The following is a 55510-nucleotide window of genomic DNA, read 5'->3' as shown; positions in this document are numbered from 1 at the left end:
AATCTGTCGCTCACCGGCGACGGCGTCACCGTGGCGGTGATCGACACCGGTGTCGACTACGACCACAAGGACTTCGGCGGGCTCGGAGCGGCAGCATACGCGGACAACGACCCGGCGGTCATCGAGCTCGGAAGCTTCCCGACCGCCAAGGTAATCGGCGGATATGACTTCGCCGGGACGTCCTACGACGCCAGTGGATACCTGGGTCCGGCGACTCCGACTCCCGACCCCGACCCCCTCGACGTTCACGGCCACGGCACCCATGTCGCCGGTTCGGCGGCCGGCGAAGGCGTGCTGTCCAACGGGACCACCTTCACAGGTCCCTACGGTCCGGATGCCTACGCAGCCAACACGTTCGAGATCGGTCCGGGCGTGGCGCCGGAGGCGCTCATCTATGCCTACAAGGTGTTCGGCGATCAGGCGGGAAGCACCAACCTGACGTCGCTCGCCATCGACCGGGCGCTCGACCCGAACCAGGACGGCTCGATCGACGACCACGTGGACGTCATCAACATGAGCCTCGGCGCGCCGTTCGGCTCGCCCAACGACCCATCGGCCATCGCCTCCAAGAACGCATCTCGTCTCGGCGTCGTGGTCGTGGCATCGGCCGGTAACGAGGGTGACATTCCCTACGTGACCGGCGCTCCGGCCGTAGCCCCCGGCGCCATCTCGGTGGCGGCATCGTTCGACGACGGGTATGTCATGTCGGCGATCAAGGTGAACAGCCCGTCGTCGCTGGCCGGCTTCAAGGGCGCCGTCGAAGGAGCGATCACCAAGCCGCTGTCTGTTACCGGAGATGTCACGGCCGACGTCGCGGCAGCAGATCCGTACGACGGGTGCGGGTCGTTGATCAATGCGACAGAGATCGATGGCAAGATCGCGTTGATCGAGCGGGGAACGTGCTGGTTCTCGACAAAGATCCTCAACGCCCAAGCGGCGGGAGCAGTCGCCGTGATCGTGGTCAACAACAGACCCGGCCTTCCCGCCGTGATGGGTGGAAACAGCGCCGGGATCACCATCCCGGGGGTGATGATCAGCGACATCGATGGAGCCGCGCTCAAGGAAGCCCTTGATTTAGGGACACCGGTCAATGTGACCCTGAGCGCCACATACATCCTGCCGCGACCGGAACTGGCCGACACGCTGGCTTCGTTCACGTCTCGGGGCCCCGGCGTCACCAACCTGTTCAAGCCCGACGTGGCGGCTCCCGGGTTCGGGATCAGGTCCGCCGCCGTCGGCACCGGCACGCTCGGAGTGACGTACAGCGGCACTTCGATGGCCTCGCCCCACGTGGCAGGCCTGGCGGCCCTGGTGGTGCAGCAGCACCCAGACTGGTCGCCGGCGCAGGTGAAGGCACTGATCCAGAACGGCACCGTTGTCGGTCATGACGAAGGCGGTGCCGCCTATCCACTGACCCGCCAAGGCGTCGGCGTGGTGCGAGCCGATCGGACGCTCGGCCTGGGTTCGATGGCGATGCCCGGCGGTGTGTCGTTCGGGTACCTGGATCCGACCAGACGCGACAGGAAGACAGAGAAGGTGACGATCACCAACTTCGGTAATGCCACCAAGACCTACTCGATCACCGTGACGCCCAACCAGACGGTTTCCGGCGTCACAGTGTCGGCACCGAGTTCGGTGAGGGTCAGACCGGGGAAGACGAGGAGGATCGAAGTAGAGATCACCCTCGATCCCGCAGCGATGCCGGCCGACTTCGGCTTCTACTCGCAGACCGAGGTGGACGGGTGGCTCACCCTCACCAGTGGCACCGAAGAGATTCGGGTCGGGTACCTGGCAGTGATCGATCCTGCGGCGAAGTTCAACGTGCATGGGGCCGGCAGCGACTCGATCACCATCACGAACGACTCGCAGACGATCGGGTTCGCCGAGGGGTTCACCCTGGCGGAGCAAGGCGGGCTGCTGCTCGACAAGACGCCGTTCGCCATCGATGCCACCGGGTATCGCACGAACGTGTTCGGTCCGTACGATGTCGTACAGTTCGGCGTGTCCATGGACAAGGCGTGGAGTGCCCCGTCGGAAGGTGAGGTGGACATCTACCTCGACACCAACCAGGACGGGTCCTATGACTACGTCCTCGTGGCAGCCGACCTCGGGTTCTTCTTTGGCGGTGATCCCACCGGCCAGGTTGTCACGGCGCTGTTCGACCTGGTCCACGGGGGCGGTTTCCTCGAATGGTACGTGGACGCCGACTACAACGACCGGGTGATGATGCTCACGACCGATCGGACCGTCGGGCGGGGATGGCCGTACGACGAGCCGTTCGGCTTCCTGGCGCCCGATGACACCACCTTCGACTACCAGATGGTGGTGTTCGGACGGGCCGGCTCCGTCGACGTCCAGATCGGGAGCATCGACCTCGCAAACGAGGTGGTGCCGAGTGACGGTTCGTTCGGCCTGCTGCCGGGTGGAGAGACCACGGTGGATCTGACGCCCGCCTCCGGAACGATGGTGTGGTTCTTCCCCAACAACGAGGAAGAGAACCAGGTCAAGATCGTCGAGCTCGGAGACAACTGCGAGACGGGCAGGATGGACATGGGCAGGGACAACGACCACTGGAGACGCTGATCCCTTCATGACCATATGATGAGCGGGAGGGGCGCCGGTCGAGCCGGCGCCCCTCCACGTTGTCGGGCCACTCCCCATTTCAGCTCCGCAGGCTTCTCTGGAAAAAGAAACGACCGCTATTGGGAAGCGACGATCTGGGGGTCACCGGGAAGCGAGCACACCACGAAGTTGCCGTTCGTATCGGTGTGGACCGAATAGGTGTTCTGCCCCACCTGGAAGTACATGAGATACCCGTCGGTGATCACCTGCAGGTACACCATCCCCTTCTCCGGACATCCCAACGCCGAGTTCGGCCACTGCACCAACATCGCCCCCAGGTAGGCCACTTCGGCCTCGGACACGTTGAGGTCGGTTGCCAAACGCGTCCGTGCCGCCGCTTCCAGCGAGACGGGCACGATGGCGTCGGCTACGAACCACGACGGGACCGCTGTGCCAATCGGTTCTCCGATGCGTTCGGGAGGCAGGGTCGTCACGGTAGTGACAGGAACGGCCTCCTCGGAGGTCACGGTCGGTGCCACTGCAGGCTCCGTGGTCGTGGTGGAACCTGCTCCGCCTGCCACCGGCTCCACAGTCGTCGTACTCGCAGGTGCCGTTGTCGCCGTCGGGGGCGCCACGGGAGTTGCCACAGGCTCCGGGGTGGACACACCACATGCCGACAACAACACGGTAACGACGACGACAGGTGTGATCGATCTCATTGTTCTCGTCTCCTGACGGACCATCACTTCGACGATCCCGACCGGTGCAACGGTTCCCAATGCGTACCCGGCTTCGAAGTCAACCTCTGCGGGACGAGCACACCGTAGCAACGGATCGTCACGTCCGGCAGAGTCGCTGAACAACCTGAGACAACATGTCACTTGCGGGCGATCAACACCCGGAAGTCCCCCAGACCACGAGGATGCAACAGCGTCTCGGCGTTCGTCCGGTCGGACCGCGCCTTCAAGCGTTCCATGGGGTCGCCATCGCGAGCGAGCGCCAGTTCCTGCTCGCGTAGCTCACGAATCCGTTCGGCCAGACCGAGGGACTCCAGAAACTCATCCTGCCGGTGCAGCTCGACCGACGCTCCTGCCGCTTCGGCAACGGCGCAAAGTGAGCTGAAATTCACATCGTTCGTAATGTCGGTCTCTCCTGGCACCGCCGGCGGATGTGGACCAAGATGATGCGCCCGGTAGGTGCGTAGCGTGCCTTCGAGCCTGCGGTGTTCGAGATGCTCGGCCTTCTCCCCGTAGTCGATCACCACGACTGCTCCGCGCGCGAGCACATCCAGGGCACGACGCATCCAGTCGGCTGCGGCAAGCTGCACCTCGACACGCCCGCCCTCCGGACAGGGCAGGCCGAACCGATTCGCCCAAGCAGCGACTTCCGGACGAGCCGGGTGCGGGACCAGCACCAAGTGGCCGTCCTCGATACCGACCCAACGCTCCTCCCAGCCGATGCCGGTACGAACGGCGACGGCAACCGGCAGATTGTCGAGCAGTTCGTTGGCAAGGACGACACCCGAGAATGGCGCCGCTACCTCATCGAGCGAGGAGACGACCCGGTCGGCGGGAAGCATCTCGGCCAGGGCTGCCCGAGCCGCCGGGGAAGCCTCCACCACCCATGCATCGACCGAGTGCTCGAGCGCGACGAGAAGCGGCCTCAGGAGGGAACCCGAGCCGGAGCCGACCTCAACGAGGGTGGGCACGCGCCCACCGACCTCTGCTCCACCCCCATCGACCCCGGCTCGTTCCTCGCCGCGGCCACTTCCTCCTGAGGGGGAAGATAAGAACTGGTCCACGAACTTGGCCAGCGTCTCGCCGAACAGAGGGCTGACCTCGGGTGACGTCAGGAAGTCCCCTTCCTTCGTCGACCGCAGCTTTCCGGAGCCGAAGAACCCGTCCTCCGGGTCGTACAGGGCGATCCGTTGAAACTCTTCAAAAGGCATCGGGCCATCCCGACGGATCCGTCCGATCAGCTGATCCTGCAACCGCCGGCGCCCAGAATCAGTTATCACGACCGATCAAACCATGCAACGTCGTGCACGTACTCGCCGCACGCAACGAGGTCGCGCTTCTCCGGACAAAGGAATATCCGATCATGTGCGCACACGTCGAGTGGCTGTCCTCCTCGCACGGACATCACCCAACATTCTTCAGGAATACGGCACCGAGGGGCGGCACGGTGACGTTCACCGAGTACGGCCTACCGTGCGAGCCGGAATCGTGGGCCTCGATTCCCCCCAAGTTGCCCATACCCGAACCGCCGTAATCGATTGCATCGCTGTTGAGGATCTCCGTCCACACACCATTTCGCGGTACTCCCACGCGGTAGTTGTAGCGAGGCACCGGCGTGTAGTTGATCACGACCAGCATCAGGTCACCGGCGCCTTTGCGAAGATAGGCCAGGACACTCGATCCCGGATCGTTCGCCTCGACCCACTCGAACCCCGCCGGGTCGCAGTCCATGCGATGCAACGCCGCTTCCTCGCGGTACAGGTGAGCCAGGTCGGCCACGAGACTGTGCACCCCGCGGTGGGACTCCCCCTCCAACAGGCTCCATTCCACGCTCCCGTCGTGATCCCACTCGGACCACTGGGCGATCTCCCCGCCCATGAACAGCAGCTTCTTGCCGGGCTGGCCGAACATCGAGGCGAACAGCAGGCGCAGGTTGGCGAACTTGCGCCAGTTGTCACCCGGCATCTTCCCGATCAGTGACCCCTTGCCGTGCACGACCTCGTCGTGCGACAGCGGCAGGACGTAGCTCTCGGTGAAAGCGTACAGGCCCCGGAAGGTCAATTCGTTGTGATGGAAGCGGCGGTAGATCGGATCCATCGAAAGGTAGGCGAGCGTGTCGTGCATCCAGCCCATGTCCCACTTGAACCCGAACCCGAGACCGCCCAGGTAGGTGGGGCGAGACACCATCGGCCAGGCGGTCGACTCCTCGGCGTACGTTTGGACGTCCGGGTACGCCCCGTACACCTCCTCGTTGAAACGACGCAGGAAGTCGATCGCCTCGAGGTTCTCGTTGCCGCCGTACCGGTTCGGTATCCACTCGCCATCTTCGCGTGAATAGTCGAGGTAGAGCATCGAGGCGACTGCATCGACCCTGATGCCGTCGATGTGGTAGCGGTCGAGCCAGAACAGCGCAGACGAGAGCAAGAACGAGCACACTTCCTTCCGTCCATAGTTGAACACGTAGCTACCCCAGTCGGGATGGAAGCCCTGGCGGGGATCGGCGTGCTCGTACAGATGGGTGCCGTCGAAAAGGCCAAGTCCGTGCTCATCGGTGGCGAAGTGTGAAGGCACCCAGTCCAGGATCACCCCGATACCGGCCTGGTGGAGCGTTTCGACGAGGAACATGAAGTCCTGCGGCGTCCCGAAACGTGACGTCGGCGAGAAGTAGCCGGTGGTCTGATAGCCCCACGAGCCGCCGAATGGATGCTCCATCACCGGAAGGAACTCGACATGAGTGAACTCGAGTTCCCGCACGTACTCGGCGAGCAGCGGGGCAACCTCCCGGTAGCTGAGCGTGTGGCCGTCCTCTCCCTTGCGCCAGGACCCGAGATGCACCTCGTAGATGGCGATTGGATCGTCGGGACGGTTGTGATCGCCACGTGAGGCCATCCAATCGTCATCCCCCCACTCGTAGTCGAGATCCCACACGACCGATGCGGACCGGGGTGGGACCTCCGCGTAGATCGCGTACGGGTCCGCCTTGTACACCTCGTTCCCGGTGTCACGATTGCGCACCACGTACTTGTACGTTTGGCCCTTCTTGACACCCGGCACGAAGCCGGCCCAGATGCCCGACGCTCCCAAGGGTTCCAGCGGGTTGGCCGATTCGTCGTAGTCGTTGAAGTCGCCCACCACCGACACATGGCCCGCGTCGGGAGCCCACACCGCGAAACGGCAGCCGCCGTCGACCAGATGCGCGCCCATCTTCTCGTACAGACGGGTGTGGGATCCCTCGTTGAACAGGTAGAGATCGTCGGCAGTCAGATCTTCTGGTTTGGCGCTCATGCCGCCAGCCTAGGCTTCCCCTTCTCGTGACGCTTGGCAGGAATAGTCCCGGTCGGACGTCACGAGAACGGAGATTAGAAGCCGCCGACCAAGACCTTCGTCGCGTCCGAGAAGAACGTCACGATGCCCGGGACCGCGCCTGTGATCAACACCACCGCGGCGGTGATCCCGAGCGCCAGGCTCAGCGCCATCGGAGTCGGACGCTCCCGGATCTCGATCTCGGGAACCGTCGCCGGAACCGGGTCCATCCACATCGCCTTCACGACCCGTGCGTAGTAGTAGACCGCCACCACCGAGTTGAGCGCCGCGATCACCGCAAGGGAAACCGCCCAGCCGCTCCCGGCGGTCAACGCCACCCGGAACATCACAAACTTGGCGAACCACCCGGCGAGCGGTGGAATCCCCGCCAGGCCGAAGAAGAGCACGGCGCCGAGAAAGGCGAGGCCGGGAGCGTAGGTGGCCATCCCGGCCCACCCGTCGACATCACCCGACCCGGCCTTGCGGGAGCCGGCGATCACGAGGGCGAAGGCGCCCAGGTTCATGAACGCGTAGATCACCAGATAGGTCACGGTGGCGGCCACGGCGTTTCCGAGACCTTCCGGTCCCACGTAGGGAGCGACCACGAACGGGACCAGCATGAACCCTGCGTGGGAGATCGATGAATACGCGAGCAGCCGGACGATGTTGTTCTGTTTCAGTGCCGACAAGTTGGCGAGCGTCATCGAGAGCGCCGCCATCACCCATATCATCGGCGCCCACACCGCCGAGGCCGGTCCAAACGCCCGGTAAACGACCGCCATCAGCGCGACGAAACCTGCCGCCTTCGAGCTCACCGACAGGTAGGCGGCGATCGGGATAGGAGCGCCCTCATAGGTGTCGGGCGCCCAGAAATGGAACGGCACGGCCGACACCTTGAAGCCGATCCCGGCGAGAATGAACAGCACCGCCATGATGAAGGCCGGCTCATGCACGAGACCACCGGCAGCGGCGGCGATCCGATCGTATGTGAGTGCCCCGGTGAGGCCATATACGAATGAGGACCCGTAGAGCAGCAACGCGGACGCGAGGACTCCGAGCAGGTAGTACTTCAGGGCGGCCTCGTTCGACTTCAGATCATGCTTACGGAACCCGGAGAGCACGTACATGGGTGTCGCCACCAGTTCGATCCCGATGAACAGACTGATCAGGTCCCGGCCGGATGCAAGGACCAGCGAACCGAGGATCGACAGCAACAGCAGGAAGTAGTACTCGCCTTCGTAATAGCCGTCCGACTCGACGTACGAGAACGACATCAGCACCACGACGTACCCAGCGATCAGGAACAGTCCCTTCATCACGAGGGCAAACGGGTCGACAACGTAGCTACCGTCGAACAGAACCCTGTCACCGACCGGGGACAGTGCCATCACCACCAGCGGCACCGCCGCGAACGTGGTTCCGGCCACCGCGATGATGGCAGCCCAGAATTTACGTTCTCTCGACAGCCACAGGTCGGCGAGGAGCACCACCACGGCGGTGGCCGCAATGATGATCTCGGGCGACAGTGCCAGGTAGTCGATCACTCGTCAGCCCCCAAACGCCCTGGTCACCAGCGCAACAACGGCGCCGTTGGTCGCCCCGAACACCAACCGGGGGAACACCCCGATGGCCACGATGAACACCATGAGCGGCACCCACGCGCTCAGCTCGTACAGATCGGTGTCGAACAGTGCATGGCCTTCCCATTCGGTACTCGGCTCACCGAGATTCACCCGTTGCAGCATCCACAGCATGTACCCGGCCGTCAGCACCGTGCCGATCGCACCGAGCACCATCGCGGTACGGAAGACGCCCAGGCTCAAGCCTGCCGCCGGACTGTACGAACCGACCAGCGACATGAACTCGCCCCAGAACCCTGCAAGGCCGGGCAGGCCCAGCGAGGCGATTGCGGCGAAGCCGAGGATGGCGCCCATCTTCGGCATGAGCTTCTGGTTGCCGCCCAGTCGAGCCATGTCTCGTGTGTGATAGCGGTGCGCCATCGACCCTGCCACGAAGAACAGAAGACCCGTGATCAGCCCGTGGGCGACCATCCCGATCACGGCCGCGTTGATGCCCACCACCGTGAGGGTCGAAATGCCCAGCATGACGAATCCCATGTGACCAACCGACGAGAAAGCGATCAGCCGTTTCATGTCCGACTGGGCCAGACAGGCAAGCGCACCGTAGATGATCCCGATCACCGCCAGGATCGCGATGGCCGGCGCCCAGTGCCGCGCCTCCTGGGGAAGAATCGGCAGGCTGATCCGGATGAACCCGTACGAGCCGAGTTTCAGCATGATCCCCGCCAGCAGCACGGAACCGACCGTCGGTGCTGCCGTGTGGGCATCCGGAAGCCACGTGTGCAACGGCCACATCGGCACTTTCACCGCAAACCCGAGGAACAACGCCCCGAAGACGAGGAACGCGAACATACCGGTGAACGCACCAGCCGAGCCGAGGCCGATCAGCGTCGGGATGTCGAACGTGCGAAAGTCCAGGTAGTTCCCGGAGCGGTAGTACAGCGCCAGGAAGCCCAGCAGCATGAACGCAGAGCCGAACAGGGTGAACACAAAGAACTTGATCGCGGCGTAGAGACGCGTCTCCGCCTCGATCTTGAATCCTGGGACCTTCATCTTGGTCTTGTCCCCCCAGATCCCGATCATGAAATACATCGGGAGGAGGACCAGCTCGAAGAACACGAAGAACAGCACCAGGTCGAGAGCCACGAACGTACCGTTCATCGCCGTGCCCAGGATCAGGATCAGGGCCATGAATGCCTTCGGGTTGTGCGGCTCCGGCCAATGATTGAACGTGTAGATGACCGCCAGCATCGTGAGCACGACCGACAGGACCAGCATCGGCAACGAGATTCCGTCGACACCGATGTGGTAGCGGGCATTGATCGAGACGATCCACGGAAGATCGGTACCAAATTGGAAAGCGGATCCTGCGCCGTAGTTGAAGCGGGCGATCATCACTACGGCAAGCACGACGGGCAGTGCAGTGAACGTCAACCCGAGCCCCTTGACAGCGGCCAGGTTCTTTTTCGAGGTGAGCATCACCGCCAGTGCTCCTGCCAGCGGCAAGAACACGATCAGGCTCAAGCCCCATCCGTTATCGAACCATGCCATCTGTCCGTCCTCCTAGGTGAATATCACGATTGCGATCACCAGTAGCGCCGCTCCGACAAGCGTCATGGCGGCGTACTGCTGCACCTTCCCTGTCTGCAACCGTCGTACCTGCTCGCCCGCCGAGCCGGTGACGATCGCTGCGGTGTTCACCGCAAGGTCGATGCCCTTCTGGTCGAGGTCCCCGTACACGAAGCGGGCGGTCAGGCGCGCGACAACACCCGCGCCATTGACGATCCCGTCGATGATGTACGAGTTGCTCCAGTCCACAGCCCTGGCGATCGGTCCCTTGATCGGGTTGACCAGCGTCGCCAGGTACAAGTCGTCGAGGTAGTACTTGTGCTCCAGGAGTGGCCACAGCACCGGGATTCGTACCCGATCTCGCGCGACCTGGGTGTCTGCGTCCCGGTAGTAGAAGAAGTAGGCGGCGATCAGACCCGCCAGCGCGAAACCCAGGCCGGTGAGCATCACCGGCACATCGAACCCCTCCGAAGCATATGAGGGGAAGCTGACGGCTCGTACGCCCACCCACTCGTGAAACCCCTCATAGATGCCGGGGATGTTCACCCATCCTGCCACGAGCGCCCCAACCCCCAAGATTGCCATGGGAACGGCCATGACCGCGGGGGATTCGTGCACGTGAGCGTGGCCTTTGTACGTGCCGAAGAACGTGAGGAACATGGCGCGCCCCATGTAGAAGGCGGTGATGAACGCCCCCAGGATCCCCACCCACATGGCCCACACATACCCGTTGTGACCGAGCGTCGCCAAGATCTCGTCCTTGGAGAAGAACCCGGCGAACGGGATGATGGCCACCAGGGCGAGCGTGGCCGAAGTGAACGACCAGAAGGTCACCGGCATCTTCTTGCGCAGACCTCCCATGTCACTCATGTTGTTGGAGTGGACCGCGTGGATCACCGACCCTGCGGTGAGGAACAACAGGCCCTTGAAGAAAGCGTGGGTCCACAGGTGGAACAGCCCGGCGGTGTACCCGCCGGCGCCGAGCGCCGCGACCATATAGCCCAGCTGGCTCACCGTCGAATAGGCGAGGACGCGTTTCAGATCGTCCTGGACGATCGCCAGCAGCCCTGCGACGAGCAGGGTGATCGTGCCGATCACGACGATCAGGATCCTCATGTCCGCAGCCATGCCGGCATACAGCGGATACATCCGGGCGACGAGGTACACGCCGGCGGTCACCATCGTGGCCGCATGCATCAGTGACGACACGGGTGTGGGGCCGGCCATCGCGTCCGGCAGCCAGACGTGGAACGGGAACTGGGCGCTCTTGCCCATCGCCCCGATGAACAACAGGACACCACCGAGCACCGCAACCGGTTGCAGGACGGCAGCGTTCGCCGCAGCGGCATCGAGGATGTTCGAATAGCGGAACGAGCCGACGGCAGTCCCGAGGATGATCGCCCCGATGATCAGGCCGATGTCGGCGATCTTGTTCGTGTAGAAGGCCTTCATACCGGCCGAGGAGTTCTCTTTCTGCTCCCAGTAATGACCGATCAGCAGATAGGAGGCGATCCCGACGCCCTCCCATCCGACGATCAACTGGATCAGGTTCGGAGCCGACACGAGCACGAGCATCGACCCGGCAAAGAACGTGAACGCCGCGAAGAACCATGTCACACGCACGTCGCCCTTCATGTACCCGAGGGCGTACGTGAAGACCAGGAACGAGAGAGTCCCGACGACGAAGTACATCATCGTCGAGAGCCCATCGACGACCCATCCCCACTCGATGGTGATGCTGCCGATCTGTGCCACCTGGATGCTGTGTTCGTAGATCACCCCCTGGGTGATGTTGAGGATCAACAGCACCGTGGCGTACACGAACACGAATCCCATCGCGGCGACGGCAATCTCACCGCCTTCGCGGGGCATCCGCTTGCCGAAGAAGATGATCACCAGCATGGCGAGGAACGGAACGACGACGATCAGCCACGCCCACTGTGCGAGCCACCCGCCGGTGGTTGCGTGGACAATCTCTTCCGAGGCAAGGATCTGCGGTATCACGGCGCTACCACCTCATCAAGTCGAGCTCGTCGACGTTCGCAGAACGTCGGTTCCGGAAGATGAGCAGCACGATGGCGAGACCGATGCCGACCTCGGCGGCAGCCACGGTGATCACGAATATGGCGAACACCTGGCCTCCGGCGAACGCGGTACGCAACGCGGCTTCGAAGGCGATGAGGTTGAGATTGACGGCGTTGAGCATCAACTCGATCGCCAGCAGGACCATGACGGCATTACGACGGATCAACAGGCCGTATACACCGAGCGAGAACATCAGGGCGCCAAGGATGAGGTACTGGACGAGGGTCATTGGCGTCTTCCCTTCGGGAGGCCGCAGACCCCGGTAGTCGGTACCTGATACTCGGAGGACATCGGGCGTCTCATGCCGTCTTCCCTTCGTCGGCTTCCTCATCCACGGGTGGCTCGTCGGGCCGGGCGAGCGTGATCCCTCCGATGAGCGCTGCCAACAGGACGAACGAGACGATCTCGAAGGGGAGAACGAATCGGCTCATCAACTGGTGACCGATGAGGTCCGTTGGGGTCCCGGTGCCGACCTTGCTCACCATCTCGTCCCCGAACGCCGAGACGGACGAGAACACCATTACGGCAAACGTCAGGACGGCTGCCGTGGCGGCGAAACCCTTGTGAGGGTTGTCGACTTCGACCTTCGGACCGGTCGGAGCCCTGGTGATCATGATCCCGAACAGGAAGAGCACGATCACGGCGCCGATGTAGACGAGCACGAGCACCCATGCAACGAACTGTGCGCCAAGCACGAGGAACAGCCCTGCCGTGCCGGCGAGTGCGGCGACGAGGAATAGCGCCGCGTGCACGACATTGGTCGACGTCACGACTCGCAGGGCGGAGACTGCGATGAACACCGCCAAAACGAGGAACCACCAGTTGGAAGCCTCCGCGAACCAGCCGTCCATTACTTCTCCTCCAATGCCGGTGGCTCCGGCACCGTTGTGAGCCACTCGCCCAACTTGGCCTGGTCGTGCAGCAGCGACTGCATCTCGTACTCGCTGTATTCGTACTCCGGACTCCAGAACAGGGCGTCGAAGGGACATACCTCGACACAGATACCGCAGTACATACAGAGTGCGTAGTCGATGTCGAAGCGGTCGAGTACCGCGCGGCTGCGCGGGCGGCCACCCGGTTTGCTCGGTGGCTTCTCCTCTTTGTGCCCTTCGATGTAGATGCACCAGTCGGGGCAACTGCGCGCGCACAGCATGCAGACCGTGCACGCGTCCTCGTCGAGAGCGATCACGCCGCGCGCTCTGGTCACCGGGACTTCCTTCTCGTCCGGGTACATGACCGTCACGGGCTTTGTGAACATCGTGCTGAAGGTCACCCACAGGCCCTTGAGTAGTCCCTTGCCGGTGTAGAGCGCCATTAGTGCTCCGTCTCGTGAGTAGCGTGCGTGTAGCGCCGAGTCATCGGTGTCGAAGGCAAGGACGCAGGACGAAGACGCACCCGGCGCGGTGCTTCGAGGACGAGGATGAAGCATCCGACGTCGATGGCCGGCGAAACGTGGGCGACGCTTGCGAGTCGGTGCACTCAGAACACCACCTTGAAGACTGCCGTGACGGCGATGTTGGCAAGCGCCAACGGGACCAGCCACTTCCATGCGAGCGCCTGCAGTTGATCCTCCCGAAAGCGCGGGAACGTCCAGCGGAACCAGATGACCACGAATGAGAGCGCCAGGGTCTTGGCGACCACGATGACCGCGCCGGCCAACGGGCCCGTTACGCCCCAGAAGCCCCAGCCACCGAGGAAGAGAGTCGCAGCGATCGCCGAGTAGGCGAAGATGCTGGCGTACTCGGCGAGGAAGAAGAACAAGAACCGGAACCCCGAATACTCGGTGAGGTATCCGGTCACCAACTCCGACTCGGCGATCGGCATATCAAATGGGGTGCGGTTCATCTCGGCGAGAGCCGCCAGCAGGAACAGGAAGAAGCCCACGAACTGGGTCAACACGAACGGCCATCCCTGGGCAATCTGAGCTTCGACGATGCCCTGCATCGACATGGTGCCCGCCTGGATGATGACGCCCACGACGGCAAGCACTATCGGCAGCTCATATGCGATCAGCTGGCCACCGGCCCGCAGCCCGCCGATCAGCGAATACTTGTTTCCCGAAGACCACCCGGCCATCAGTATCCCGAGCGTTCCGACCGAGGAAATCGCCAAGGCGTAGAAGATGCCCAGGTCGACGTCACGGCCGATGGCGTGAGCACTCGAACCGAAGGGGATGATCAGGAACACGGCAACGGTCGAGATCATCACGAGGATCGGCGCGAGTGAGAACACCGGACGGTCGGCGTTGTCGGGAATGATGTCCTCCTTTTGGAGGAATTTCACGCCGTCGGCGATGAGTTGCGCCCACCCCCATCGGCCCCCTGCGTAGTAGGGGCCGACCCGCGACTGCATGTGCGCAGACAGTTTCAGCTCGGCGTATCCGACGACGAGCGCCGTCGTCGGCACGATCGCGAAGATCACCACCATCTTGATGATGAGTTCGAGTCCGAAACTCACCGGCTCACCTCCGGCGGGCCGAAGTCAACAGTCATCAGTCGACAGTCGCCCGGCACGGTGCAGGGAACTGAAGACTGAAAACTGATGACTGAGAACTGGCTCATCGATCCACGTCTCCCAATACGAAGTCGAAGCTGCCGAAGATGGCGATGAGGTCGGGGACCAGCACCCCTTCGAGCAACTCCGGAAGCACCGATACGTTCGAGAACGAGGCGGTGCGCACCTTGAACCGGTACGGACCCGTGCCACCCTCGGAGACCAGGTAGTAGCCCATCTCGCCCTTCGGGTTCTCGGCCCGCACATAGATCTCGCCCTTGGGAAGCTTGATCACCTTCGGCACCTTGGCGATGATCGCCCCTTCCGGGATCCCGTCGATGGCCTCGAGAATGAGCTTGGCCGACACCCGGATCTCGTGGAGCCGCATGATGTAGCGGTCATAACAGTCCCCCGCTTCGCCGGTCGGCACCCAGAAATCGAAGTCGTCATACGGCAGGTAATCCTCGGTCTTGCGAAGGTCGAACTCCACACCCGATGCACGCAGGTTCGGACCCGAGACCCCGTAGGCGGCGGCGAGTTCGGCACTCATCACTCCGATGCCCTTCGTCCGGGCGAATAGGATCTCATTGCCCACAATCAGGTCGTGCAGCTCGTCGCAGACGGCGAGGACTTTCGCCATCGCCTCCTGGGTCTCCGCGTAAAAGCCCTTCGGGAGGTCCTGCACTACCTTCCTCTGGGTGGCACCGGAACCGGCCACGGGCTTGACACCGCCGATCCGGTTGAAGTTCGGGTGGAACCGCCCTCCGGTCACCGATTCGAGGAGGTCGAGGACTCGCTCGCGTTCACGGAACGCGAAGAAGAACGGGGAAGCGGCGCCCAACTCCAGTGGGTAGGACGCCATGAACAAGAAGTGCGATCCGATACGCGCCATCTCGGTCAGGATGAGCCTGATGTACTGGGCCCGCGGCGGTGGCTCGACCTCCATCAGGCGCTCCGCTGCGACCACGAAGGGGATCTCGTTGGCAAACCCGGACACCCAATCGATCCGGTTCAGCAACGCGATGATCTGAGGGTAGGTGCGCACCTCCGCGAGTTTTTCATACCCTCGGTGCATGTACCCGACGACGGGTTGCACATCGACGATGCGCTCTCCGTCGATCCGGGCCTTGAGGCGGAGCACGCCATGCGTCGAAGGGTGCTGCGGACCGATGTTCAGTGTCATCTCGGGGGTTTCGAGTTCGAGCGACACTGCCGCTTCGGCAAGGTGCATCATGGCGCGATGGTCGACGGTCACGATGTCGCCTCCGGCATCGGTTCGACGTCGACGGATCCGGGCCACGGGCGCAGTTCACGGCTCAACAGCGGAAAGGACTTGCGCATCGGGTTGCCCTCGAACCCCTCCGGCAGGTAGATCTTGCGCAGGTTCGGGTGACCGATGAACTCGATGCCGAACATCTCGAACGCTTCACGCTCGTGCCAGTTGGCGCCCCTGTACACGGACACGAGACTCTCGATGTGGGGGTCGTCTTTCGAAACGTCGGTCGTGAAGGTCACCCAGTGCCCTTCGGTGATGTCGGCGACAATTGCGAGGATCTCGAAACGCTCCACCACGTGACCGGCGGGCGCGTCCCCAACCTGTACCTCATTGGACCAGTCGATCGCCGACAACCACGAGAAGAAGACGAGTCCGAGATCGTTCCGCGCCTTTCGGAGCGCTTCCACCCAGCGGTCTGCTTTGACATGTGCCTTGACCGTGCGATGGCGCACCGCCACCGGATCGGCGAAACCGAGAACGTCGTACACGTGTTCCGCGTAGGCGAAGAGGACTTCGTGGGGAGTCTGAGCTTCAGACGGGCCGTTGCTCATGCTCCCTCCACTTCTCCTGCATGTCTTCTCCCTGGATCTTCTGCTGCAACAAGACAACACCTTCGAGCAGTGCCTCGGGACGGGGAGGACACCCGGGGACGTATACGTCGACGGGGATGATCTGGTCGACGCCCTTGGTGACCGAATAAGAATCCCAGTAGGGGCCACCGCTGTTCGCACAGGATCCCATCGAGATGACGTACTTGGGGTCGGGCATCTGTTCGTAGAGGCGGCGCAACGAGGGGGCCATCTTGTCGGTGAGCGTTCCCGCCACGATCATCAGGTCGGCCTGCCGTGGAGAAGCGGGAAACGGGATCACACCGAACCGCATGATGTCATAGCGTGGCGCCGCGGCAGCCATCATCTCGATTGCACAACACGCAAGACCGAAATTGAACATCCACAGCGAGTACTTGCGGCTCCAATTGAGCAACCACGAGACCGGCTTCGGCATGCCGAACTTCTCGATCACACCCACTTGAGAACCCCTTTGCGGATCGCGTACACGAGGCCGATCGTCAACACGCCGATGAAGATGAGCATCTCGACAAGACCGAACATGCCAAGCCTCTCGAGGATGATCGCCCACGGGAAGATGAAGACCGCTTCGACATCGAATACGAGAAACAGCAAAGCGTAGATGTAGTAGCGAACCTGGCTCTGGCTCCAGTCTTCACCAACAGGGTCGACTCCGCATTCGTAGGTCAGCAACTTCGCTGCATGCGGGTTGGCAGGCCGAAGAACGGCGGCAATGCCGAGGAAAAGAAGCACGAGGACAACGCCCAACCCGATAAAGGCGGCAACACTCACGTAGTCCTGAAAGTAAGCGCTCAACGCCCTACCCTTCTCGCCACAAAGGGGCACATCGCCCCGTCGAGGACGCAGTATAGGAATCAGAGCCAGGCCCTCCGAACCAGGAGCCTGCCGAGTGATGCCGGTGCGTAGATCGGCGGCTGTGAGCGTCGCTCGCAAGGCCGCACAACGAAGGCGCACCCTCCGCGGTGCGTCGAGGCGGAGAACGCAGCAAGCGGCGATGCACAGTCGTCGAGATCCGTGCCATGCACTACTCAGCGGGCTCCAAAAGCCTGCCGAGTGATGCCGGTGCGTAGATCGGCGGCTGTGCGCGTACCCACCTACCTCGTATTTCGTACTTCGTACCACGACCCGGCAGCGATACAAGACCACGGGGCGGGCACGGCGGCCCGTTTCTCCCTTTGTGACCGCGTGTGGGGAGACGGGAGGGGTGCGGCGAAGCCCGGAGATTCCGTGGTGCACCTCGGGGTGACTCGCTATCTTGAACGGAATCACTCACTTGAACGATAACGATGAGGAGTTCTGCATGTACGACAAGAAGCAGATAGAGATACTCGGTCACACGATGGCCTACATCGAGGTCGGTGAAGGCGACCCGATCGTGTTCCTGCACGGCAACCCGACCTCGTCATACCTGTGGCGCAACGTCATCCCCCACCTCGAGAGCCACGGGCGCTGCATCGCCCCCGATCTGATCGGCATGGGTGATTCGGACAAGATCCCCGGCTCGGAGTACCGCTTCGCGGAGCATGCGGCCTATCTCGAAGCCTTCCTGGACGCCCTCGAGGTCCAAGATCGTGTGATCCTCGTGCTCCACGACTGGGGTTCCGGGCTCGGCTTCGACTGGGCTGAGCGACACCGTTCGGCCGTCAAAGGCATCGCGTACATGGAGTCCATCGTGCGTCCCGTCACATGGGAGGAGTGGCCTGAAACGGCCAGGCCGATGTTCCAGGCGATGCGATCTCCTGCCGGTGAAACGATCATCCTCGACAAGAACGTCTTCGTGGAACAGATACTGCCGGCATCGATCATGCGCCCGCTCACCGATGAGGAGATGAGCGAGTATCGCCGGCCCTATCTGAATCCTGGAGAGGACCGTCGACCGACGCTGACCTGGCCGCGTGAGATCCCCATCAACGGGGAACCCGCCGATATGCACCAGATCGTTTCTCGCTATTCGGAATGGCTGTCGTCGTCGCCTGTCCCCAAGTTGTTCATCAACACCGACCCCGGCATCATCCTCACCGGCCCGCAAAGGGAGTTCTGCAGAAAGTGGCCGAACCAGGAAGAGGTGACCGTAAAGGGTCTGCACTTCGTCCAGGAGGACTCACCCCACGAGATCGGTGAGGCGATCGCCCGTTTCGTCCATAGGATTGGATAGTTGCACCGAAACGTCACAAGAACGTGAGAGTTCGCATCGAAATATGCGGAGCGGTCCAAGGCGTGGGTTTCCGTCCCTACGTCTACCGCCTCGCAGCCGAGGAGGACCTCGCCGGATGGGTGGTCAACGACACTCGGGGGGTGCTCATCGAGGTGGAAGGACCGGAGCAGGCGATCACCCTATTCATGGATCGCCTACCGGTAGAGCACCCCCCGCTCGCGCACATCGAGTCGATACGCAGCGTCGAGACCGAGCCTCTCGGCGAACAGCACTTCCACATCAGGGCCAGTGACTACCACGGAGCCAAGACGGTCTCGATCCTTCCGGACGTCGCCGCGTGTGCAGCTTGCATGAACGATGTCTTCGATCCCCAGGATCGCCGTTTCCGCTACCCGTTCACCAACTGCACGAACTGCGGGCCCCGGTTCAGCATCATCGCCGACCTGCCGTACGACCGACCGAATACGACCATGGCCGGATTCACCATGTGCGACCGATGCCGCACAGAGTACGAAGACCCCACAAACCGTCGTTTCCATGCCCAGCCGAACGCCTGTCCGGGCTGCGGGCCGCAACTCGAGCTGTGGGAACCTGCCGACAACCGATTCCTTCCCACGGCACGCAGCGATGAGGCACTGGCCGGCGCCGTGGCGGCACTCAACGCCGGCGAGATCATCGCAGTGAAAGGCCTCGGAGGATTCCACCTGATGGCCGACGCCGGTAGCGCACGAGCGATCTCGACACTGCGTAACCGCAAACCCCGGCCCGACAAACCACTTGCGCTGATGGCTCGTGACCTCGATCAGGTCCGGACGCTCGTCGAGACCGATCGAGTTTCGGAGGCGTTACTCACCTCGCCTGAGGCACCAATCGTTCTGCTGCGCCGCGAACCGGGGGCACCCGTAGCCGAAAACGTGGCACCGGGGAACCCGACCCTGGGCGTGATGCTGCCGTACACACCGCTGCATCATCTGCTGCTCGACAGCGTCGACTTCCCGGTCGTCGCGACGAGTGGGAATCTGGCCGACGAGCCGATTTGCACGAGTTCGGCAGACGCGATCGAGCGTCTCGGCCATATCGCCGACTGCTTCCTCGTCCACGATCGCCCAATCCAACGGCACGTCGACGACAGCGTGGCCTGGGTCGTTAATGGCCACCCGAGTCTGTTGAGGAGGGCCCGCGGCTACGCTCCCATGCCGGTCCCACTCTCGCATCCCACTCCCCCGATTCTCGCAGTAGGCGCACACTTGAAGAACACGGTCGCGTTGGCGATCGACGGAAAAGCCTTCGTCGGTCAGCACATCGGGGACCTCGAGACACCGGAAGCGCAGGAGGCATTCGAAAAGGTCATCATCGACTTCCTCCGAATCTACGACGTCACTCCGGAGGCGATCGCGCACGACCTACACCCTGACTACGTTTCGACGCGATGGGCTCACTCTTCGAACCTGACCGATCGACTGGTCACCGTCCAACACCACCATGCCCATCTGGCCTCCTGCCTTGCGGAGAACCAGACCGACGGACCGGCACTCGGAGTCACCTGGGACGGGACCGGCCACGGGAGCGACGGAACCGTCTGGGGCGGGGAGTTCCTCTTCGGTGACGCTTCGAGGTTCGATCGCGTGGCCCACCTGAGAACGTTCAAGCTTCCTGGTGGCGACGCAGCCGTCGCAGAGCCAAGACGAGTTGCGCTGGCGTTGCTCTGGGAGCAGCTCGGCGAGGACGCCCTTGAACTCCCCGAGGTGCGCCGGGCATTCACGGACGCGGAGCTGCTCCCTCTGAGTCGCATGCTGCAGACGGGATTTCGTGCCCCCCAGACATCGAGCGTCGGGCGTCTCTTCGACGGCGTCGCGTCGCTGCTCGATCTCCACCAACGTGTCTCCTTCGAGGGACAAGCGGCGATGGCACTCGAGTTTGCCGTGGATCCGACGATCGACGATGCATACCCCCGAATGGAAGGAACGGTCCTCGACTGGGGCCCGTTGCTCGATGCGATCATCGATGACCTCACGCGAGGGACTGCTACCGGCGTGATCGCCGCACGTTTCCACAATGCGTTGGCAGCGTCGATCGTCGGGGTGGCACAGCACGTCGACACCCCCAGGGTCGCCCTCACCGGCGGATGCTTCCAGAACCGGCTGCTCACCCAACGGACGACAGACGTGCTTCATGACGCAGGATACGACGTACTGGTACACCGCCTCGTGCCACCGAACGACGGCGGGATCAGCCTCGGACAAATAGCCGTCGCGACGGCGTCCCTCCGCGACGGCTAGGCCGGGCAGGCCCGGACATCTCTGGGAAGAGCGTCGAACGGCAGCACTTTCAGGTGCCTTGGCAGGCAACGTTCGCGGTGTCGATGCCGAGTCAGGGAAGTCGCTCGCAAGGCCGCACAGCGAAGGCGCACCCGCTGCGGTGTGTCGAGGCGGAGAACGCCGCAAAGGTTGTCTGTCGAGGCACTAGAGACCGAGAAACCTCCGCCGGTCCGGGTCTGGTGCCGCCGCCGATTCGTAGGCTCTCCGCACGGCAACGCTAAACGGCTCCGCCAGAGAACGCGCCGCCATCCGAGCCTGCTCCTGCGTTTCGAACGCCAAGATGTCTCTAACGAGGTTGACGGCACCATAGGTACCCAGCCCGTCGATGCTGTTGGTCAGGACCGTATACGTCTTCGAAGCGATGGTGAGCTCGGTCGGATAGTTCTCCTCGCCCGCAAACAACATACCGATGAGCGTCCATGGAGCAATGAGGATGAGTGTGCCGACGCCTTCGACCTCGACTGCCTCGACCACCTCGACGTGAAGGCTCGAGTTCGTTGCAGGGTCATCCGAAAACACCCGCTCATGGATCCCCTCGAACGTTGCCTGGACCGAGCCGACGAGTGGTGCAACATCCACCATATCTTGAGTGTACTTCAGCCGATGTGCTGGTCATCCGCCCGCTATATTAGGTTTCAGTGGCTCTGGTTATGAGGCTACGGCCCTGTAACTCAGGGTCCGGCAGCTGAGGTTCGATGACCGGCGGTTTGCACGCCGGAAGGGAGGGGAGGAACCATGCCGGCCACGAAGACGCGCGACAGGGCATTGGGTGACCGTCTAGCGCAGTTCGGCGTCGACCGCCGAACATTCCTCAAGTATTGCGCGACGTTGACTGCCGTGCTTGCACTCCCGGCGCACTTCACCGAGCGTGTCGCTCGAGCGCTCGAATCGGTGGAGAAGCCGTCGATCATCTGGCTCGAATTCCAGGACTGTGCAGGGAACACCGAGTCGTTTCTCCGTTCGCGCAATCCGGAAGTCGGCGATCTCATCCTCGACCTGCTCTCCATCGACTATCACGAGACGATCATGGCCGCAGCCGGACATCAGGCGGAGTCGGTCTTGGCTGCCCAGATCGCCAAAGGCGGCTACATCGTCGTGGTCGAAGGGTCGGTACCGACGGCCGATGGCGGCATCTACTGCACCATCGGTGGTAGAACCGCCGTCCAGATTCTGCAGGAGGCGGCAAAAGGCGCCGCAGCAATCATCAACGTCGGTACGTGTTCCAGCTATGGCGGGCTCCCCAAGGCCGCCCCCAACCCCACGCATGCCGTCGGTGTGCCCTCGGTAGTGAGCGGAGTCCCGATCATCAATCTGCCGGGCTGTCCGGCGAATGCGGACAACATCACCGCCACACTCGTGCATTTCCTCACGTTCGGCGCTCTCCCGACTACCGACTCGAAGGGCAGGCCTCTCTTCGCATACGGGTCCCGGATACACGACGACTGCGAACGCCGAGCTCACTTCGATGCAGGGCAGTTCGTCCTCGATTGGGATGACACAGGGCATAAGAACGGCTGGTGCCTCTACAAGATGGGCTGTAAAGGCCCCTCCACGTTCCACAACTGCCCCATTGTCCGCTGGAACGGCGCAACGAACTGGCCGGTTGGTGCAGGGCATGGATGCGTCGGATGCTCTGAACCCGACTTCTGGGACACCATGACCGACTTCTATGCACGGCTTCCCCAAGTCACCGGTTTCGGCGTGGAGGCCACCGCCGACAAGATCGGCCTCGCGGTCGCTGCAGCCACCGCCGTCGGCTTCGGCGCCCACGGAGTCGCCAAAGCGGTCCAGAGACGAACGAGCCGCGGCTCGGAAGGTCCTGCTCCAGACTCCATTGAAGACGAGACGGACGGGAGTGAATGATGGCAACAATCGTGGTCGATCCGATCACTCGCATCGAAGGACACCTCCGCATCGAAGCAGAGGTTGCCGACGGTGCAATCACGCAAGCCTGGTCCTCCGCGACGATGTGGCGTGGCATCGAGACGATTCTCAAAGGCCGCGATCCTCGGGATGCCTGGTACTTCACCCAGCGAATCTGTGGTGTGTGCACGACCGTTCATGCGCTGGCGTCGGTCCGTGCGGTCGAGAACGCCCTCGAGATCGTCCCTCCACCCAACGCCCAGAGGATCAGGAACCTGATCACCCTCAGCCAGTTCGTCCAGGACCACGTCGTGCACTTCTACCACCTGCACGCCCTCGACTGGGTGGATATCGTATCGGCATTGGAGGCAGACCCTCAGGCGACGGCGGAGCTGGCCGGTTCCATCTCCGACTATCCCCGTTCGAGTGCGAGTGTGTTCCGACAAGTCAAGAACAGACTCGCCGCATTCGTCGAAGGAGGACAGCTCGGTCCTTTCGCCGGAGGGTACTGGGGCCATCCCGCCTACAAGCTTCCTCCTGAAGCGAACCTGATGGCGGTCAGTCACTATCTCGACGCGCTCGAGTTCCAACGAGACTACATCCGCATCCATGCCCTGCTTGGAGGCAAGAACCCCCACCTTCAAACCTACCTGGTGGGCGGAATGGCAACGCCCATCGATCCCGACTCGGCCACGGCGATCAACGCAGGTTTGCTCGCCGAGCTGCGCAAGCTGCTCCAACGGGGGCTTGCCTTCGTCCAGCAGGCATACATCCCCGACCTGCTCGCGATTGCGTCGTTCTACAAGGACTGGGCTTCCATTGGCCGAGGGCTCGGCAACTACATGTCCTTCGGCGACTTCCCCACCGGGACCAACAATCCGGCAATGGAGCCGGATACGCTGTACTTGCCGCGAGGCGTGATCCTCGACGGGGACCTCTCCCAGGTCCACCCGCTGGATCCAACCAGGATCGCCGAGTATGTATCACACTCCTGGTACTCGTACTCATCCGGTGATGACACACCCCTCAAACCGTTCAACGGAGAGACGGTGCCCGACTTCACCGGTCCGGAGCCACCCTATGAGTTCCTCGACACCGACTCGAAGTACTCCTGGTTGAAGGCTCCCCGGTACGACGACACCGCCATGGAGGTCGGTCCTTTGGCACGGATGTTGGTCGCGTTCGCCTCCGGCCACGCGCGGGTCCAAGAGATCGTCGGATCCGTCCTGGACACACTCGGTGTCGGACCCGAAGCTCTCTTCAGCACACTCGGACGGACGGCAGCGCGCGGCGTGGAGACACTGCTTCTGGCAGAACGCTCCCTGGAAGAGCTCGATCAGCTGATCGCCGGCATCGCGACCGGAGATCACCGCACCCATAACGGTGAGCGCTGGGATCCGAAGACATGGCCGGACACGGCCCAGGGCTTCGGCATGCATGAAGCTCCCCGTGGCTCGTTGTCGCACTGGATCACGATCAAGGACAGACGTATCGAGCACTACCAGATCGTTGTGCCCTCCACGTGGAACGGAAGTCCTCGTGACGCGAAGGGAAACCCCGGTGCCTACGAGGTGGCGCTCGTGGGCACTCCCGTGGAAATCGAGACCCAACCGTTGGAGATTCTGCGGACCATCCACTCCTTCGATCCGTGCATGGCATGCGCGGCACACGTGATCGACAAGGAGGGCAACTCCGTAGTGGAGGTACGGGTGTCATGAAGACACGAGAAGCCCACATCCAGGAACTGCTCCAAGACCCGGCGGTTGAGCCCGCTTCAGAAGCCGTCACCATCCGGGTGTGGGAACTGCCCGTACGCGTGGCGCACTGGACAGTTGTCGGTACGGTGCTGCTCCTGGCCGGCACGGGCTACTACATCGGTAACCCTTTCCTCCTCGTTGGCAGCGAGACAGGGTTCACGATGGGTCTGATACGCACCATCCACCTTGTCGCAGCGTGGGTGTTCAGTGTGGCCATCATTTGCCGGATCACATGGTCGTTCATCGGCAACCGGTGGTCACGCTGGGATCAGCTCGTGCCTGTTCACCGCGAGCGCCGCGTCCACATGTGGAAGACTCTCCGGTACTACCTGTTCCTCAGGAAGGAACCGCCGCCGGCGATAGGGCACAACCCCTTGGCGGGCGTCATCTACCTGGTTGTCTTCGTCATGTTTGTCGTGCAGATCATCAGCGGCCTTGCCCTGACCGCACTGGCCAACCCTCAGGGGCTGCTGTGGTCGACCACTGGCTGGGTCTTCGGTCTGTTTGCGATCCAGACGGTCCGTCTCATCCACCATCTGATCATGTGGCTCACGATTGCCTTTGTCATCCAGCACGTCTGCTCGGTCGTGTTGTTCGACAGCGAAGAGAAGTCGGGCGTGATCTCATCGATGCTGACCGGCTACAAAGGGCTGCCGGTCGATCGCCTGTGACCGATCGGGCACCGATCCTGGTTCTTGGAATCGGGAATGAACTCTTCGCCGATGAAGGACTCGGCGTACAGGCGGCCCGCCGCATCGAGGCCATGCAGCTGGACGGTGTGGACGTACTCGATGGCGGCACCCTGGGCATGGCCCTCCTTCCCGAGTTGGAAGGGCGCGACGCCGTGCTGATTCTGGATGCGGTGATCACGACAGAGGGGCCACCGGGCACGGTCATCCGACTCCGGGGCAACGAACTGGACCGGCCGGTCCAGATGTTGTTCTCCGCTCATCAGTTCGGCATCGGCGAGACGATCGCTGCTGCGCGCCTGGTGGGCAAAGCGCCCGATGTCCTGACGGCCGTGGGCATGGTCCCTTTCTCCCTCGAGACCGGATACGGGCTCAGCCCTGAAGCGGACGGGGCGCTCGCCGGCATGGTCGAAGAGGCGTTGGATGTCTTGACAGGATGGGGAGTCGATGCATGAGCAAGGTCTGATCGCCGGTGTCGTAGCCGAAGTCGTCGAACGAGCCGGTAGCGGACGGGTCGCGCAAGTGGTTGTTACCGTCGGTCCGGATGTCGACCATCTGGTTGTGAAGACGGCATGGCTGTCCGCAGTCATCGGGACGACAGCCGAGACAGCCGACCTCGTCGTCGAGAAGGCCCTCGACACCATGCGCTGCTTCACGTGTGGCATCGAATACGAAGGAGGGAAGCTCGACCCCTGCCCCGAGTGCGGCCGTGACGGCCTCGTCATCCGGGCTGCTCCTGAAGTCGCCCTGGTATCATGGAGCCCCGCATGAGGTCCGAGCCGTACAGCTCCCTTGGGGCCCAGCCCATCAGGGGCGACGGTGGCACGCGGGGACGAGGCCTCATGGACCACGGTTCGATGGAGCAGCCCTGATGTGTCTAGGCGTCCCCGGCAAGGTACTCGAAATCATCCCAAATGAAACGGGGATGACCATGGGGAAAGTCAGCTTCGCAGGGATCGTCAAGGATGTATGCCTCGCCTACGTCCCCGAGGTCGAGATCGACGACTACGTGATCGTTCACGTGGGATTTGCCATCAGCAAGATCGACAAGACCGAAGCTCAGGAGGTGTTCCGGTTCCTGGACCAGATGGGTGATCTGGCTGAACTCGAGATTCCAGAGATCGGACTGTGAAGTACGTCGACGAGTACCGCAGCGAACCTGCCGCTCGGCGACTCTTCTCCGCCATCCGGGACGCGACCACCCGACCGTGGACGATCATGGAGATCTGTGGGGGGCAAACCCACACGCTGATCAAGTTCGGAATCGACAACATGCTCCCCGACGAGATAACCCTCGTCCACGGTCCCGGCTGTCCCGTGTGTGTTACCCCTTTGGAGCAGATCGACAAGGCAATCGCCATCGCCAGACGTCCCGAAGTGATCTTCACGTCCTTCGGCGACATGCTGCGCGTACCCGGTTCGGAGACCGATCTGCTGGCCGTCAAGGCGGAAGGTGGCGACGTACGGATGGTCTACTCACCGCTCGACGCGGTGAAGCTGGCCCAGCGAAATCCGGACCGCCACGTGGTGTTCTTCGCAGTCGGATTCGAGACGACCGCACCAGCCAACGCCATGGCGGTACGGCAGGCCCGGACACTCGAACTCACGAACTTCTCGATCCTGTCCTCCCATGTCCTCGTTCCGCCGGCGATGGAAGCGATCCTTGGGTCCCCCGACAACCAGGTGCAAGGGTTCCTGGCTGCCGGACATGTCTGCGCTGTCATGGGCTACTGGGAATACGAACCGATCGCAGAGCGGTATGGAGTCCCAATCGTCGTGACCGGGTTCGAGCCACTCGACCTCCTCCATGGCATCTACATGGCGGTGCGCATGCTCGAAGAGGGGCGCGTGGGCGTCGAAAATCAGTATGCGAGGGCCGTTGTCAGGGAAGGCAACGTCCCCGCCCGGGCGATGCTGGAAGAAGTGTTCCGGCCCTGCGACCGGCCCTGGAGGGGCATCGGGAATATCCCCCAGAGTGGTTTCTCCTTGAGTCCCGAGTATGCGGCGTTCGATGCGACCCTCCGATTTGACGTGGAGACGGTGACAGCCACCGAGTCGGAGATCTGCATTGCCGGTGAGATCATGCGCGGTCTTCGCAAACCGAACGACTGCCCCGTGTTCGGGACCGACTGCACGCCCGAGCACCCCGTGGGTGCTCCCATGGTCTCGTCTGAGGGTGCCTGCGCGGCCTACCACCGATACGGAAGGTTCTGACCGTGGACATCTCCGGGCTCGGAACATGCCCGATTCCCATCACCGACTACCCGACTGTGCTGCTCGCGCACGGTGGGGGCGGCTCATTGTCACAGATGCTGATCGAGCGGATGTTCGTCCCGACGTTCGGGAACCCGGTCCTGAACCAGCTTCATGATGGCGCCGTACTCGACATGGAAAAGGGTCGCATCGCCGTCTCGACAGATTCTTTCGTGATCAGCCCGCTCTTCTTTCCTGGAGGCGACATCGGTTCGCTCGCCGTCCACGGCACAGTGAACGACGTCGCCATGTGTGGCGCAACCCCACGAGTGCTCACCGTCGCATTCATCCTCGAAGAAGGCCTCCCCATGGAAGACCTATGGCGGATCGTTTCGTCGATGAGAGAAGCTGCCGACGGTGCCGGAGTCACGATCGTGACCGGGGATACCAAGGTCGTCGACCGGGGCAAGGGTGATGGCATCTACATCAATACGACGGGGATCGGCGTTGTGCCGGAAGGGGTCGAGATCTCTCCCTTGCGTGCTGAACAAGGGGACGTCGTATTGATCTCGGGCCGTATCGCCGAACACGGCATCGCCGTCATGTCGGTCCGGGAAGGCCTCGAGTTCGAGACGCGCATCGGGAGCGATTCCGCGCCTCTCAATGGTCTCGTGGAGGCGATTCTCGGAGCCGGCAGGTCCGGCGTCCACGTCTTGCGAGACCCGACTCGGGGTGGTGTGGCAAGCGCCACGAACGAAATCGCCGCTAGCTCGCGACTCGGAATCCGGCTCGTCGAGTCAACCATCCCGATCTTGGATGAAGTCCAGGGCGCATGCGAGATTCTTGGGTTCGACCCTTTGTACGTTGCCAACGAAGGCAAACTCATCGCCGTCGTCGCACCAGATGCCGCCGGGGCCGTACTCGCTGCAATGCAGGCCCACACCCTGGGCAAGGACGCTGCGGTCATCGGCGAAGTCACCATGGAACATCCTGGTCGGGTGTTCCTTCGAAGCAGCGTCGGCGGCAACCGAGTCGTGGACATGCTGAGCGGGGAGCAGTTGCCGAGAATCTGCTGAGGTTCGGCTCCGCCGACACCGAGAAACAACCCGCGGCGAAGAACCTCTGAAAAGCCCTCCATATCCAATCGTCCAAAGCAACCGCCGCCGATTGCACAGCTACTCTGCACCTCGATGCTCATCCCCGATTACGCCGGTGGTTCCCTTGCCAACCTCTCCGCCGAACTGGAGTTGCGCCTTACCGGCACCACTGCCGGGACGCCGATGCACTCCTCACTCTCGGCGCTGATTCCCGATGCCGGAACCTACGTTGTCGTGCTGTTCGACGGGCTCGGCGATCACCAGCTTGGCCATCCTGCAGCCACCGGCCTGCGAGCATCTCGGGTCGGCGCCATCGACGCGGTGTTCCCAACGACCACGAGCGTCAACATTGCGTCGCTCGTCACGGCCTTCCCGCCGGTCCGCCATGGACTCATTGCTCACCAGTTGTTCATGCATGGCGCGGTTGTCAACACGCTCAAGTGGAAGACCCTCGATGGAGATCCCGTTGCATTCGACACGGCCGATGTGCTGCCAACCCCGAACCTGTGGGAACGTCTCACCGCGGCCGGCATTGAGCCGATCACTGTGCAGCCCGGTGCTTTCGAGTCCAGTCCGCTCAGTCGCGCCATGTACCGGGGATGCCGGTTCGAGCCCGCATGGAACTACCAGGAGCTCATCGACGCAACCGTACAACTGGCTGCCGGCCGGAAGCGGCTCATCCTCAGTTATGTCCCCAACGTCGATGTTGCAGCGCACGTATACGGCCTCGAATCGAACGAGTACACCGAGGCGATCCAGATCGCCGATGGAGTGTGGAGCCTCACCGCTGCCCGGCTGCCCGCGGACACGGTGATGATCGGAATCGCCGACCATGGCCTCGTCGACTATCCCAAGCGCTCCAAGATCCCACTGCAACGGCCGAAGGGATTGCGGTACTACGGCGATCCGCGCGGCGTACTCGTCCGTGGCCCGGCGCCACTCGCGGAAAACCTCGCAGCAACACTGCCGGCGACGTGGGTACCGATCGAGACACTGCGTACCTGGTGGGGACAGGAACACCCTCACCACGACCTACAACGCCGCTCTCCCGCGGGAGCGCTGATCCCCGACCGTGACCACGTGCTCCTACCCAGCGGGATGGACAAACGGATGGTCGGCTACCACGGCGGCTTGGACGAACGAGAAGTGAAGGTACCGCTCTTGGTCATCGGAGGGTGAGGCACTCGGAGGCCGTTGAGCAATGCATGGCACGTGTTCCCCTTACCCCAGCGGCTTTGCCGCTACGGTACTTTCCCCCTTTCCGGCCGGCGCCGGCCCCGGTCGGCTGCGCCCTACTCCCCTTTCCGGCTAACGCCGGCCCCCCTCCCGGCTCCGCCGTACTCCCCCCTCCGGCTCACGCCGGCCCCCCTCCCGGCTTCGCCGTACTCCCCCTAACGCTCGCTTCGCTCGCTGGGGGGAGACAGGCCGCCTCGCTCCCCGGGAGACCAATAGACTGCGCGCCGGCGACACTCTCCGATCCGTCGAGGCTGAAAACAGGAGCCGCCACGCCCGCCCCTCGGTCTTGTGTCGGAACCGGGTCGCGGTACGGAATACCGAGTACTGAGTACGGCCGGCGAATCGAGCCTCGGATCCACACACCGGCGTCACTCGGCTGACTCCTCGCCGACATAGCCGGCCGGACATCGCCATACTGCGCCTCGTGCAACATCCTCCGCTTCCTAAAGGGACCATCGTCCTGCCCGGCACGGACGTCGAAGACGCATGGGCACGCTTTTATCCATTCGAGGCACTGCATCATCTCCATTCGATCTGCAACCCGATGTCCTCAGAGGACCTCGACCACCTCGTTGATGCTCTCGATCCTCAAGACGGGGACCAGGCACTCGACCTCGCATGCGGCCACGGCGAACTCCTCAGACGTCTTTCCCGGCGCGCTGCCGTCGGCGGAACCGGGGTGGATCTCTCCCCGTGGGCGCTACAACGAGCCGCCACACAGTCGACGACGATCGTCTGGTGGCTCGGAGACGCCGCCGGAGTCCCCGAAGTGCCGGACTGGGAAATCGTGACCTGTCTCGGTGCTTCATGGATCTGGAATGGGTTCGCCGGCACGGCGTCTTCCCTTGCTGCGAGGGCCACACCCGGCGGCCGGATCGCGGTAGGCGATCTTCGCCTTGGGACGCCACACGCTCGTGAAGCTCTCGGCAGCGCCCCGGAGGCGGCCTCACTGACCGAGGATGAGCAGCTCGCAGCGTTGCGGAGCATCGGGCTCGAGCCGCTCGAACAGATCATCCCGGACCCGCAAGCATGGAAGGCCTATCACGACCTCGTCATCGCATCAGCCGAGAGCTACGCCGCCGAACACCCCGACGATCCGGCCGCAGACCACAGGGCGATGGCCCAGACGTGGATGCACAACGACTACGAGCGTCTGCGGACCCACCTCGTCTGGACCGTCTGGGTGGCGCGAACGCCGTGAGTCAGACCGTTGTCACCGGCACAGGACGGCGGCCCATCATTCTCGAGAAAGCGACGAGTACCGGGATCAGGTAGGCCCAATAGCCGCCGAGCGTCAGCGCTGACGGGTTGTGGGAGATACCGAAGAGTGTCTTCGTAACAACGCCGAGTGCGCCGCCAGAGGGATCGAGGAGCCTGAGCGTCCACACATGCTCGACGACTACCGGCAGAAATCCGGCCTCCTGGAACTCGTGGATCCCCTTGCCGATCAGACCAGCAGCGACGAGGACGATCAGGGTTCCCGTGATCCGGAAGAAAAGGTGCAGGTCGATCCGACGACCTCCTCGATACACGACATACCCGATGCCGATCGCACCGGCCAGACCGAGCAACCCGCCGACGAACTGAACACCCTGCGCGTCGACTCCCACCGAGACAGAAATCATGAATAGCGCCGATTCGAGCCCCTCTCGCAGCACTGCCACAAATGCAACTGCAGCGAGGCCAAGCATCCCGCCGGAGGCAAGGGCGCTCCCGGCTTCATTCTCGAGGTGTGCCTTGAACGAGCGCGCTCTGCTCCCCATCCAGAAGATCATCCATGTCAGCAGTCCCACTGCGACGAGCGCCACGGACCCTTCCGCTATCTGCTCTGCGCGACCATCGAGCGACCCGATCGTCTGGAAGATCACCGCACCGGCGACCAGCGATGCGCCCACCGCTGCAATGGCACCGGACCAAACCCAACGCACCCCGCGACGCTCCTGGTCGCGCGCGAGATAGGCGAGCAGGATCGCAACGATCAGGGCCGCTTCGACGCCTTCACGGAGCATCACCAGGAATCCGGCCATGAGACGACGCCTCCATCGCTGAGAGCCTCAGCCTATTAACACTACGAGCGTAGTGTTAACCGCAGGGCCGGCTTCCCGAGCATCTGGATGAACGAGATTCGTCCAACGACCCGATCATTACCCGTATCTTCGTGGGAACGACCCGAGTCGAACCTCTCTCTACCTGGCTGATGACCGACTGCTCTCACTCGCTGCGTTCGGTACCGACGGCAGGTCCAACGAACCGGCACTCTTCGACCCGGGCACGAAGACGCCACCGGCAGACGGCGCAGGTGAAGGGAAAGAACTCCGCGGAGCAGAGTCTGCGGTGTGTCGACGGTGCCGATGATACGGGGCCTCTGCTTTGGTAACGTCGCTCCCATGACCCTCGGAGTCATCCTCGCCGGCGGAGTCTCACGACGCATGGGGACCGACAAGGCACTCATCGACGTCGCTGGGCTGCCGGCGGTCGAATGGGTTGCCGCAGCGCTTCGCCGCGTGTGTGACTCGACGATCGTCCTAGGCCGTGAGAAGCTCGGTGGCCTTCGCTGCCTGCCGGACATTCGGACGAGCGTTCGCGGCCCCCTCGTCGGCCTGGCGACTGCGCTCGGATCGGCACATGGCCAGGCCGTCCTGTTGGTCGCGGTCGACCAGCCCTTCCTCCAACCCAGGACACTGCAAAGGCTTCTCGATCTGGCCTCCCACGAGGCTGTGATACCGGTCGACGGTGCCCGGCAAGTGACCTGCGCCGTCTATCCGGCCTCCTGGACGGCCGAGACGACCGACGAGATCGACTCCGGCGGCTCGATCCAGTCGCTCCTCGACCGGCTCCCCCATCACCTGATAGAGCCGCCTACGTGGCGCGAGTGGGGCGAAGATGGACGTTCCTGGTTCAGCGTCGACACTCCCGAGGCACTGGCTGAGGGGCTGGCCCGGTACGGTCAGCCCGGGTAGCCGACCCGCCCTCGTTCTTCTCTCCCCCGCAGAGACAAGCACCGAGTGCAGCATGGCGATGAGAGGCACGCGACACGTCGGTGCCGAAGCCAGTGCCTTGGCCGGTAACGTTCGGGGGGTCGATGCCGAGGCAGGGACGTTGCCCGCAAGACCCGCACAACGAAGGCGCACCTGCAGGTGCGTCGAGGCGGAGAACGCAGCGAGCGGCGTTCCTGGCCGGCAGAACACCGCAAAGGTCGCCGGTCGAGGCACTACCCACCGATGTAGCTCATCTCCACCTTGGGCAAGTTCGAGGTTTGCGACGAGCGAAGTTCCGAGTATCGGTCATCGCGACCCTCCCAAAGATGCCTGATCTGCGCTGCGATCTCGTCGTCGGACGCTCCGGACCGCAGTACCGCCCGCAGGTCATGACCCGTCGTCGCAAACAGGCACGTATACAGCGACCCATCAGCCGAGATCCGCGCTCTGGTGCACGAACCGCAGAACGGCATCGTGACGGAGGCGATCACCCCCATCTCGCCGCCGCCGTCGACGTAGCGGAAACGCCGTGCGACTTCCCCCGGGTAGTGCGGCGCCAACACTTCGATCGGATACGTCGCGTTGACCGTCTCGATGATCTCCCCGGCAGGCACCACGTCGTCGAGGCGCCAGCCATTCGTATCTCCCACGTCCATGTATTCGATGAACCGCAGGATGTGGCCCGTACCGCGGAACTCTCGCGCCATATCGACGATCGTGTGCTCGTTGACTCCGCGCTGGATTACGGCGTTGATCTTGACCGGCCCCAATCCGACCTCCGCTGCAGCGTTGATCCCATCGAGAACCCTGGCGACAGGAAAGTCGACGTCGTTCATCGTTCGGAACACGGTGTCGTCCAGCGAATCGAGACTCACCGAGACCCGGTCGAGGCCGGCGTTCTTCAGAGCGGCCGCCTTTCCGACCAAAAGTGCCCCGTTTGTCGTCAAGGTGAGATCGTCGATCCCATCGATGGTTCTCAGACCGGCAATGAGATGCTCCAGATTCTTTCGCAGCAGTGGTTCACCTCCCGTGATGCGAACCTTGCGAACCCCAAGTCCGGCGAAGATCCTCACCAAGCGCTCGACCTCCTCGAGGCTGAGGAGCAGATCCCTGCTGAGGAACTCCCACTCCCGATTGAAGACCTCCTTCGGCATGCAATACGTGCAACGGAAGTTGCAGCGGTCGGTGACGGAGATGCGCAGATCTCGAAGGGATCGCTCAAACGTGTCCCCTGCGGGCATGCGGTCGTCACTCATCGGTCATCAGTGTATGCGCTGTGAGCCATAGCCCCTCAGACCCGAGCGGTGCGTTGCGGCCGGCGCAGACCGAGGATCACGAAAGCCGACAGGACCGGCCAGGTACCGCCGGCCACAAGATCCTGCACCAGACGTGGAACATCCGGCATTGCCAAACTTCCCGGCAGCGCCGAGAGCGACCAGGACCGTGAAGACCGCAACGAAAGGACGCCCTGCGCCCTGTCCCGAGCCCGATCCGACCCTGTTGTCAAGAGACGGCAGCTGCAGGTTCAGACTTCGGGTTCTTCGTCCAGGTGGCCGACTTGCGGGATCGGCGGCAGGGGGAACTGATCGGCTTGGTGCCACTCGGACCGGGTCCGAACCGGCGGGACGGTCACACTCTCCTGTTGACGGCCCGAGATCAGTCCGACAGTCCACGCACCCAGGCCAAGAACCGCCATGAGCAGAGCCACAATGGTCCCGATGACAGGGATCAACAGCGAGATCACCCACAGCAGCGAGCCGACGAGAAAACCGGCCTGTCCACTGCGACGCCATCCGAGGAGCCGCCCTCCGACCGCCGTCAACACGGGGATCGGAGCCAGGAGAACCCCGAGCATGACCATTCCGAGCACCGCGAGCGCGATTGGCCCTCCGACGACGACCATCGGCAATGCCATCTCCGGGGAAGAGGCGAGCGCGAGGCCGGCGGCGAAACTCATGATCAGGACCGGCACCACCATTGCTGCCAGCCCGACGAAGAAGGTGCGCACGGGGAAACGCCGGACGGCGGTCACCGAGCGTTGCAGCATGCGCGGCGCAGCCCAGAACATCAGGAAACCGAAAATCATGACCGTGAGCACGGTGATCAGTTGCGTGAGCGCGAACATTGCCTGCACGGCCACATTGGGACGCACCGGTTCTCGATGCACGATCTGACGCCCGACATCCACACCTTGGCCGATGACCGCATCGACGGAAGATCGATAGCCGAGCGTCCCCCCAATTCGCGTGCCCGGCAGAATCTCCAATCGGCCGACCGTCACGTCGACGTCACCGTCGATGTTCCCACCGATCCGCGCATGGTCGATCGTCTGGCCACCGATGTCGCGTCCGACACTGCCCGAGGTGTCGAGGTTGAAGGTCCATGCGAGCAGGTCCCGACCGATGTCCCCGGTGACGGTGACGACTGCCCCTCCGGCGAGGAGATCGCCTCCGATCTCCCCGTCAACTCGAACCGTGTTTGCTCCCACCCTGACCGACCCGTCGACGGTGCCGGTGATCACCACACTCGATGCCACGCCGGTCACACTGCCGAGCACGTGGCCGCTGATGAGAAGCTCTCCGGTAGCGGCGACGAGCACATCTCCTTCGACGGTCCCCTCGATGACGACCCGATTCCCCGCCGCATAGAGATCCTCGCCCACGACATCGCCCTCCTGCACGAGGACGATGTCTGCTCCGGCCCGATCGGCCGAGATGAACGGAGCACGTGCCGCGGCGGGCGCGGCGGATACCGAGAGCAGCAGCCCGGAAACCATGAGAAGTACGGCGAGTCGAAGTGAGGTCTTCATATCACGGACCATTCTGGCCGAATCGGGAGCACAGCGGCGAACCCAGGGCTCAGGGGTACTCCCAGGGTGCCTACGAGCCCTGGGTTCGGGGATTCTAGAAGGGGAACGCCTGTCGGGCGACGTCGAGGAGCGGGCCGGGAACGATGCCGAATATCAGCGTGATGGCGACGGTGATGATCAGCACCCAGCGGGTTGGCCCGACGGCTTCAAAGCGTGCCGTGGCGGCACCGGGCGCTTCGGCAAGCGCAGGGGACTGCATGTACATCAGCACGATGACCCGCAGGTAGAAGAAGAAGCCGGCCACCGACGCGAGCACGGCGAGGATCACGAGCCACTCGTAACCTGCGCTCCATGCCGAAGTGAACGCTGCAAACTTCGCGATGAACCCGGAGGTGAGTGGCACACCCGACATGGCAATCATGAACAGCGCGAGTGAGCCCGCCAGCAGCGGCGAACGCTCCGCGAGCCCCGTGTAGTCGCTGAGCGGCGATGCGGCTCCGGTGGGCCCCGCCACGGCGGCTACCACGCCAAACGCACCCAGGAGTTGCACGGTGTACACCGCCAGGTAGAACCAGACCGCCGGCATCCCGACGCCGCCGGCCGTGAGGGCAGTCAGAATGAACCCGGCATGCGCGACCGACGAGTAGGCGAGCATCCGGCGAATGTCCGTCTGAGCGATCGCCAACAGCACCCCGACAACGATCGAGATCGCGGCGAGAAGGGCAAGGCCGGATGACCACTCGTCGATGAACTTCGGGAACGCGAAGATCAGGATCCTGGCAAGAGCGGCAAAAGCACCGATCTTGGCCGCAGCGACCATGAAACCGACGATCCCGGCCGGAGATCCCTGATACGCGTCCGGCGCCCACACGTGGAATGGCGCGGCGGATACCTTGAAGGCAACTCCGACGATCAGCAGGGCCATCCCGACTTGCACGACTCCCGGCCGAAGCAGGACGTGTGTCGAGAAGAACTGGCTGATGCCGAACACCGAGAGAGACCCCGTTCCTGCAAACACCAGCGCGGCCCCGTAGATGAACACCGCCGAAGCAAACGATCCGAGCAGGAAGTACTTGAGCGCCGCCTCGTCCGCCTGCAACGTCTTTCTCGTTATCCCCGCGAGCACGTAGAGCGACATCGATGCCACCTCGAGACCCACGAAGATCAGCACCAGGTTCGCCGCGGTCGCCATGATCATGAAACCGGTCGCGGCCATGAAGACGAGCACGATGCCTTCGGCGCCGCGCCGCCCCAGTTCCTTCACCATCCCCCAGCCGACGGCGAGGCCGAGCGCCGCGACACCGACGAGAAGGAAGCTGGCGAACGCCCCGAAGGTGTCGGTGACGAGCATCCCGGAGAACGACAGACTCGCCGCCTCGGATGCGGACGCCCACTGGAACCCGACGGCCACTCCCGCCAGGACCAGGGTTGCCGAGGCCAGCCATGCGTGCACTCTCGGGGTGGGCTTGCGGAAGACATCCACCATCAGCACGATGACTGCGCCCAGCGTGAGGATGATCTCGGGCCCGATGGCCAGGTAGGAGACGTTCACGTTATTCACCGCTCATCACCCCCAGCACGTCGGCCAGGTGGCCCGGAGCGGGAGCCTGGTAGCTGGTCACACTCTCGATCCGGGTCAGCACCGCTTCCGTGGACGGACCGATCTTGTCGAGTGCAACCTTCGGGTACAGGCCGATGACGAGCATCAGCGCGGCAAGCGTCGACAGGATCGCGATCTCCCTGAAGTTGAGATCGAGGAGTTTCTCATTCTCCGGTTTCGTCACCGGCCCGGTGAACACACGCTCGTATGCCCACAGCAGATAGACGGCGGCCAGGATGATGCCGGAAGCCGCGATGATCGCGTACCACTTCAACGTCAGGAAACTGCCCATGAGGATCAAGAACTCGCCGATGAACCCGTTCAAGCTCGGGAGACCGATCGAAGCGAACGACGTGAACAAGAAGAATCCGGCGAAGATCGGCATGATCTTTTGAAGACCTCCGAACTCCCCGATGTCCTTCGTATGACGCCGCTCATAGATCATGCCTACGAGCAGGAACAAGGCGCCGGTCGTAATGCCGTGGTTGAACATCTGAATCACGCCACCCTCGAGTCCTTGGGATGTCAGGGCGAAGATGCCGAGAACGATGAACCCGAGATGGCTGACCGATGAGTACGCGACGAGCTTCTTGAGGTTCGGTTGCACGATGGCGACCGCCGCCCCGTAGACGATACCGATGACGGCGAGTACCGCCAGCACCGGAACGAACTTCAGCGTCGCGTTGGGGAACAGCCCGAGGTTGAACCGCAGGAATCCGTAGGTGCCCATCTTCAGCAGCACTCCCGCAAGCATCACCGAACCCGCGGTCGGCGCCTCGACGTGCGCATCGGGTAGCCATGTGTGGAATGGGAACATCGGGACCTTGATGGCGAAGGCGAGCGCGAACGCCGCGAACAGCCACATCTCGGTTGAGGGCGGCATCTGAAGCATCTGCCAGCTCAGGTAGTCAAAGCTGATCTGCCCTGCGTGCTGGCTGCCATACATCAAGGCCATGGCGATGATGCCGGCCAGCATCAACGCCGAGCCAAACGCCGTGAAGATGAAGAACTTGACCGCGGCGTAGATCCGCCGTTCGGAGCCCCATACACCGATGATGAAGTACATCGGCACCAAGATGACCTCGAAGAACACGAAGAACATGAACATGTCCAAGCTGAGGAAGACGCCCATGAGGCCACCCTCGAGCAGCAGGTTGAACACAACGAACTGCTTCACCCTCTTGGAGATCGATGTCGACGCAGCGAGCGAGATCGGCATCAGGATCGCCGTGAGCACCACCATCAGCAGTGATATCCCGTCGACTCCCATGTGCCACGAGATCCCCCACGGCGCGTACCAAGTCAGATGTTCGACGAACTGGAAGCCGGCCTCACCGGTCTTGAAGATATAGAACAGGTACCCGGCGAGTGCCAGCGGAAGGACACTCAGCGCGAAGCCGACCGGAAGGAACAACTCCTTTCGACGCGACGGAAGTAGCGCGACCACGATCGCCGCCGCGAAGGGGAGGAGGATCAGTACGGTCAGGATGGGGAAGTCAGACTGCACCGCTACACCCCCCCTGTGCTCAGGAACCAAATCACGAAGCCGACCACGCCCGCGGCGATCGTCAGCGCGTAGTTACGTACATATCCACTCTGCAGAGGTCGCAGCGCGGCTCCGATCCGACGAACGACGTTGCCGATGCCGTTCACTGCACCGTCAATGAACTTCTGGTCCAGGACGAATGCCGACCAGGCAGAGGCGAGCTTGCCCGGGGCGACAACGAGCGTGCCGTACACGTCATCCATGTAGTAGGCGTTGCCCATGCGGCGCCACAAGGACGGGATGTTCGTCGTCCACGACTCTTCCGCCCCGTCTGGACGGGTGTAGAGACGCCACGCGATAGCCATTCCGCCCAACGCGACGACCACCGAGAGCGCTGCCAGGAGCCACAGCACCAGCCCTTCAGGTTCATGGGCCATGCTGATCCCTTCGAACGACGGTTCCAGGAAATGTTCCAGGCCGGCCCTGAACGGCGTGTTGATGAATCCTCCCACGGTGGCCAGGACGGCAAGGACCATCAGCGGGATCGTCATGACCTTGGGAGCTTCGTGCGGATGCACGCCTTCCTCCCACCTCGGTTCACCAAGGAAGGTCAACACGAACCACCGGGTCATGTAGAAGGCGGTGATTCCCGCCGTGACCAGGCCGATCGCCCACAGGACGACCCACCAGCCACCGCGGTTGAACGCCGTCCCCAGGATCTCGTCCTTCGACCAGAAGCCGGCGAACGGCGGGATACCGGAGATCGCCACCGTTGCGATCGCCATCGTGATCCCTGTGGTCTTCATCTTTGACCACAGGCCTCCCATCTTGAAGATGTTCTGCTCGTCGGACATTCCGTGGATCACGGCACCGGCACCGAGGAACAGCAACGCTTTGAAGAACGCATGTGTCATGAGGTGGAACACGCCGGCGACGTATGCGGCGGATCCGACACCAAGGAACATGTAGCCCAGCTGACTGATCGTCGAATAGGCGAGCACCCGTTTGATGTCGGTTTGTGCCATCGCGATCGTCGCGGCGAAGAACGCCGTCAGGGCGCCGATGGTCGCAACCACGATCGAAGCCGTATCGGACAACGCGTAGATCGCAGAAGTCCTGGCGATCATGAACACGCCTGCGGTAACCATCGTCGCTGCATGGATCAAGGCCGAGACCGGCGTGGGGCCCTCCATTGCGTCCGGCAGCCAGACGTACAGGGGGAGCTGCGCGGACTTGCCGACGGCGCCCACGAGGAGCAGCAGCCCAACGGCCGTGGCAACACCGGCGCCCAGCAGCTTTCCCGGATCGTCGAGCACGGTCGTGTACGAGAGCGTCCCGAACGTCGCAAAGATGACCATCAGACCGATGAGAAAGCCGAAGTCGCCGATCCGGTTGACGATGAACGCCTTCTTGCCGGCGGCGGCGGCACTCGGACGCACATACCAGAACGAGATCAGCAGATATGAGCACAAGCCGACCAGTTCCCATCCGACGAAGAGGATCGCGAAGTTGTTCGCCAGCACGAGGACGAGCATCGACGTTGCGAACAGGTTCAGATAGACGAAGAAGCGGGAGAAACGCTCGTCCCCGTGCATGTACGCGATGGCGTACACATGGATGACGGCGCCGACACCGGCCACGACGAGCACCATGAGTGCCGCGAGTGGGTCCCACAGCAGCTCGGCGGTGGCACCGAGAGCGGGAATCCAGTCGAACAGGTGCACCACGTGAGCCTCTGCCCCACCCTGGAAGAGGGGTATCGCGGCGATCAGGCCGATCAGGAACGACCCTCCGATCATGCTCGAAGCGATCCAGCCGGCGAGCGGTTCACCGATCCTGCGGCCGAAGAAGTGCAGGAACACGGTCCCGAGCGCCGGCAGCAGGATGATCAGCCAGATGTTGCGAATGAAGAACTCGGCCATCCTCATCCCCTCAGCTCATGGAGATCGTCGACGGACGCGGTCTTCCGATTTCGGAATACGGCGACGATGATCGCCAATCCGACCACGACTTCTGCGGCGGCAACGACGAGAACGAAGAACACGGCAAGTTGTCCGTTGAGATCCCGCAACTGACGGCCGGCCGCAATGAACGTCAGGTTGACGGCGTTGAGCATCAACTCGATGCACATGAACATCACGATCGCGTTTCGGCGAACCAGGAGCCCGAGCGCGCCGATCACGAACAGGGCTGCAGCGAGCGTCATGTACCAGCCCGCAGTGACGATCATGGCCGCTCCTTCTTCCGGGATGGGAAGTAGGCCAGGGCGATCGCTCCCACTGCCGCAACGATCAGCAACAGCGAAGTCGCCTCGAACGGCAGCACCCATCCACCGAACAGGCCGGCACCGATCGCTTCTGCGGTCCCGATGGGAGCCTCCCCGGGCTTGGGAATCCCGGTGACCCACGACCAGTTGTTTCCGGCGACCACCGCAATAACGACGCCGAGCAACGCCAGACCGAGCAGGAACACGAGCAGTCGCTGCGTGGGAAGCTGCTCGGTGAGGTCTTCGGAACGGTCGATGCCGATGAGCATGATGACGAACAGGAACAGCGTCATGACCGCACCGGCATAGACCATCACCTGAACGGCGGCGACGAAGTGGGCAAGGTGCACGACGTAGAGGACGGCGAGCGACAGCAGCGTGAGGATCAAGCCCATCGCAGACTTGACTGGATTCTTCGCGAACACCACCGACAGCGCACCGACCAAGGCGAGGGCGCCGAACAGGAAGAACAGAATCAGCTCGGTCATGTCTGCTCCCCCGCCCGATTGCCCCTTCTCGGGTTCGCGAGCCTTGCCGGCTCTGGGCGTCCAGGCGACGACGCCCTCGTACGCCACCCTTCCCGCCGGAGCCGTCGCCCGCATCCACCCGTCACCTTCGGCGAGCTCGTCGTAGTTGGCGAGGGGATCATCGTCGAACATGTGATTCGGTGAACCGTCCTCGTTGACGAGGAGTTCCTTCTTGGTGTAGATCGCGTCCTGACGCTCCGTCACCGACATCTCGAACAAGTGGGTCATCGTGATGGCTTCGGTCGGACACGCCTCGACGCAGAGCCCGCAGAAGATGCAACGCAACATGTTGATGTCGTAGACGAACCCGTAACGCTCCCCCGGACCGACCGGAGCGTCCGGGGAATTCTCGGAACCTCGCACGTAGATGCAATGCGCGGGACATGCGCCTGCGCACAGTTCACACCCGATGCACTTCTCGATCCCGTCGGGATAGCGGTTCAACTGGTGTCTGCCGTGGAATCGCTGCGGCTTGGTCCGGAACTCCTTCGGGTACTGCTCGGTTACGAGACCGTCCTTGAACACGGTCCTCGCTCCGATCCCGAGGGTGACCTTGAGGCCCTTGACGAACTCAGAGATCATGCCCATGGCAATCCAAACTGTCGGATTCCGACGACGATGGTGACGAACACGAGCCAGGCGAGCGCGGCGGGTATCAATCCCTTCCATCCGAGAGCCATCAGTCGGTCGTAGCGGATCCGGGGCAACGTGGCGCGAATCCACATGAACAGGAACAGGACGACGAGTGTCTTGATAAAGAAGTAGGCGATGGGAAGCAGTGCCGAGATCCACACAGGAATGCTCCCGTCGAAGGTCGGGCCGTTCCACCCGCCCAGGAAGAGGGTCGTCGTGATCGCCGACATGTTGAACATGTTGATGTACTCGGCGAGGAAGAAGAACGCGAATCGAATGCTCGAATACTCGGTATGGAATCCACCGACGAGTTCCTGCTCAGCCTCCACCATGTCGAACGGCGCCCTGTTGGTCTCGGCGACACCGGCGATGAAGAAGATCGCGAATGAGATGAACATCGGGATGATGTTCCACCTCGGAATGACCATCAGAATCGGCCAGCCGAACAGGTCGGCGAACGAGCCGGACTGTGCTGCAACGATCTTCTGGATGGAGAGACTGCCCGAATAGAACACGACCGGAACGAGTGCGAGTCCCATCGCGGCCTCGTACGAGATCGCCTGTGCGGTGGCCCGCACACTACCGAGCAACGGATATTTCGACCCGGAAGACCACCCTGCGAGCACGATCGCGTAGACGGCGACCGACGAGAACGCGAGGATGTACAGAAGGCCGATGTTCAGATCGGTTCCCTGGAGGCTGATCGTCCGCTCTACGCCGCCGAGTGTCATCGTGAACGGCCGTCCGATCGGGATCACCAAGAAGTTGAGGAAGGCGGGCACCAACGCGAGCACCGGAGCGAGGATGTAGAGGCCAAACTCGGCTTTGCGCGGAGTGATCGGTTCCTTGAAGAATAACTTCAACCCGTCGGCGAGCGTCTGCAGCATCCCCCACGGGCCGGCACGGTTCGGTCCGATCCGGTTCTGCATGTCGGCAACGACCTTGCGCTCGATCCAGACGAGCAGCAGGACGACCACCATCAAGAGACCGAAGATCACCAGGACCTTGACTGCGGCAATGGCCACATCCCACCAGTCCATCAGGCACTCACCTCCTTGCGGACCGTGACGGCGAGTTGCCCGCCGAGGGACGGCATCCCCGGTTGATTGAACGGAACGTAGACGACTCCTTCGACGAGCGAGGCGTCGAGCACCGCGGGCATCACCGCCGTGGCCGAAGGGGTCTGCACCGAGACCCTGTCTCCTGAAACGATCCCAAGCGATGCCGCGTCGAGCGGATGCAGGTGAGCAGACGCTCCCGACGCGAGGTGGTGCAGTGACGGTGACCGGCGCATCTCGGCACCGTCGTCGTACAGTGTTCTGGCGAGGTGCAGGACCAGAGGAGCGGCCACCGACTCGAGAGCATGGTCCACCGGCGCGTACTGCAAGGGCTGATCTGCATCGGCGCCGGGGATGACGACACCGTCACCGAAGGCAAGTGCACTCCACGTGACGCCGGCGTACGCGGGCGCCACCTCGGCGATCTCCGCAGCGATCGTCTTCGGACTGTCGAAACCCATCGGTGCGTCGAGCCGGCGTGCAATGTCTTCGAGGATCGACCAGTCCGGCTGCGTCTGGCCTGGGCCGACAATGACGCGGGTGACCTTCTGCACCCTTCCCTCGAGGTTGGTCGCCGTGCCTTCCTTCTCAGCGAACGCTTCCGCAGGCAGTACGACGTCGGCACGTGCCGACGAGTCCGTGAGGAACAGGTCCAGAGCGACGACGAATTCGGCCTTGTCGAGAGCTTCGGCTGCGAGAGCGCCGTCGGGGACGTCGCGCACAGGGTCGGCTCCCACCATCACCAGCGCTTTTAGATCGCCGGACGCCAGCCCCTCGAGGATCCCTCGAGCATCGCGTCCCTCGTGATCGGGGACCGCTCCGAAATCCGATTCGAAAGACGCCACCTGGTCCGTATCGTCGAGCGATACCCTCCCCGGCAGCAGCCCGGGTGCGAGTCCCATGTCAAGCGCCCCGTAGACATTCGATCGCCGGACGAGTGGCATGATCTTGGCGTCGGGCAGTGTCAGCGCGAACGCTGCGACCGACTCGGCGAGTCGCGGATCCTCGGTGAGGCCCGTCCGACCGATGATCGCGACCACAGGACCTTCGCCGAGCACGGCGCGCGCCGCGGCGTACTCTCCTTCGCCTGCAGCGAGGGCACGCAGCACTTCAGGTCCTTGGCCGGGGCGGTACGTGATCTTGTGCTTCGTCCGATCGTCGAGACCTGTTCTCCGCGGATGTACGACGACGAGTTGCGCGCCGTGTTTCTGCGCTGCCTGCCGCACCCGTAGATACAACGTGCCGGCTTCTTCTTTGAGGTCCGGTGCCCACACGAGGATGGCGTTTGCCGCATCGAGATCGGAGATCTGTGCCCTGCGAACCGGCGCAGCGAGGAGTCGCGGATCGAGTCCGTCGTCCATCTGGGCATCCACATGGTTCGACCCGACGACGGTCCGCATGAACTTGGAGAACGCGTAGGCGTCCTCGTTCGTGCCGCGTGCCCCGCCAAGGCCTGCAACCGCGGCCCCTCCCTCTGCGTCGATGATGTCTTTGAGACGTGCTGCGGTCACATCGAGGGCCTCTGTCCACGAGGCCTCACGGTAGCTGCCGTCTTCGTTTCGGATGAGCGGCACTTCGAGCCGCTCATCCGAGCCGATGAACTCGAAGCCGAACCTGCACTTGTCGCTCAACCAACCCTGGTTCGTGGCATCGTTGTCGACACCGTTGAACCGCAGAACCCTGTTCCGGCTCACGTCGATCTCGATGCGATCGCCGCCGGTGCAGTGATGGCACGTCGACTCGGCCTTCTGCAGGTCCCATGGCCGTGCCCTGAATCGGTAGGGCACCGCGGTGAGCGCGCCGACAGGGCAGATCTGAACCGTGTTGCCGGAGAAGTAGGAGGAGAACGGCTCGTTCGGGAACGTGGCGATGTGGGTGTTGTTCCCTCTGGCCGTGAACTCCAGGAGCGGATCGCCGGCAACCTCGTCTGCAAACCGCACACACCGCGAACACAGGATGCAACGTTCACGATCCAACAGCACGAGATCCGAGACCGGTATGGGCTTTTCGAAGTGGCGTTTCTCCTCGACGAAACGGCTCTCTCCTGGTCCGTACCCGAGTGTCTGATCCTGCAGCGGGCACTCGCCGCCCTTGTCGCACACCGGGCAGTCGAGGGGATGGTTGATGAGAAGGAACTCGATCACACCCTCTTGTGCCTTCTTGACCACAGGCGTGGTCGTGTGGATCACCTGTCCGTCCGAGGCAGGCAGCATGCACGATGGCGTCAGTACCTTTCCCCGTGGGGTCTCCAACTCGACCAGGCACATCCTGCACACGCCCACAGGATCGAGCCGCGGATGGTGGCAGAAGTGGGGAATGTAGATGCCGCTCTCACGCGCTGCGTCGATGACCGGTTGGCCTTTCGGGACTTCCAGCTCCCGACCGTCGACGATGACCTTCACAAGATCAGTCAACAGGGCACCCCCCGCCTTGGATGTGCGCCATCACTTCGTCCTTGAAGTAACGCATGATCGACGTGATCGGCGAGACCGAGGACGGTCCCAACGGGCAGATGGTGGTCATCTTCGGAGGCCATGCGAGGCCCGGGCTGATGTTGTCGGCGATATCCAGAAGGAGATCCGCATCAACCTCCCGGCCGGATCCCTCTTCAATGCGGCTCAGGACCTGTCTCTCCCATGTCGTTCCCTCCCGGCAAGGAGTGCACTGACCGCACGACTCGTGGGCAAAGAAGCGAAGGATTCGCTCGGCGGCACGGACCACACACGTCGTGTCGTCCATGACGATGACCGCTCCCGATCCCAGCATCGATCCGGCCTTGTCGCACACATCTTTGGTGATCTCATCATCGAGATGCTCCGACGGTACGAACCAGGGTGCGCTGGCACCGCCGGGGATCCAGGTCTTGAGCTCGTTCCCGGCTCGAATTCCTCCGGCGACGTCGAAGATGAGCTCTCGCCATGTGATGCCGTGCGGAAGTTCGTAGTTGCCGGGTCGGTTCACATGGCCGGACACCGAGAACAGGAATGTGCCCGTGTCGACGTCATGGCCGAGGGCCCGATAGGCGTCCGCGCCGTGCTCGAGGATGTAGGGCAAGTTGGAGACCGTCTCCACGTTGTTGACGATCGTCGGCATCATGTAGAGGCCCTTGGCGGCCGGGAAGTAGGGCGGCTTGATGCGGGGTTCGCCGCGCTGACCTTCGAGGCTGTTGATGAGAGCGGTCTCTTCACCGCAGATGTAGGCACCGCCTCCGAGATGGACGGTCACCTCCAGTTCGTAGTCGGTACCGAAGATCCCCTTGCCGAGGTAGCCCTTGGCATACGCCTCGGCGAGCGCACGTTGGACCCGGCGCGCCGGCAGCGGGTATTCGCCTCGGATGTAGATGAACGCCTCGTGGACCTCGTTGGCGACCGCCGTGATGATGATGCCCTCGATCATCTGATGGGGGTCCCGTTCGAGAAGTTGGCGGTCCTTGAAGGTCCCTGGCTCTGACTCATCACCGTTGACGACCACGTAGGCAGGACGAGCCGGAGCGAGGAAACTCCATTTCAGACCTGCGGAGAATCCTGCGCCACCGCGTCCGATCAGCCCCGAGGATTTCACCAGTTCGACGAGTTCGTCCCTGGTCATGCCAATCGCCTTGCGTGCTCCGGCGTAGCCGCCGGTCGCCTCGTAGGTCTCCATGGTGTGACTGTCGGATGGATGTTCGATCATCCGTCTCATCAGCACCAGCGGATAGGCGCTCATGAAGTGCCTCCCGCCGTCCCGTATGGATCGAACGCGGGGAAGGGACCGACGGCACCCTGCGGCTCGGCAATTGCCGGATCGAACGAACGTGCGCCACCGAAGCGCTCCTGGAGTTCGGCCGCCGTGACTGTTGTCGGCTTGGTCTCACGAAGCCACCGAATCATTGCCGCGACGGCTTCGGACCTGACCCCTTCGACCAGTTCGTAGTTGACCTGGACGGCCGGCGCTCCACCACAGGCTCCGATGCACTCGACGTGTTCAACGGTGACGACTCCGTCTGCGGCGGTTTCACCTGCCGGTACTCCGGCTTCCTCTTCGGCCGAAGCCATGACGTCGTCGGCGCCGTTGAGCATGCAGGCGATCGACGTGCAGACCGACACGAGATACTCGCCCTGCGGAACGAGCTTGAACATCCCGTAGAAGCTCGCAACCGACTCCACCTGCACCGGAGTCAACCCTGTCAACTCTGCGACCTGGCGCATGCCGTCTTCGGTCAGGTAACCGTCTTCGCGCATGGCGATGTACAACAGGGGCATGAGGGCGGATCGCCTCTGCGGGTACCGGTCGATGAGGGACTGGGCCCGGGCGAGGGTCTCGGCGCTCCAGCTCATGATCCGATTCCTGTCAATGCTGGCGTCGAATACCGACGCTGATAGTGACGAGAATCCGGCGTCAGGATTCCAGTCAATACCGGCGTCGAATACCGACGCTCGCATTGACAGGAAAACTGCATGTTCATCGGTCCACGTCTCCGATCACCGGGTCGAGCGACGAGATGGTCGCAACCGTGTCTGCGATGAGCGAATCGGACATGGCGATGGGCAGTACCTGGAGGTTGCAGAACGATGGCGTCCGCATGTGCATCCGCAACGGATGTGTGCCTCCGTCGGACACCAGGTATGCGCCCAGTTCGCCCCTCGGGGACTCGATCGCCACGTACGCTTCACCTTCGGGCACCTTGAACCCCGCTGTGAAGATCTTGAAGTGATGGATCAGCGCTTCCATCGATTGGTCGATGCGCGCACGAGGCGGTGGAGTCACCTTGCGGTCCTCCGTGCGGTAGTCACCCTTCGGCATCGACTCTGCGACCTGGCGCACGATGTCCAACGACTGAGTGATCTCCTGCACCCGCATGCGGTACCGGTCGTACACATCGCCGTTCTCCCCGACCGGTACCTCGAAGTCGTACTGCTCGACTCCGCTGTAGGGCTGGGATTTGCGCAGATCCCATCCGACCCCGGTGGCCCGCAGATTCGGGCCGGTCGTCCCGTACGCCAGGGCCTCCTCGGGCGTAATGATCCCGACGCCGATCGTGCGTTCCTCCCAGATCGGGTTGTGCTTGAGCAGGTCCTCATAGTCTGCAACGCCGACGAGCACCGTCTCGATGATGTCTTCGATGTCGGCTTCCCAGTCGTCCGGAAGGTCCGCAGCGACCCCGCCCGGGCGGATGTAGTTGTGGTTCATCCGCAGCCCTGTCGTCTTCTCGAAGAAAGCGAGGATGGCTTCGCGGTCGCGGAAGCCGTACAACATCATGGACAAGGCGCCGATATCCATACCGGCGGTCGCCAGGAACACCTGATGGCTGGCAATCCGGTTCAGTTCGGTCATGAGGATCCGAATTGCCTGAGCGCGCGGCGGAATCTCGACCCCCAGAAGTTGCTCGACTGCAAGCGAGAACGCAAGCTCGTTGTGTAGCGGCGACAGGTAGTCCATCCTGGTCACGTTCGTCGGGCCTTGGAGGAAGCTGAGCTGTTCGCCGGTTTTCTCCATACCGGTGTGGAGATACCCGATGATCGGTTTGCTCCGACGGATGATCTCGCCTTCCAGTTCGATCTGAAGGCGCAACACTCCGTGGGTGGAAGGGTGCTGCGGACCCATGTTGATGATCATCAGCTCGTCATCGGGAACCTCTTCCTCCACGATGAAGTCGTCATCGACTCGAATGCCCTCCTGTTCGACAAGGCGGCTTTCGGTCTCCTCGACGAACATCTTCTGGGTGCCTTCGTCGGTCGAACTCTTCACCCACTCGGGTTCTTCCGTCCCGGAGATCCAGATCTCGTGCAGCTTGTGCTCGTCGCTCATGATGCCTCCGGCGACGACTTGAACTGGACGGGCACGGACCCGACCCCATAGTCCTTCCGAAGCGGATAGCCCTCCCACTCGTCAGGGAGCAGAATCCGCGTGAGGTCGGGATGGTCCTCGAACGTCAGCCCGAACATGTCGTAGGCCTCCCGCTCATAGAAGTTGGCGCCCGGGTACACCGGTACCAGCGAATCGACGATCGTGTCGTCCTCCGGCACCTGTGTCCGCAGCCGGACACGAAGGTTGTGCTGAAGTGAAAGCAGGCAGGCGACGAGTTCGAAGCGAACAGGCCGCTTGCCGAGGTAATCCACAACAGTCTCATCGACCAGCATCTCGAACCCGGCATCTCGTGCCGCTTGCGCGACCTCGCGCCATCGGTTCTTGGGCACCATGAGTACGTCTTGACCGCTCGACAGCATCCATTCGACGTCATCGAACAGTTCGACGATCCCCCCGATGACAGGGTCCGCTGCGGCCATTTGCGTGGTCTCGTCGGCCATCAGTGAGCAATCTCTCCGGAGACGATCTTTGCCTGGAGGGTGAGGATGCCGTGCATCAGCGACTGCGGTCCCGGTGGGCATCCGGGAACGTAGATGTCGACCGGCACGATCTCGTCGACGCCCTGCACGAGGGCGTAGTTGTTGAACATGCCTCCCGACGACGCGCACGCACCCATGGAGATGACCCACTTCGGTTCAGGCATCTGGTCGTACACCTGTCGCAACACGGGTGCCATCTTCTGCGATACGCGACCGGCGACGATCATCAGGTCGGCCTGGCGGGGCGATGCACGAAATACCTCCATGCCAAAACGAGCAAGGTCGTAGTGTGGAGCACCCGTGGCCATCATCTCGATCGCACAGCATGCGAGCCCGAACGTGACCGGCCACATCGACCGAGTTTGCGCCCAATGAGCCAGTTTCTCGACCGTCGAGGTCAGGATGCCGGGCGCACCACCGGTTGCGGCCATTATGCGGCCTCTTGTTCGCGGACATAGCGGGAACGGCGCTTGACGTTCCAGTCGAGCGCTCCGCGCTTCCACACATACCCGAGCGTTTCGATGACGAACAGCGTGAAGATGCCCACCGCAGCGATGCCATACCAGCCCAGTTCATGAAACTGGACCGCCCACGCGAACAGGAAGATTATTTCGATGTCGAAGATCACGAACAGCATCGCGACGAGGTAGAACTTGACGGGGAATCGCTGAGGAGGCTCATTCTCAGGAACGATGCCGCACTCATACGGCGCCAGTTTCTCCGGTGACGGCTTCTTCGGAGCGATGAGCCAAGAGAGTCCGATACTGCCGAATCCGAAGGCCACTACCAGCACAAACATGATGGCGACTGGCAGGTAGTCGGCAAGATTCACGGACAAACCCCTCCTTCGGTCTCCGCAAGATTAGAAGTGGCGAAGGACCTGGACAAAACGTAGCGCCGTCTCCGCGGAGAAGCCGTCATATTTCTCGATCGTCACCCAACGCGAACGCCACCGCCGCCTTTGCGTGCAGGGTCGTCGTGTCGAACACCGGAACCGGGCAGTCTCCTGTACCGATCAGCATGCCGATCTCGGTGCAGCCGAGTATCAGCCCCTGGGCACCGTCCGAGATGAGTCCGTCGACGACCCTCAGATACTGGGCTCTCGAATCGTCGTTCGTCACTCCGAGACAAAGTTCGCCGAAGATCACGTCGTTGATCAGCCCTCGATCCTCCGGCCCTGGGATAGCGACGACGATCCCGTAGTTGTCCTCGAGCCACCCCCGGTAGAAGTCCTGCTCCATCGTGTACCCGGTGCCGAGCAGGCCAACCGTTCGAAGTCCGGTTGCGACGACCGCCCTGCCGGTCGCGTCTGCGATGTGAAACAGTGGGATGGAGACGGCTCCGGCAACCGCAGCAGCGACCTTGTGCATCGTGTTGGTAGCCAGGATCAACACCTCAGCACCCGCCGCCTCGGTCCGACGCGCAGCTTCCGCAAGTGCGGTTCCGGCCGCCTCCCAGTCCCCCCACTGTTGCATCTGCTCGATCCGAGCGAAATCGACGGACACGAGCACGAGGTCGGCGGAATGGAGTCCGCCGAGCCTGCGCGCCACCTCCTCATTGATGAGCCGGTAGTAGTCCTGAGTGGATTGCCAACTCATCCCCCCGATGATGCCGATGGTCTTGATGCTCGCTCCTTCGTCGCTCGCACTACCCGGTGCCTCGTACCCGGTACGTCCGCGTACGCTAGTGGCATGGACACCATCGACTACGACCCACAGACGGCGCTAATCGTCGTCGATGTACAGAACGACTTCGCAGACGCAAATGGCAGTCTCTCCGTCCCGGATGCAGCGAGCATCATCCCGGTGATCAACACCGAGATCGCCGAGGCAAGACGTGCAGGGGCGACCGTCGTCTACACGCGGGACTGGCATCCTGCATCGACGCCTCACTTCGCCAAGGACGGGGGTATCTGGCCGGTTCACTGTGTTGCCGGCACCTGGGGCGCCGAGTTCCACCCCGACCTCGTCGTCGAAGGACCGGAGATTCGCAAAGGCAGCAACGGTGAGGACGGCTACTCGGGATTCACGATGCGGGACCCGGACACAGGGACAGAGATTCCGACCGAACTCGATTCCCTACTGAGGGACCGGAACGTCGTACGACTCGTCGTCGTCGGGCTCGCAACCGACTACTGCGTCAAGTCCACCGCGTTGGACGGGTTGCGACTCGGGTACGGCGTGACCGTTCCCCGCAGAGCGGTCCGAGCAGTAGACCTGCAAGAGGGAGATGGGGAACAGGCGCTCGACGCGATCGAGATGGCAGGCGGAACCGTCCAGTGATCAGCGGCTGGATTCAAAGCGTCACCGGGCACACCGTCAGCGGACTTCGGCTGATGCCCGGCGCCACGTCGTCATCGGTGTATGCCGTCACGTTCGAAGATGCTTCTCCCGTCGTCCTCCGCCTGTTCACGAACGAGCGTTGGCTCGCGAATGAGCCGGATCTGGCCACCCATGAAGCAGCTGCGCTGGCAGAAATGGAGCAGATTGACCTGCCCACACCCCAGGTCATTGCGCTCGATGCCGATGGCTCGCAGACTGGCGTCCCTGCCGTGCTGATGACCCTGCTGCCGGGAACCGTCGATTTGCGGCCCGACAATCCCGACACGTGGCTCGCAGCGCTCGCCGAACCGTTGAACATCCTCCACGCGAGCCTGACACCCGCCTTCGCCTGGAAGTACGACCCTTGGATCGAGCGCGACCTCCAGCCGCCGGAGTGGACGGAACACCGCGATCTCTGGACGCGCGCGTTCGCACTCTTTGTCGAAGGCATGCCGCGCGCGCGGGCAAGTTTGCTGCACCGCGACTACCACCCGACGAATGTGCTCTGGACCGACGGCGCCATCAGTGGCATCGTCGACTGGGTGAACACGTGTGTCGGGCCTCCGAGCGCGGATGTCGCCCATTGTCGGCTGAACCTTGCGCTCATGTACGGGTACGAGACCGCGGAACGATTCCTCGAGTGCATCGACGATGCCTACGACCCGATCTGGGACTTGGCCCCGGCCCTCTCGGCGATCAAAGACTTCGGTGTCTACACACCGTGGACCGACTTCGGACTGCAGCATCTGTCGGAACCACTCGTCCGCGAACGGCTCGAAGGCTTCGTCGGCAAATCCCTGGCAACACAAGGCGCATGAGAGAGTCCGAGTTCACGCTCTCGGCGCGAGACGTACCATGCGCTCCAGTGCCGAGTAGGCGACCTCGCCGATGCCCCTCTCCTCGGGGTCGAGCAGGTTGGCCATCACTTTCAACACCCACTCCATCAGCGGCTTCGACCGCAGGCCGGTGTGGGTCAGTGCCCACATGACACGTGGCTTGCCGATCGCCCTGACGAACAGCCTCGCCATCCGATAGTAGAGACCGTACGTGTCCTGGAGTTCACTTGGGTAACGCTGAAGCAACGAGAGGTCATCGGCGTCCAGAGCCTCCAGAATATGGCGAGCAGCGACACGGCCCGTCTCATAGGCGTACGCGATCCCTTCACCATTCCACGCATTGATCATTCCCGCCGCGTCGCCTGCCACCAGCCAATTGGCGCCGGCCAGGGGCCCTACCGAGAGTCCCATCGTCAGTTTCCCACCCATCGGCTTGGACAGCGCGCCGTCCTCTGTGAGCTCCCAATACCGAGGCGCAACCCGAACGTACGTGTCCATCATCTTGGACGTGTTGACGTGTTTCCAACGGGAGAACGTCGACAGTAGGCCAACTCCGACGTTCACGGTCCCGTCACCGAGGGGGAACACCCACCCGTAGCCGGGCATCTGCGCACCGGTCTCATCCCGGATGTCGAGCTGGCTCTCCATGAACCCGTCGTCGGAACGCGGACTCGAGTAATAGCCTCGAAGAGCCATCCCCATCGGATAGTCCCTGCGGCGCGACGTACCCAGCGCTCGTCCAAAGCGAGACAGCGACCCGTCTGCGACCACGACGGCTTTCGGATGGAGCACTTCGACCCCCGAGTCCGAGGGGAAGGAGACACCGCTGAGCCGCCCTTGATCGAAGATCGGAGTCGCTTCCCTCCGTTCGAGCACGGTTGCGCCCTGTGCTCTCACGAGTTCGGCAACTTGCGCGTCGAGGTCGAACCGACGAATCACGCCTCCCCACTTGGGGAAGATCGGATGGTCCGGCCACTCCATTTCGAGCCTTAGGTCATTGCCCGCGTACGACCGCAGCCCTGACACTCGGTGGAACTGGGGTACCGAGAAATCGAAGCCCATCTCCTGGAGCTGGAACACCGATCGCGGTGTGAGTCCGTCCCCGCAGGTCTTCTCCCGCGGGTATGCCTTCTTCTCGAGGAGCGTCACCGATCTGCCGGCTCGGGCCAGCCAGTAGGCGGCAGCAGAGCCTGCAGGACCTCCGCCCACGACGACGACATCGGGATGTTGCATCATTCGACCGACCAGCCTACCGGGGCTGAGCGCTCAGAAGTCAGGGAACGATCGGGAGACCCGCCTGTCCCCAGGCCGCAATCCCCCCACCGATGTCCTCCACTTGAGTGAAGCCGAGTTCGCGCATGATTGTCAACGCCTGGCCGCTCCTGTTCCCGGATCGACAGTAGATAACGTAGTGATCGTTCTTGTCCAACTGGGACAGCTTGTCGCGGAAGTCCGGTGCCGAGAAGTCGATGTTGCGGGCCCCTGCGAGTTTGCCCGCCCTGTATTCCTCCGGTGTCCGAACGTCGAGCAAGACGAAATCGGCGTCACCGAGATCAGCCTGAATCTCCTGGTGCGCCTCCGCCGGGGTGATCGTCTTGATCTCCTGGGTGAGGGTCGCTGTGCCGCCGCATGCTCCGGCCAAGAGCCCGAAGATGACTGTCATGATGAGTAGCTTGCGCATGGTGTCCTCCAAAAGCGGGATGATACCCCCCAGGGGTAATAACTCTGCCCTGATGGCCCCCTCCTGCTGCATCGGTGCCAACTGTTGTGGTCCGCCGATTTCGACCGATCGCCACGCGGGAATATCGTTGCCTTGGTGTCGAACCTTCCACAGCCAACCATCCATCGTCTTCCCCGCTATCTGTTCTGGCTCGAACAGCTGCGGTCGAGGATGGAGACCATCTCATCCTCGGAGCTGGCTCGATTGGCCGACGAGACCGCGGCCACCGTCCGGCGGGACCTCTCATGCCTCGGCTCTCACGGTATACGAGGCGTTGGATACGACATCGAACGCCTCGCAACCGAGATTCGCAACCAGCTCGGCCTCTCCCGGTCCTGGGATGTTGTGATCGTCGGCGCTGGGCACCTCGGTACGGCGCTTGCGCACTACGAGGGGTTTGAAGGGGAAGGACTTCGAGTGATCGGAATCTACGACTCCGCTCCGGCCAAAATCGGCACCCGTGTCGAAGCGTTGACGGTCAAACATCCCGATCAGATGGCAGAAGACCTCGCCGAGTCGGACAGGGCTTTCGGCATCATCACCGTCCCGCCGGATGCAGCGCAGGACGCCGCCGATCTCTTGATCGATGCCGGAGTCACCGGGATCCTGTCGTTTGCGCCGACGCTGCTGACGATCCCTCGCCATGTGTTCGTACGGCACGTGGACCTCGCCACCGAACTCCACGTGCTCGGCTACTACGCGGCCGCACGTCGACATTCGGCCTGAGCCGGTCAGCGTTTCGAGCGCTCGCTCACAATCGCCACTACGCCTGCAAGGGCCAATCCTGCGACGACCAGCAGGGAGATCACGATGATGTCGATTCCGCTCATCAGCCGGCAATCCACGGGTAACCGAATCCGGAAGTTCTCGCGATGAACCCGAGGATCGTCAAGACGACCAGAGCGAGCACGAAGATCCCGAACACCAAGAGCCCGACTCTTCGGTCTTCACGGTTCGTCGTACGATCGATGAACGGTACGGCGAGCAACCCGACGAGGATGAGCAACGGGATGTAGAAGCCCGCCACTTGTGGATGCAGCCATGCCAGCAGCTGCTCCATCCACAACAGATACCACGGGGCCTTGGATGGGTCGACCACGCCGCTCGCGGGTTCGAACAGGGGTGCCGGCGCGGCAAGAGCCAGCAACACGAGAAACGCCGCCGAGATGATGGCCGTGAGGAACTCGATCTTGAAGAGAGCAGGCCAAGGGTCGACTTCGTCTGACTGGATGTCTTCGACTGCGACAGGAGCGGCAACCGGAGTCGCTTCCGGCGCCGGTACAGACACCTCCGCCTCCGGTGCAACGGCAGCAGGGGCAGGAGCCGCAGAAGCAGACGCAGCAGGGGCAGGAGCAGCCGCAGGGGCCAAACCACCCAACATCTCGGCCAACACCTGCTCCAACGGAACACCAAGCGCCTTCGCCTTCGCCTCGGCAGAACGACGCAA

52 protein-coding genes are annotated in these 55510 nt (G+C 62.8%); 17 read left to right on the top strand and 35 right to left on the bottom strand.

Annotated features, from left to right (window positions below; all coding sequences use genetic code 11):
• A partial coding sequence (locus GWP04_07160; protein ID NIA25334.1) for a S8 family serine peptidase occupies positions 1–2583 on the top strand: 2583 nt, incomplete at its 5' end.
• Positions 2584–2699: 116 nt separating this feature from the next.
• Here the strand turns inward: GWP04_07160 and GWP04_07155 are convergent.
• The 14 genes from GWP04_07155 to ndhC (GWP04_07090) form a co-directional block, all read right to left on the bottom strand.
• Positions 2700–3281 carry a hypothetical protein gene (locus GWP04_07155; protein ID NIA25333.1) on the bottom strand — a complete coding sequence of 194 codons (582 nt, stop codon included), beginning with the start codon at positions 3279–3281 and terminating at the stop codon, positions 2700–2702.
• A 158-nt stretch (positions 3282–3439) separates the two neighbouring features.
• A complete protein-coding gene (locus tag GWP04_07150; protein ID NIA25332.1) occupies positions 3440–4510 on the bottom strand; it encodes a hypothetical protein in 1071 nt (356 codons plus the stop codon).
• A gap of 193 nt (positions 4511–4703) precedes the next feature.
• Positions 4704–6584: a 1,4-alpha-glucan branching protein GlgB gene (gene glgB / locus GWP04_07145; GenBank protein NIA25331.1), complete on the bottom strand. Its 1881-nt coding sequence runs from the start codon at positions 6582–6584 to the stop codon at positions 4704–4706.
• Positions 6585–6658: 74 nt separating this feature from the next.
• Entirely contained in the window at positions 6659–8146 is a 1488-nt protein-coding gene (gene nuoN / locus GWP04_07140) for an NADH-quinone oxidoreductase subunit NuoN (protein ID NIA25330.1), read from the bottom strand.
• Positions 8147–8149: 3 nt separating this feature from the next.
• Positions 8150–9733: an NADH-quinone oxidoreductase subunit M gene (locus GWP04_07135; GenBank protein ID NIA25329.1), complete on the bottom strand. Its 1584-nt coding sequence runs from the start codon at positions 9731–9733 to the stop codon at positions 8150–8152.
• 12 nt (positions 9734–9745) lie between these two features.
• Positions 9746–11755 (bottom strand): NADH-quinone oxidoreductase subunit L, encoded by a 2010-nt coding sequence (nuoL, locus tag GWP04_07130; protein ID NIA25328.1) that lies wholly within the window; start codon positions 11753–11755, stop codon positions 9746–9748.
• 4 nt (positions 11756–11759) lie between these two features.
• The gene (gene nuoK, locus GWP04_07125; protein NIA25327.1) at positions 11760–12065 is read right to left on the bottom strand and encodes an NADH-quinone oxidoreductase subunit NuoK; all 306 of its coding nucleotides are present in this window, start codon (positions 12063–12065) and stop codon (positions 11760–11762) included.
• A gap of 70 nt (positions 12066–12135) precedes the next feature.
• Positions 12136–12687: an NADH-quinone oxidoreductase subunit J gene (locus GWP04_07120; protein ID NIA25326.1), complete on the bottom strand. Its 552-nt coding sequence runs from the start codon at positions 12685–12687 to the stop codon at positions 12136–12138.
• On the bottom strand, positions 12687–13151 hold the full coding sequence (locus GWP04_07115) for a 4Fe-4S dicluster domain-containing protein (protein NIA25325.1): 465 nt from the start codon (positions 13149–13151) through the stop codon (positions 12687–12689). Before GWP04_07115 ends, GWP04_07120 begins: the two co-directional genes overlap by 1 nt.
• Positions 13152–13315: 164 nt before the next feature.
• Positions 13316–14293, bottom strand: a complete 978-nt coding sequence (gene nuoH / locus GWP04_07110; protein ID NIA25324.1) for an NADH-quinone oxidoreductase subunit NuoH — start codon at positions 14291–14293, stop codon at positions 13316–13318.
• A gap of 100 nt (positions 14294–14393) precedes the next feature.
• Positions 14394–15560 (bottom strand): NADH-quinone oxidoreductase subunit D 1, encoded by a 1167-nt coding sequence (locus tag GWP04_07105; protein ID NIA25323.1) that lies wholly within the window; start codon positions 15558–15560, stop codon positions 14394–14396.
• Positions 15561–15580: 20 nt separating this feature from the next.
• Entirely contained in the window at positions 15581–16156 is a 576-nt protein-coding gene (locus GWP04_07100) for an NADH-quinone oxidoreductase subunit C (protein ID NIA25322.1), read from the bottom strand.
• Positions 16137–16610, bottom strand: coding sequence for an NADH-quinone oxidoreductase subunit B (locus GWP04_07095; GenBank protein ID NIA25321.1), 474 nt, complete (start codon positions 16608–16610; stop codon positions 16137–16139). Before GWP04_07095 ends, GWP04_07100 begins: the two co-directional genes overlap by 20 nt.
• A gap of 14 nt (positions 16611–16624) precedes the next feature.
• Complete coding sequence (gene ndhC / locus GWP04_07090) at positions 16625–16990, bottom strand: NAD(P)H-quinone oxidoreductase subunit 3 (protein ID NIA25320.1); 366 nt, start codon at positions 16988–16990, stop codon at positions 16625–16627.
• Between the two features lie 505 nt (positions 16991–17495).
• Between ndhC (GWP04_07090) and GWP04_07085 the strand changes: the two genes are divergently transcribed.
• Both GWP04_07085 and hypF read left to right on the top strand, forming a co-directional pair.
• On the top strand, positions 17496–18350 hold the full coding sequence (locus GWP04_07085; protein ID NIA25319.1) for a haloalkane dehalogenase: 855 nt from the start codon (positions 17496–17498) through the stop codon (positions 18348–18350).
• A 35-nt stretch (positions 18351–18385) separates the two neighbouring features.
• Positions 18386–20629, top strand: coding sequence for a carbamoyltransferase HypF (gene hypF, locus GWP04_07080; GenBank protein NIA25318.1), 2244 nt, complete (start codon positions 18386–18388; stop codon positions 20627–20629).
• 183 nt (positions 20630–20812) lie between these two features.
• Here hypF and hybE read toward each other — a convergent pair whose 3' ends face one another.
• Positions 20813–21250, bottom strand: coding sequence for a [NiFe]-hydrogenase assembly chaperone HybE (gene hybE / locus GWP04_07075; GenBank protein NIA25317.1), 438 nt, complete (start codon positions 21248–21250; stop codon positions 20813–20815).
• Positions 21251–21403: 153 nt separating this feature from the next.
• Between hybE and GWP04_07070 the strand changes: the two genes are divergently transcribed.
• The 10 genes from GWP04_07070 to GWP04_07025 all read left to right on the top strand — a co-directional run bounded on the left by GWP04_07070 (position 21404) and on the right by GWP04_07025 (position 30704).
• Positions 21404–22531, top strand: a complete 1128-nt coding sequence (locus GWP04_07070; protein ID NIA25316.1) for a hydrogenase small subunit — start codon at positions 21404–21406, stop codon at positions 22529–22531.
• Positions 22531–24249 carry a hydrogenase 1 large subunit gene (locus GWP04_07065; protein NIA25315.1) on the top strand — a complete coding sequence of 573 codons (1719 nt, stop codon included), beginning with the start codon at positions 22531–22533 and terminating at the stop codon, positions 24247–24249. The genes GWP04_07070 and GWP04_07065 overlap by 1 nt, the downstream gene beginning before the upstream one ends.
• A complete protein-coding gene (gene cybH / locus GWP04_07060) occupies positions 24246–24959 on the top strand; it encodes a Ni/Fe-hydrogenase, b-type cytochrome subunit (GenBank protein ID NIA25314.1) in 714 nt (237 codons plus the stop codon). Before GWP04_07065 ends, cybH begins: the two co-directional genes overlap by 4 nt.
• The gene (locus GWP04_07055) at positions 24956–25432 is read left to right on the top strand and encodes a hydrogenase maturation protease (GenBank protein NIA25313.1); all 477 of its coding nucleotides are present in this window, start codon (positions 24956–24958) and stop codon (positions 25430–25432) included. Before cybH ends, GWP04_07055 begins: the two co-directional genes overlap by 4 nt.
• On the top strand, positions 25425–25748 hold the full coding sequence (locus tag GWP04_07050; GenBank protein NIA25312.1) for a hydrogenase maturation nickel metallochaperone HypA: 324 nt from the start codon (positions 25425–25427) through the stop codon (positions 25746–25748). The genes GWP04_07055 and GWP04_07050 overlap by 8 nt, the downstream gene beginning before the upstream one ends.
• Before the next feature lie 100 nt (positions 25749–25848).
• Entirely contained in the window at positions 25849–26109 is a 261-nt protein-coding gene (gene hypC, locus GWP04_07045; protein NIA25311.1) for a HypC/HybG/HupF family hydrogenase formation chaperone, read from the top strand.
• On the top strand, positions 26106–27191 hold the full coding sequence (hypD, locus tag GWP04_07040) for a hydrogenase formation protein HypD (protein NIA25310.1): 1086 nt from the start codon (positions 26106–26108) through the stop codon (positions 27189–27191). The genes hypC and hypD overlap by 4 nt, the downstream gene beginning before the upstream one ends.
• Positions 27188–28246, top strand: coding sequence for a hydrogenase expression/formation protein HypE (gene hypE, locus GWP04_07035; protein ID NIA25309.1), 1059 nt, complete (start codon positions 27188–27190; stop codon positions 28244–28246). Before hypD ends, hypE begins: the two co-directional genes overlap by 4 nt.
• A gap of 114 nt (positions 28247–28360) precedes the next feature.
• Complete coding sequence (locus GWP04_07030; protein NIA25308.1) at positions 28361–29446, top strand: hypothetical protein; 1086 nt, start codon at positions 28361–28363, stop codon at positions 29444–29446.
• Positions 29447–29927: 481 nt separating this feature from the next.
• Complete coding sequence (locus GWP04_07025) at positions 29928–30704, top strand: hypothetical protein (GenBank protein NIA25307.1); 777 nt, start codon at positions 29928–29930, stop codon at positions 30702–30704.
• Between the two features lies 1 nt (position 30705).
• On the opposite strand, the gene GWP04_07020 is transcribed toward GWP04_07025, so the two are convergent.
• Positions 30706–31530 (bottom strand): iron transporter, encoded by an 825-nt coding sequence (locus tag GWP04_07020; protein NIA25306.1) that lies wholly within the window; start codon positions 31528–31530, stop codon positions 30706–30708.
• A gap of 360 nt (positions 31531–31890) precedes the next feature.
• Here GWP04_07020 and GWP04_07015 point away from each other — a divergent pair, with 360 nt between their 5' ends.
• The gene (locus tag GWP04_07015) at positions 31891–32463 is read left to right on the top strand and encodes an NTP transferase domain-containing protein (protein NIA25305.1); all 573 of its coding nucleotides are present in this window, start codon (positions 31891–31893) and stop codon (positions 32461–32463) included.
• 251 nt (positions 32464–32714) lie between these two features.
• Here GWP04_07015 and moaA read toward each other — a convergent pair whose 3' ends face one another.
• From moaA to GWP04_06935, 16 genes are all read right to left on the bottom strand, one after another.
• Positions 32715–33722: a GTP 3',8-cyclase MoaA gene (gene moaA, locus GWP04_07010; GenBank protein ID NIA25304.1), complete on the bottom strand. Its 1008-nt coding sequence runs from the start codon at positions 33720–33722 to the stop codon at positions 32715–32717.
• Positions 33723–34006: 284 nt separating this feature from the next.
• A complete protein-coding gene (locus GWP04_07005) occupies positions 34007–35290 on the bottom strand; it encodes a hypothetical protein (GenBank protein NIA25303.1) in 1284 nt (427 codons plus the stop codon).
• A 94-nt stretch (positions 35291–35384) separates the two neighbouring features.
• The gene (nuoN, locus tag GWP04_07000) at positions 35385–36851 is read right to left on the bottom strand and encodes an NADH-quinone oxidoreductase subunit NuoN (GenBank protein ID NIA25302.1); all 1467 of its coding nucleotides are present in this window, start codon (positions 36849–36851) and stop codon (positions 35385–35387) included.
• Positions 36844–38397: an NADH-quinone oxidoreductase subunit M gene (locus GWP04_06995; protein NIA25301.1), complete on the bottom strand. Its 1554-nt coding sequence runs from the start codon at positions 38395–38397 to the stop codon at positions 36844–36846. The genes nuoN (GWP04_07000) and GWP04_06995 overlap by 8 nt, the downstream gene beginning before the upstream one ends.
• Positions 38398–38399: 2 nt before the next feature.
• On the bottom strand, positions 38400–40298 hold the full coding sequence (gene nuoL, locus GWP04_06990) for an NADH-quinone oxidoreductase subunit L (protein NIA25300.1): 1899 nt from the start codon (positions 40296–40298) through the stop codon (positions 38400–38402).
• 2 nt (positions 40299–40300) lie between these two features.
• The gene (gene nuoK / locus GWP04_06985; protein NIA25299.1) at positions 40301–40606 is read right to left on the bottom strand and encodes an NADH-quinone oxidoreductase subunit NuoK; all 306 of its coding nucleotides are present in this window, start codon (positions 40604–40606) and stop codon (positions 40301–40303) included.
• A complete protein-coding gene (gene nuoI / locus GWP04_06980; GenBank protein NIA25298.1) occupies positions 40603–41757 on the bottom strand; it encodes an NADH-quinone oxidoreductase subunit NuoI in 1155 nt (384 codons plus the stop codon). The genes nuoK (GWP04_06985) and nuoI overlap by 4 nt, the downstream gene beginning before the upstream one ends.
• Entirely contained in the window at positions 41748–42842 is a 1095-nt protein-coding gene (nuoH, locus tag GWP04_06975; GenBank protein ID NIA25297.1) for an NADH-quinone oxidoreductase subunit NuoH, read from the bottom strand. Before nuoH (GWP04_06975) ends, nuoI begins: the two co-directional genes overlap by 10 nt.
• The gene (gene nuoG / locus GWP04_06970) at positions 42842–45274 is read right to left on the bottom strand and encodes an NADH-quinone oxidoreductase subunit NuoG (GenBank protein ID NIA25296.1); all 2433 of its coding nucleotides are present in this window, start codon (positions 45272–45274) and stop codon (positions 42842–42844) included. The genes nuoH (GWP04_06975) and nuoG overlap by 1 nt, the downstream gene beginning before the upstream one ends.
• Positions 45267–46565 carry an NADH-quinone oxidoreductase subunit NuoF gene (gene nuoF, locus GWP04_06965; GenBank protein NIA25295.1) on the bottom strand — a complete coding sequence of 433 codons (1299 nt, stop codon included), beginning with the start codon at positions 46563–46565 and terminating at the stop codon, positions 45267–45269. Before nuoF ends, nuoG begins: the two co-directional genes overlap by 8 nt.
• Complete coding sequence (locus tag GWP04_06960; protein ID NIA25294.1) at positions 46562–47176, bottom strand: NAD(P)H-dependent oxidoreductase subunit E; 615 nt, start codon at positions 47174–47176, stop codon at positions 46562–46564. Before GWP04_06960 ends, nuoF begins: the two co-directional genes overlap by 4 nt.
• Before the next feature lie 124 nt (positions 47177–47300).
• Positions 47301–48554, bottom strand: a complete 1254-nt coding sequence (locus tag GWP04_06955; GenBank protein ID NIA25293.1) for an NADH-quinone oxidoreductase subunit D — start codon at positions 48552–48554, stop codon at positions 47301–47303.
• Positions 48555–48643: 89 nt separating this feature from the next.
• Positions 48644–49039 carry an NADH-quinone oxidoreductase subunit C gene (locus GWP04_06950; GenBank protein NIA25292.1) on the bottom strand — a complete coding sequence of 132 codons (396 nt, stop codon included), beginning with the start codon at positions 49037–49039 and terminating at the stop codon, positions 48644–48646.
• Between the two features lie 107 nt (positions 49040–49146).
• Entirely contained in the window at positions 49147–49617 is a 471-nt protein-coding gene (locus tag GWP04_06945; GenBank protein ID NIA25291.1) for an NADH-quinone oxidoreductase subunit B, read from the bottom strand.
• Positions 49617–49985: an NAD(P)H-quinone oxidoreductase subunit 3 gene (gene ndhC / locus GWP04_06940; GenBank protein NIA25290.1), complete on the bottom strand. Its 369-nt coding sequence runs from the start codon at positions 49983–49985 to the stop codon at positions 49617–49619. The genes GWP04_06945 and ndhC (GWP04_06940) overlap by 1 nt, the downstream gene beginning before the upstream one ends.
• Positions 49986–50103: 118 nt before the next feature.
• The gene (locus tag GWP04_06935; protein ID NIA25289.1) at positions 50104–50811 is read right to left on the bottom strand and encodes an amino acid racemase; all 708 of its coding nucleotides are present in this window, start codon (positions 50809–50811) and stop codon (positions 50104–50106) included.
• A gap of 66 nt (positions 50812–50877) precedes the next feature.
• Here GWP04_06935 and GWP04_06930 point away from each other — a divergent pair, with 66 nt between their 5' ends.
• Both GWP04_06930 and GWP04_06925 read left to right on the top strand, forming a co-directional pair.
• Complete coding sequence (locus tag GWP04_06930; GenBank protein NIA25288.1) at positions 50878–51468, top strand: isochorismatase family protein; 591 nt, start codon at positions 50878–50880, stop codon at positions 51466–51468.
• On the top strand, positions 51465–52325 hold the full coding sequence (locus tag GWP04_06925) for a phosphotransferase (protein ID NIA25287.1): 861 nt from the start codon (positions 51465–51467) through the stop codon (positions 52323–52325). The genes GWP04_06930 and GWP04_06925 overlap by 4 nt, the downstream gene beginning before the upstream one ends.
• 12 nt (positions 52326–52337) lie before the next feature.
• Here GWP04_06925 and GWP04_06920 read toward each other — a convergent pair whose 3' ends face one another.
• Entirely contained in the window at positions 52338–53579 is a 1242-nt protein-coding gene (locus GWP04_06920) for a geranylgeranyl reductase family protein (GenBank protein ID NIA25286.1), read from the bottom strand.
• 37 nt (positions 53580–53616) lie between these two features.
• Positions 53617–54024: a rhodanese-like domain-containing protein gene (locus GWP04_06915; GenBank protein NIA25285.1), complete on the bottom strand. Its 408-nt coding sequence runs from the start codon at positions 54022–54024 to the stop codon at positions 53617–53619.
• Positions 54025–54159: 135 nt separating this feature from the next.
• Here GWP04_06915 and GWP04_06910 point away from each other — a divergent pair, with 135 nt between their 5' ends.
• Entirely contained in the window at positions 54160–54789 is a 630-nt protein-coding gene (locus tag GWP04_06910) for a redox-sensing transcriptional repressor Rex (protein NIA25284.1), read from the top strand.
• A gap of 103 nt (positions 54790–54892) precedes the next feature.
• On the opposite strand, the gene GWP04_06905 is transcribed toward GWP04_06910, so the two are convergent.
• The coding region (locus GWP04_06905; protein NIA25283.1) for a hypothetical protein at positions 54893–55510 on the bottom strand (618 nt) is incomplete at its 5' end.

Source organism: Gammaproteobacteria bacterium (assembly GCA_011682695.1).
Classification (GTDB): domain Bacteria; phylum Actinomycetota; class Acidimicrobiia; order Spongiisociales; family UBA4744; genus BMS3Bbin01.
This window is presented reverse-complemented; position numbering and strand designations above follow the sequence as displayed.

Excerpts from the sequence above, each read along its gene's own strand:
- GWP04_07155 (NIA25333.1), bottom strand. The coding sequence starts at position 3,281 with ATGAGATCGATCACACCTGTCGTCGTCGTTACCGTGTTGTTGTCGGCA.
- GWP04_07150 (NIA25332.1), bottom strand. The coding sequence starts at position 4,510 with ATGCCTTTTGAAGAGTTTCAACGGATCGCCCTGTACGACCCGGAGGAC.
- glgB (NIA25331.1), bottom strand. The coding sequence starts at position 6,584 with ATGAGCGCCAAACCAGAAGATCTGACTGCCGACGATCTCTACCTGTTC.
- GWP04_07135 (NIA25329.1), bottom strand. The coding sequence starts at position 9,733 with ATGGCATGGTTCGATAACGGATGGGGCTTGAGCCTGATCGTGTTCTTG.
- nuoK (NIA25327.1), bottom strand. The coding sequence starts at position 12,065 with ATGACCCTCGTCCAGTACCTCATCCTTGGCGCCCTGATGTTCTCGCTC.
- GWP04_07120 (NIA25326.1), bottom strand. The coding sequence starts at position 12,687 with ATGGACGGCTGGTTCGCGGAGGCTTCCAACTGGTGGTTCCTCGTTTTG.
- GWP04_07115 (NIA25325.1), bottom strand. The coding sequence starts at position 13,151 with ATGGCGCTCTACACCGGCAAGGGACTACTCAAGGGCCTGTGGGTGACC.
- GWP04_07105 (NIA25323.1), bottom strand. The coding sequence starts at position 15,560 with ATGCACCTTGCCGAAGCGGCAGTGTCGCTCGAACTCGAAACCCCCGAG.
- GWP04_07100 (NIA25322.1), bottom strand. The coding sequence starts at position 16,156 with ATGAGCAACGGCCCGTCTGAAGCTCAGACTCCCCACGAAGTCCTCTTC.
- GWP04_07095 (NIA25321.1), bottom strand. The coding sequence starts at position 16,610 with ATGCCGAAGCCGGTCTCGTGGTTGCTCAATTGGAGCCGCAAGTACTCG.
- GWP04_07085 (NIA25319.1), top strand. The coding sequence starts at position 17,496 with ATGTACGACAAGAAGCAGATAGAGATACTCGGTCACACGATGGCCTAC.
- hybE (NIA25317.1), bottom strand. The coding sequence starts at position 21,250 with ATGGTGGATGTTGCACCACTCGTCGGCTCGGTCCAGGCAACGTTCGAG.
- GWP04_07070 (NIA25316.1), top strand. The coding sequence starts at position 21,404 with ATGCCGGCCACGAAGACGCGCGACAGGGCATTGGGTGACCGTCTAGCG.
- GWP04_07065 (NIA25315.1), top strand. The coding sequence starts at position 22,531 with ATGGCAACAATCGTGGTCGATCCGATCACTCGCATCGAAGGACACCTC.
- cybH (NIA25314.1), top strand. The coding sequence starts at position 24,246 with ATGAAGACACGAGAAGCCCACATCCAGGAACTGCTCCAAGACCCGGCG.
- GWP04_07050 (NIA25312.1), top strand. The coding sequence starts at position 25,425 with ATGCATGAGCAAGGTCTGATCGCCGGTGTCGTAGCCGAAGTCGTCGAA.
- hypC (NIA25311.1), top strand. The coding sequence starts at position 25,849 with ATGTGTCTAGGCGTCCCCGGCAAGGTACTCGAAATCATCCCAAATGAA.
- GWP04_07030 (NIA25308.1), top strand. The coding sequence starts at position 28,361 with ATGCTCATCCCCGATTACGCCGGTGGTTCCCTTGCCAACCTCTCCGCC.
- GWP04_07020 (NIA25306.1), bottom strand. The coding sequence starts at position 31,530 with ATGGCCGGATTCCTGGTGATGCTCCGTGAAGGCGTCGAAGCGGCCCTG.
- GWP04_07015 (NIA25305.1), top strand. The coding sequence starts at position 31,891 with ATGACCCTCGGAGTCATCCTCGCCGGCGGAGTCTCACGACGCATGGGG.
- moaA (NIA25304.1), bottom strand. The coding sequence starts at position 33,722 with ATGCCCGCAGGGGACACGTTTGAGCGATCCCTTCGAGATCTGCGCATC.
- GWP04_07005 (NIA25303.1), bottom strand. The coding sequence starts at position 35,290 with ATGAAGACCTCACTTCGACTCGCCGTACTTCTCATGGTTTCCGGGCTG.
- nuoL (NIA25300.1), bottom strand. The coding sequence starts at position 40,298 with ATGGCCGAGTTCTTCATTCGCAACATCTGGCTGATCATCCTGCTGCCG.
- nuoK (NIA25299.1), bottom strand. The coding sequence starts at position 40,606 with ATGATCGTCACTGCGGGCTGGTACATGACGCTCGCTGCAGCCCTGTTC.
- nuoI (NIA25298.1), bottom strand. The coding sequence starts at position 41,757 with ATGGGCATGATCTCTGAGTTCGTCAAGGGCCTCAAGGTCACCCTCGGG.
- nuoH (NIA25297.1), bottom strand. The coding sequence starts at position 42,842 with ATGGACTGGTGGGATGTGGCCATTGCCGCAGTCAAGGTCCTGGTGATC.
- nuoF (NIA25295.1), bottom strand. The coding sequence starts at position 46,565 with ATGAGCGCCTATCCGCTGGTGCTGATGAGACGGATGATCGAACATCCA.
- GWP04_06960 (NIA25294.1), bottom strand. The coding sequence starts at position 47,176 with ATGAGCTGGAGCGCCGAGACCCTCGCCCGGGCCCAGTCCCTCATCGAC.
- GWP04_06955 (NIA25293.1), bottom strand. The coding sequence starts at position 48,554 with ATGTTCGTCGAGGAGACCGAAAGCCGCCTTGTCGAACAGGAGGGCATT.
- GWP04_06950 (NIA25292.1), bottom strand. The coding sequence starts at position 49,039 with ATGGTGCCCAAGAACCGATGGCGCGAGGTCGCGCAAGCGGCACGAGAT.
- GWP04_06945 (NIA25291.1), bottom strand. The coding sequence starts at position 49,617 with ATGGCCGCAACCGGTGGTGCGCCCGGCATCCTGACCTCGACGGTCGAG.
- ndhC (NIA25290.1), bottom strand. The coding sequence starts at position 49,985 with ATGTTTGTGCTGGTAGTGGCCTTCGGATTCGGCAGTATCGGACTCTCT.
- GWP04_06930 (NIA25288.1), top strand. The coding sequence starts at position 50,878 with ATGGACACCATCGACTACGACCCACAGACGGCGCTAATCGTCGTCGAT.
- GWP04_06920 (NIA25286.1), bottom strand. The coding sequence starts at position 53,579 with ATGATGCAACATCCCGATGTCGTCGTCGTGGGCGGAGGTCCTGCAGGC.
- GWP04_06915 (NIA25285.1), bottom strand. The coding sequence starts at position 54,024 with ATGCGCAAGCTACTCATCATGACAGTCATCTTCGGGCTCTTGGCCGGA.